The organism is Streptomyces hazeniae (assembly GCF_031845485.1).
Classification (GTDB): Bacteria; Actinomycetota; Actinomycetes; order Streptomycetales; family Streptomycetaceae; genus Streptomyces; species Streptomyces hazeniae.
In genome coordinates, this window is the sequence record NZ_JAVREQ010000006.1 from 170,191 (window position 1) to 227,861 (window position 57,671).

Annotated in this window: 45 protein-coding genes and 1 tRNA gene (2 of these 46 only partly in view); 26 read left to right on the forward strand and 20 right to left on the reverse strand. The window is 74.4% G+C overall.

Features of this window, described 5'->3' with window-relative positions:
- The 4 genes in view from RM572_RS09475 to RM572_RS09490 are tightly spaced (at most 27 nt apart) and all read right to left on the reverse strand, a layout consistent with a single transcriptional unit that may run on beyond the window.
- Positions 1-273, reverse strand: the beginning of a protein-coding gene (locus RM572_RS09475; RefSeq protein ID WP_311672816.1) for an FtsW/RodA/SpoVE family cell cycle protein. It extends 1,125 nt beyond the left edge of the window; the window shows 273 of its 1,398 coding nt (coding positions 1-273); it begins with the start codon at positions 271-273; its stop codon lies beyond the left edge, outside the window.
- A 15-nt stretch (positions 274-288) separates the two neighbouring features.
- Complete coding sequence (locus tag RM572_RS09480) at positions 289-1,878, reverse strand: PP2C family protein-serine/threonine phosphatase (protein WP_311672817.1); 1,590 nt, start codon at positions 1,876-1,878, stop codon at positions 289-291.
- 27 nt (positions 1,879-1,905) lie between these two features.
- The gene (locus tag RM572_RS09485; protein WP_027765460.1) at positions 1,906-2,415 is read right to left on the reverse strand and encodes an FHA domain-containing protein FhaB/FipA; all 510 of its coding nucleotides are present in this window, start codon (positions 2,413-2,415) and stop codon (positions 1,906-1,908) included.
- A 10-nt stretch (positions 2,416-2,425) separates the two neighbouring features.
- Positions 2,426-3,274 carry a DUF3662 and FHA domain-containing protein gene (locus RM572_RS09490; RefSeq protein WP_311672818.1) on the reverse strand — a complete coding sequence of 283 codons (849 nt, stop codon included), beginning with the start codon at positions 3,272-3,274 and terminating at the stop codon, positions 2,426-2,428.
- Positions 3,275-3,648: 374 nt separating this feature from the next.
- On the opposite strand from RM572_RS09490, the gene RM572_RS09495 reads away from it, so the two are divergent.
- Positions 3,649-3,735 (forward strand) — tRNA-Leu (locus RM572_RS09495).
- A gap of 56 nt (positions 3,736-3,791) precedes the next feature.
- Here RM572_RS09495 and RM572_RS09500 read toward each other — a convergent pair.
- Positions 3,792-4,442, reverse strand: coding sequence for an FMN-dependent NADH-azoreductase (locus tag RM572_RS09500; protein WP_311672819.1), 651 nt, complete (start codon positions 4,440-4,442; stop codon positions 3,792-3,794).
- Between the two features lie 226 nt (positions 4,443-4,668).
- Here RM572_RS09500 and RM572_RS09505 point away from each other — a divergent pair, with 226 nt between their 5' ends.
- The 4 genes from RM572_RS09505 (at position 4,669) to RM572_RS09520 (ending at position 8,024) form a co-directional block, all read left to right on the forward strand.
- On the forward strand, positions 4,669-4,971 hold the full coding sequence (locus tag RM572_RS09505) for a winged helix-turn-helix transcriptional regulator (protein ID WP_247597914.1): 303 nt from the start codon (positions 4,669-4,671) through the stop codon (positions 4,969-4,971).
- Positions 4,972-5,174: 203 nt separating this feature from the next.
- Positions 5,175-6,566, forward strand: a complete 1,392-nt coding sequence (locus RM572_RS09510) for a DUF2252 domain-containing protein (RefSeq protein WP_311672820.1) — start codon at positions 5,175-5,177, stop codon at positions 6,564-6,566.
- A 112-nt stretch (positions 6,567-6,678) separates the two neighbouring features.
- Positions 6,679-7,632 (forward strand): J domain-containing protein, encoded by a 954-nt coding sequence (locus RM572_RS09515; protein ID WP_311672821.1) that lies wholly within the window; start codon positions 6,679-6,681, stop codon positions 7,630-7,632.
- A gap of 50 nt (positions 7,633-7,682) precedes the next feature.
- Positions 7,683-8,024 carry a rhodanese-like domain-containing protein gene (locus RM572_RS09520; RefSeq protein WP_136183220.1) on the forward strand — a complete coding sequence of 114 codons (342 nt, stop codon included), beginning with the start codon at positions 7,683-7,685 and terminating at the stop codon, positions 8,022-8,024.
- Between the two features lie 108 nt (positions 8,025-8,132).
- On the opposite strand, the gene RM572_RS09525 is transcribed toward RM572_RS09520, so the two are convergent.
- The 6 genes from RM572_RS09525 to paaA all read right to left on the reverse strand — a co-directional run bounded on the left by RM572_RS09525 (position 8,133) and on the right by paaA (position 12,391).
- The gene (locus RM572_RS09525) at positions 8,133-8,612 is read right to left on the reverse strand and encodes a potassium channel family protein (protein ID WP_311672822.1); all 480 of its coding nucleotides are present in this window, start codon (positions 8,610-8,612) and stop codon (positions 8,133-8,135) included.
- Positions 8,613-8,751: 139 nt separating this feature from the next.
- Positions 8,752-9,804, reverse strand: a complete 1,053-nt coding sequence (locus RM572_RS09530; RefSeq protein ID WP_311672823.1) for a 2Fe-2S iron-sulfur cluster-binding protein — start codon at positions 9,802-9,804, stop codon at positions 8,752-8,754.
- Between the two features lie 4 nt (positions 9,805-9,808).
- A complete protein-coding gene (gene paaD / locus RM572_RS09535) occupies positions 9,809-10,390 on the reverse strand; it encodes a 1,2-phenylacetyl-CoA epoxidase subunit PaaD (RefSeq protein WP_311672824.1) in 582 nt (193 codons plus the stop codon).
- Complete coding sequence (paaC, locus tag RM572_RS09540; protein ID WP_311672825.1) at positions 10,384-11,121, reverse strand: 1,2-phenylacetyl-CoA epoxidase subunit PaaC; 738 nt, start codon at positions 11,119-11,121, stop codon at positions 10,384-10,386. The genes paaD and paaC overlap by 7 nt, the downstream gene beginning before the upstream one ends.
- Positions 11,118-11,402 (reverse strand): 1,2-phenylacetyl-CoA epoxidase subunit PaaB, encoded by a 285-nt coding sequence (gene paaB / locus RM572_RS09545; RefSeq protein WP_027765451.1) that lies wholly within the window; start codon positions 11,400-11,402, stop codon positions 11,118-11,120. The genes paaC and paaB overlap by 4 nt, the downstream gene beginning before the upstream one ends.
- On the reverse strand, positions 11,399-12,391 hold the full coding sequence (gene paaA, locus RM572_RS09550; protein ID WP_311672827.1) for a 1,2-phenylacetyl-CoA epoxidase subunit PaaA: 993 nt from the start codon (positions 12,389-12,391) through the stop codon (positions 11,399-11,401). The genes paaB and paaA overlap by 4 nt, the downstream gene beginning before the upstream one ends.
- Before the next feature lie 183 nt (positions 12,392-12,574).
- Here paaA and RM572_RS09555 point away from each other — a divergent pair, with 183 nt between their 5' ends.
- Complete coding sequence (locus RM572_RS09555) at positions 12,575-13,237, forward strand: DUF5819 family protein (protein ID WP_311672828.1); 663 nt, start codon at positions 12,575-12,577, stop codon at positions 13,235-13,237.
- The gene (locus RM572_RS09560) at positions 13,234-14,661 is read left to right on the forward strand and encodes an HTTM domain-containing protein (RefSeq protein ID WP_311672829.1); all 1,428 of its coding nucleotides are present in this window, start codon (positions 13,234-13,236) and stop codon (positions 14,659-14,661) included. The genes RM572_RS09555 and RM572_RS09560 overlap by 4 nt, the downstream gene beginning before the upstream one ends.
- Before the next feature lie 97 nt (positions 14,662-14,758).
- Here the strand turns inward: RM572_RS09560 and RM572_RS09565 are convergent, their stop codons facing one another.
- Positions 14,759-25,915, reverse strand: coding sequence for a non-ribosomal peptide synthetase/type I polyketide synthase (locus RM572_RS09565; protein ID WP_311672830.1), 11,157 nt, complete (start codon positions 25,913-25,915; stop codon positions 14,759-14,761).
- The gene (locus RM572_RS09570; RefSeq protein WP_394813564.1) at positions 25,875-27,290 is read right to left on the reverse strand and encodes an MFS transporter; all 1,416 of its coding nucleotides are present in this window, start codon (positions 27,288-27,290) and stop codon (positions 25,875-25,877) included. Before RM572_RS09570 ends, RM572_RS09565 begins: the two co-directional genes overlap by 41 nt.
- Before the next feature lie 101 nt (positions 27,291-27,391).
- On the opposite strand from RM572_RS09570, the gene RM572_RS09575 reads away from it, so the two are divergent.
- Positions 27,392-28,207 (forward strand): TrmH family RNA methyltransferase, encoded by an 816-nt coding sequence (locus tag RM572_RS09575; RefSeq protein WP_394813565.1) that lies wholly within the window; start codon positions 27,392-27,394, stop codon positions 28,205-28,207.
- A gap of 1 nt (position 28,208) precedes the next feature.
- Here the strand turns inward: RM572_RS09575 and paaN are convergent, their stop codons facing one another.
- A complete protein-coding gene (paaN, locus tag RM572_RS09580; RefSeq protein WP_311672878.1) occupies positions 28,209-29,900 on the reverse strand; it encodes a phenylacetic acid degradation protein PaaN in 1,692 nt (563 codons plus the stop codon).
- A gap of 167 nt (positions 29,901-30,067) precedes the next feature.
- Here paaN and RM572_RS09585 point away from each other — a divergent pair, with 167 nt between their 5' ends.
- A complete protein-coding gene (locus RM572_RS09585) occupies positions 30,068-30,685 on the forward strand; it encodes a TetR/AcrR family transcriptional regulator (RefSeq protein WP_311672833.1) in 618 nt (205 codons plus the stop codon).
- Between the two features lie 43 nt (positions 30,686-30,728).
- Here RM572_RS09585 and RM572_RS09590 read toward each other — a convergent pair whose 3' ends face one another.
- Positions 30,729-31,343 (reverse strand): dihydrofolate reductase family protein, encoded by a 615-nt coding sequence (locus RM572_RS09590; protein WP_311672834.1) that lies wholly within the window; start codon positions 31,341-31,343, stop codon positions 30,729-30,731.
- A 147-nt stretch (positions 31,344-31,490) separates the two neighbouring features.
- Between RM572_RS09590 and RM572_RS09595 the strand changes: the two genes are divergently transcribed.
- Complete coding sequence (locus RM572_RS09595) at positions 31,491-31,850, forward strand: nuclear transport factor 2 family protein (protein WP_311672835.1); 360 nt, start codon at positions 31,491-31,493, stop codon at positions 31,848-31,850.
- 118 nt (positions 31,851-31,968) lie between these two features.
- On the forward strand, positions 31,969-32,709 hold the full coding sequence (locus RM572_RS09600; RefSeq protein ID WP_311672836.1) for a DUF899 family protein: 741 nt from the start codon (positions 31,969-31,971) through the stop codon (positions 32,707-32,709).
- 295 nt (positions 32,710-33,004) lie between these two features.
- Here the strand turns inward: RM572_RS09600 and RM572_RS09605 are convergent, their stop codons facing one another.
- Together RM572_RS09605 and RM572_RS09610 are read right to left on the reverse strand one after the other, a co-directional pair.
- On the reverse strand, positions 33,005-33,319 hold the full coding sequence (locus tag RM572_RS09605; RefSeq protein ID WP_311672837.1) for an SCO4225 family membrane protein: 315 nt from the start codon (positions 33,317-33,319) through the stop codon (positions 33,005-33,007).
- 170 nt (positions 33,320-33,489) lie between these two features.
- The gene (locus RM572_RS09610; RefSeq protein ID WP_078529511.1) at positions 33,490-33,996 is read right to left on the reverse strand and encodes an Lrp/AsnC family transcriptional regulator; all 507 of its coding nucleotides are present in this window, start codon (positions 33,994-33,996) and stop codon (positions 33,490-33,492) included.
- A 189-nt stretch (positions 33,997-34,185) separates the two neighbouring features.
- Between RM572_RS09610 and pdhA (RM572_RS09615) the strand changes: the two genes are divergently transcribed.
- From pdhA (RM572_RS09615) to RM572_RS09655, 9 genes are all read left to right on the forward strand, one after another.
- Positions 34,186-35,325, forward strand: coding sequence for a pyruvate dehydrogenase (acetyl-transferring) E1 component subunit alpha (gene pdhA, locus RM572_RS09615; RefSeq protein WP_027765442.1), 1,140 nt, complete (start codon positions 34,186-34,188; stop codon positions 35,323-35,325).
- 80 nt (positions 35,326-35,405) lie between these two features.
- Positions 35,406-36,395 carry an alpha-ketoacid dehydrogenase subunit beta gene (locus RM572_RS09620; RefSeq protein WP_311672879.1) on the forward strand — a complete coding sequence of 330 codons (990 nt, stop codon included), beginning with the start codon at positions 35,406-35,408 and terminating at the stop codon, positions 36,393-36,395.
- Positions 36,395-38,008: a dihydrolipoamide acetyltransferase family protein gene (locus RM572_RS09625; RefSeq protein ID WP_311672838.1), complete on the forward strand. Its 1,614-nt coding sequence runs from the start codon at positions 36,395-36,397 to the stop codon at positions 38,006-38,008. The genes RM572_RS09620 and RM572_RS09625 overlap by 1 nt, the downstream gene beginning before the upstream one ends.
- A 123-nt stretch (positions 38,009-38,131) precedes the next feature.
- Positions 38,132-38,950, forward strand: coding sequence for a DUF6457 domain-containing protein (locus tag RM572_RS09630; protein WP_311672880.1), 819 nt, complete (start codon positions 38,132-38,134; stop codon positions 38,948-38,950).
- A complete protein-coding gene (locus tag RM572_RS29750) occupies positions 38,947-42,066 on the forward strand; it encodes a molybdopterin molybdotransferase MoeA (RefSeq protein WP_394813566.1) in 3,120 nt (1,039 codons plus the stop codon). Before RM572_RS09630 ends, RM572_RS29750 begins: the two co-directional genes overlap by 4 nt.
- 61 nt (positions 42,067-42,127) lie before the next feature.
- Positions 42,128-43,138: a potassium channel family protein gene (locus RM572_RS09640; RefSeq protein WP_311672839.1), complete on the forward strand. Its 1,011-nt coding sequence runs from the start codon at positions 42,128-42,130 to the stop codon at positions 43,136-43,138.
- 31 nt (positions 43,139-43,169) lie between these two features.
- Complete coding sequence (locus tag RM572_RS09645) at positions 43,170-44,147, forward strand: NAD(P)H-quinone oxidoreductase (RefSeq protein ID WP_311672840.1); 978 nt, start codon at positions 43,170-43,172, stop codon at positions 44,145-44,147.
- A 139-nt stretch (positions 44,148-44,286) separates the two neighbouring features.
- On the forward strand, positions 44,287-45,255 hold the full coding sequence (locus RM572_RS09650; protein ID WP_311672841.1) for a hypothetical protein: 969 nt from the start codon (positions 44,287-44,289) through the stop codon (positions 45,253-45,255).
- Positions 45,256-45,352: 97 nt separating this feature from the next.
- Complete coding sequence (locus tag RM572_RS09655) at positions 45,353-45,910, forward strand: bacterial proteasome activator family protein (RefSeq protein ID WP_136183197.1); 558 nt, start codon at positions 45,353-45,355, stop codon at positions 45,908-45,910.
- 138 nt (positions 45,911-46,048) lie between these two features.
- Here the strand turns inward: RM572_RS09655 and RM572_RS09660 are convergent, their stop codons facing one another.
- Positions 46,049-47,743, reverse strand: a complete 1,695-nt coding sequence (locus tag RM572_RS09660) for a protein kinase domain-containing protein (RefSeq protein WP_311672842.1) — start codon at positions 47,741-47,743, stop codon at positions 46,049-46,051.
- A gap of 409 nt (positions 47,744-48,152) precedes the next feature.
- Between RM572_RS09660 and RM572_RS09665 the strand changes: the two genes are divergently transcribed.
- A complete protein-coding gene (locus tag RM572_RS09665; protein ID WP_311672843.1) occupies positions 48,153-49,826 on the forward strand; it encodes a protein kinase domain-containing protein in 1,674 nt (557 codons plus the stop codon).
- A gap of 148 nt (positions 49,827-49,974) precedes the next feature.
- On the forward strand, positions 49,975-51,030 hold the full coding sequence (locus RM572_RS09670) for a phosphotransferase (RefSeq protein ID WP_311672844.1): 1,056 nt from the start codon (positions 49,975-49,977) through the stop codon (positions 51,028-51,030).
- 56 nt (positions 51,031-51,086) lie between these two features.
- Here the strand turns inward: RM572_RS09670 and RM572_RS09675 are convergent, their stop codons facing one another.
- Positions 51,087-51,755, reverse strand: coding sequence for a response regulator (locus RM572_RS09675; RefSeq protein ID WP_136183193.1), 669 nt, complete (start codon positions 51,753-51,755; stop codon positions 51,087-51,089).
- A gap of 343 nt (positions 51,756-52,098) precedes the next feature.
- Here RM572_RS09675 and pdhA (RM572_RS09680) point away from each other — a divergent pair, with 343 nt between their 5' ends.
- The 4 genes from pdhA (RM572_RS09680) (at position 52,099) to RM572_RS09695 (ending at position 57,264) form a co-directional block, all read left to right on the forward strand.
- Positions 52,099-53,295 (forward strand): pyruvate dehydrogenase (acetyl-transferring) E1 component subunit alpha, encoded by a 1,197-nt coding sequence (pdhA, locus tag RM572_RS09680; RefSeq protein WP_311672845.1) that lies wholly within the window; start codon positions 52,099-52,101, stop codon positions 53,293-53,295.
- 1 nt (position 53,296) lies between these two features.
- A complete protein-coding gene (locus tag RM572_RS09685) occupies positions 53,297-54,277 on the forward strand; it encodes an alpha-ketoacid dehydrogenase subunit beta (RefSeq protein ID WP_311672846.1) in 981 nt (326 codons plus the stop codon).
- Between the two features lie 21 nt (positions 54,278-54,298).
- On the forward strand, positions 54,299-55,795 hold the full coding sequence (locus RM572_RS09690) for a dihydrolipoamide acetyltransferase family protein (protein ID WP_311672847.1): 1,497 nt from the start codon (positions 54,299-54,301) through the stop codon (positions 55,793-55,795).
- Positions 55,796-56,049: 254 nt separating this feature from the next.
- Positions 56,050-57,264, forward strand: a complete 1,215-nt coding sequence (locus tag RM572_RS09695; protein ID WP_311672848.1) for an FAD-dependent monooxygenase — start codon at positions 56,050-56,052, stop codon at positions 57,262-57,264.
- Here RM572_RS09695 and RM572_RS09700 read toward each other — a convergent pair.
- A protein-coding gene (locus tag RM572_RS09700; protein WP_311672850.1) for an ABC transporter ATP-binding protein crosses the window boundary here: on the reverse strand, positions 57,227-57,671 show its 3' portion. 392 nt of this gene lie beyond the right edge of the window; only the last 445 of its 837 coding nucleotides appear in the window; its start codon lies off the right edge, out of view; its stop codon occupies positions 57,227-57,229. The genes RM572_RS09695 and RM572_RS09700 overlap by 38 nt on opposite strands.

The window sequence follows — 57,671 nt, forward strand, 5'->3', positions numbered from 1 at the left end:
CATCGCGATGGGCAGCATCAGCGGGTCGGCGTACGGCGCCCACTTGCGGACGACCAGGTGGCCGCAGGCGGCGAGGGCACCGAGGCCGAGGCCGTAGCCGAGCATGCCGGCGGGGAGTTCGCCGTCGAGGGCGAGGCCCACGTTGGCGTAGGCGAAGATCGGGATCAGCACCGCGAAGACGAGCATGGCCAGCTCGGTGTTGCGCCGGCTGGGGAGGCCGCCGGAGGAGACCGTCGTATTGCTGCCGGTGTTGATGTTGAGGTTGCTGCTCATACGCTGTCCGGTCCCCTACGGCGTGGTGCACTGCTTGGCGAGTTCACGCTGCTTCTCCGACATGCTGGGGCCGGGTGAAGGCGAGGGGGAACTCTGGCTGTCGGAGGGGCTGCCGGCCCGGTCGCCGCCGCTCTGGCCGCTGCCCTGGCCGTCGTTGCGGTCGTTCTGGCGCTGGCGCTGCTCCTTCTCCTGCTCCTCGCGGGCCTTCTGCTGCTCCTCGGCGAGACGGCAGGCCTCGGTCTGGGCGCGGAGTTCGCCGACCTTCTCCTCGGCCTGGGCGAGGTCGTCGGCGGTGATGGACTCCTCGATGCGCTGCCGCTGGAAGGTCGTCAGGTACTCCAGCGGGACGTCGGGGTGGTCCTCGTGCACGCTGCTGAGGCTGACGCCGGCCAGCTCCTGGCTGATGCCCTGGTAGACGGCGACGTGGTCGCCGTTGGAGCCGACGTAGTACTGCTTCTGCGTCCAGGACCAGCCCGCGTACACGCCGCCGCCGAGGACGGCGAGGACGAGGGCGATGATCAGCGAGCGCTTGATCCAGCGCCCCCGGGAGCGCGGTTTGACGAAGTCGTCCTCGGTGAAGCTGCCGAACGATCCGGTGGCGGGCGGTGTGCCGGGGCCGTGGCCGCTGCCGGGCGGGCCGAAGCCGCCGTCCTGCGGGGTGCCGTGCTGTCCCGGGTGCTGCTGCGGCGGCACGGCGGGGCCGGTGCCGCCGCGGCCGAGTTCGGCGGCGCGGGCGGCGGGCGTGTGGGCGTCGCCGCGCAGCTGGGTCTGGTTCTCGGCGACGGCGCCGACGATGACCGGGGTGTCGTTGAGCTGGGTGGCGGTGCCGTCGTCGGCGTCCACGTCGAGGACGTCGGCGACGATGCAGGTGATGTTGTCGGGGCCGCCGCCGCGCAGCGCGAGCTGGATCAGCTCCTGCACGGTCTCCTGCGGGCCGTGGTAGCCGGCGAGGGTGTCCTCCATGGTCTGGTGGGACACGACGCCGGACAGGCCGTCGGAGCAGACCAGGTAGCGGTCGCCGGCCCGCACCTCGCGGATGGACAGGTCGGGTTCGACGTGGTCGCCGCTGCCGAGGGCGCGCATCAGCAGCGAACGCTGCGGGTGCGTGGTGGCCTCCTCCTCGGTGATGCGTCCCTCGTCGACGAGCTTCTGCACCCAGGTGTGGTCGGCGGTGATCTGGGTGAGGCGGCCGTCGCGCAGCAGGTAGGCGCGCGAGTCGCCGACGTGCACCAGGCCGAGGCGGCGGCCCGTCCACAGCAGGGCGGTGAGCGTGGTGCCCATGCCTTCGAGCTGCGGGTCCTCCTCGACCATCACCCGGAGCTGGTCGTTGGCGCGGCGCACCGCGTTGCCCAGCTCGGTGAGCAGGTCGGAGCCGGGGACGTCCTCGTCCAGCTGCACGATGGTGGAGATCACCTCGGAGCTGGCGACCTCGCCGGCGGCCTGGCCGCCCATTCCGTCGGCGACGGCGAGCAGCCGGGGCCCGGCGTAGCCGGAGTCCTCGTTGTGCTCGCGGATCATGCCGTCGTGCGATCCGGCGGCGAAGCGCAGTGACAGACTCATGCGCACCTCGCCCGTCGGCTCCGGGTACATCCGCACGGTGCCCACCCTCCGGTCGTCATGTCTTCGGCCTGTCTACTTCCGCAGCTCGATGACCGTCTTGCCGATACGGATCGGCGCTCCGGGCGGAATCGGCGTCGGTGTGGTGAGTCGGGACCGGTCCAGGTAGGTGCCGTTGGTGGACCCGAGGTCCTCCACGATCCACTGCCCGTCGCGGTCGGGGAAGATCCTGGCATGGCGGCTCGAGGCGTAGTCGTCGTCCAGCACGATCGTGGAGTCGTGCGCGCGGCCGAGGGTGATCGTCTGGCCCTGGAGCGCGACCGTCGTGCCGGTCAGCGACCCTTCGGAGACGACCAGCTTGGTGGGGGAGCCGCGGCCGGAGCGTCCGCGGTTCCTGCCCGACTGCTGCGGCCGCTGCTGTGGCGCCTGGCGCTGCTGCGGACGTGCGTCGGGGCGCCGTGCGCCGCGCTGGGTCACCCGGGTGCCGAACAGGTCACTGCGGATGACCTGCACGGCCACGATGACGAACAGCCACAGCACGGCGAGAAATCCCAACCGCATGACCGTCAGGGTCAGCTCTGACATTGCCCCCGCTTCACCCTTCGGCTTGCCGGTAAATGATCGTGGTGCTGCCCACGACGATCCGTGAGCCGTCGCGGAGCGTAGCGCGTGAGGTGTGCTGTCCGTCCACCACGATGCCGTTGGTGGAACCCAGATCCTGCACGTTCGCCGCTCCGCCGCCGCCCTGGACGCGGATCTCGCAGTGCCGGCGGGAGACCCCGGGGTCGTCGACGCGGACGTCGGCCTCGGTGCTGCGTCCCAGGACCATGCTGCCGCCGGAGATCTGGTGGCGGGTGCCGTTGATCTCGACCCAGCGGCGGGTCTCGGCGCGCGGCAGCGGCCCGCCGGGGCCGCCGCCGGGGGCGTGCGAGGGCATCGGGGGCGCCCCCGTCGGACGCGGGGGATAGCCTCCGCCGCCGCCCGGCCCGGTGGGGGGTGCGCCCATCTGACCGCCCGCTCCGGCGGGGCCGGAGCCGCGGTCGGAGCTGCCGCCGCGCGGCTGGGAGGTGCTGGAGGCCAGCGTGCGGCTGCGGACCCGGTACAGGCCGGTGTCGAGGTCCTCGGCCTTCTCCAGGTGCACCTTGATGCTGCCCATGAAGGTGTAGCGCTGCTGCTTGGCGTAGTCGCGGACCATGCCGGCGAGCTCGTCGCCGAGCTGGCCGGCGTACGGGCTGAGGCGGTCGTGGTCGGGTGCGCTGAGTTCGACGATGAAGTCGTTGGGGACGACGGTCCGCTCGCGGTTCCAGATCGTCGCGTTGTTGTCGCACTCGCGCTGGAGGGCGCCGGCGATCTCGACCGGCTGCACTTCCGACTTGAACACCTTGGCGAAGGTGCCGTTGACGAGACCCTCGAGTCGCTGCTCGAACCGCTTCAGAACTCCCACGGTGCACCTCCTTCCCAGATGGCCGCCGCTCTAGTACGGCGCCTGCGCTCCCAGTGTGACGGGCTCCAGTGTGACCGAACGCGGGCACACCGCGCCCCGGTACTGCTTACTGATCGTATCCACGCGCGGGGATACCGGCTGGTTCCCCGACGTTCCCCCGTGGCCGGGTGTCGCCGCTCACACCCCCCACACCCTCGCACGAGGGTAGGGGGCGGGCGGGCGGCGCCGGTGGACAGTGTCCCTCAGCGGGGCCGTGCGGGGTGCGCGGAACGGATGTGAATCCACCCCGTCATGCGTGCTAACGTGTGCGACGTCGGAAGGCGCCGCGAGGGGTCGGCCGGCGGACTTCCCCGAAGGTGTGGGGAAGCACCCGGGCGCGGGTGGCGGAATAGGCAGACGCGCTGGATTCAGGTTCCAGTGTCCGAAAGGACGTGGGGGTTCAACTCCCCCCTCGCGCACCAGAATCAGAACCCCGCAGGTCGTGGACCTGCGGGGTTCTTCTGTGTGCGCCGGGCGGTCAGTCGCCGAGGCGGGCGGCGAGTTCGCGGCCCTGGGTGCGGGCGGCGGCGAGGGCGTCCTCCCGGGACTCCTCGAACTGCGGAACCAGCGAGGCCATCGCCGGGGTGACCGGCGCCAGGGTGAGCTCGGGCAGGATGAACTCTGGCTTCATCCCCAGCTTCTCCGCGAGCACCATCTGGAGGTACGGCTCGAGGTGGTCGTTGCCCTCCTCGGGGGTGCCGGGACGGTAGGAGCCGCCGCGGGAGGTGACGACGATCACGTGCTTGCCGGCCAGCGTGGGGCTCTCGGTCATGGTGGTGCGGCCGACGGCGATGACGTGGTCCAGCCACGCCTTCAGGCCGGAGGCGATCGACCAGTTGTACAGCGGGGCACCGAGCACGATCACGTCGGCGGACTCGGCCTCCTCGATCAGCTGCTCGCGCAGAACCGACGCCTCCTGCTGCTCCGGGCTGCGGTCGCCGGGGGCGACGTAGCCGGCGTAGTAGGCGGTGGCGTCGATGTGCGGGACGGGGTCGGCCGCGAGGTCGCGGTGGATCACCGTGCCGTCCGGGTGCTCCTCGCGCCACGCGGCGGTGAAGGCCGCCGTGACGGCGCGGGAGTGCGAGCGGTCGCCGTTGAGGGAGGAGTCGATGTGCAGCAGGGTGGCCATCGGTGTGGCTCCGTTCACTCTCGTCAGTAGGTTCTCTTCCGTGCGTAGCTATTGATAACACAGGTACTTACTTTTTTGCACCTCCTTGCGTGGGCGCAGTACTCTGGGGGCCATGACGGAGCTGCGGGACGAGACGACCGGACGCGGGGGGCGGCCCGAGGGGCCGGCCGCCGGCCAGGGCGACATCTGCACCGCGCCCGAGGCGGGCATCACCCGGGTCTTCGCCATGCTGGGCAAGCGCTGGACCGGGCTGATCCTCGCCGCCTTGATGAACGGCCCCGGCCACTTCGCCGAACTCCGCCGGGCGGTGCCCGGCATCAGCGAGCGCATGCTCTCCGACCGGCTCAGCGAACTCGCCGGCCTCGACCTGGTCGTCCGCGAGGTGGACGCCGGCCCACCGCTGCGCGTCGGCTACCGGCTCACCGAGGCCGGCCTGGCACTGCGTCCGGCCATGGTCGAACTCACGCGCTGGGCCGACGTGCACCTGCCGGAATCGGCGGCGAGCTGCCCGCGCGAGTTCCGCCCCTGACGCTTCCGGCGACCGCCGGAAGTCGGCAGCCGACGTCTCCCGCCGCCCGTCCGCGGTCCTCGTCCAGCGCTCATCCACACCGCTCGTCCACCGCGCTCATCCACAGCCCTCGTGCGCGGCGGCCGGGCGCGGGTACGGTCGGGTCACCGCTTGGACGGCGGCGGGTGGAACGGAACCGGGCGGCACGTACGGGGGAACGGGACATGGCACGGATACCGCAGGTCGAGGGCTTCGCGCGGCGGCCGAGGGCGGGGTCGCCCAAGCAGGACGGGAAGGCGCTCCGCGAGCAGGTGCCGCGCGGCGCGCACGCCGTTCTCGACACCCCGCCGGGCCGCCCGGACGCCGTGACCGCCGTCGAGGAGTCCGGCCGTGGGCGGCTGCCCGGCCTGGTGCCCCTTCGTGTCGGGAGGATGGCGGCCTCGCCGTTCGCCTTCCTGCGCGGCTCGGCGGGCCTGATGGCCTACGACCTCGCGCACGGCACGCCGGCCACCGGCATCGGCGCCCAGCTGTGCGGCGACGCGCACGCGGCCAACTTCGGCCTGTACGGCGACGCGCGCGGCGGCCTTGTCATGGACCTCAACGACTTCGACGAGACCGCCCTCGGCCCCTGGGAGTGGGACCTCAAGCGGCTCGCCGCGTCGCTGGTGCTGGCCGGGCGGGAGGCCGGCGCGAGCGAGGACGACTGCCGGGAGGCCGCCCGCGACGCCGCGGGAGCCTACCGGCGCACCATGCGGCTGCTGGCCCGGATGCCCGCCGCCGACGCGTGGAACGCGATCGCCGACGAGGAGCTCGTCTCCCACGCCGGAGCCAAGGACCTCGTCGGCACGCTGCGTACGGTGTCCGAAAAGGCCCGGCGCAACACCAGCGCCCGCTTCGCCGCCAAGTCCACCGAGCCGGACGACGACGGCGGACGCCGCTTCGTCGACGCGCCGCCGGTGCTGCGCCGCGTCGGGGACACCGAGGCGGCCCGGGTCGCCGCCTCGCTCGGACCGTACCTGCAGACGCTGCCCGAGGACCGGCATCCGCTGCTCGCCCGGTACGCCGTCCACGACGTCGCCTTCCGCGTGGTCGGCACGGGAAGCGTCGGCACCCGCAGCTACGTGGTGCTGCTCCTGGACCACCGGAACGAGCCGCTGGTGCTCCAGGTGAAGGAGGCACGGCCCTCGGTGCTCGGCCCGCACCTGCCCGCCGCCGGCTTCCCGGAGCCCGGGGACTCCGGACACGAAGGGCGGCGGGTGGTGCGGGGACAGAAGCGCATGCAGGTGGTCAGCGACATCCTGCTCGGCTGGACCAGCGTCGAGGGCCGGCACTTCCAGGTCCGGCAGTTCCGGAACCGCAAGGGCAGCGTCGACCCGGCGGAGCTGGCCGCCGACCAGCTCGACGACTACGGCCGGATGACCGGCGCGCTGCTCGCCCGTGCACACGCGCACAGCGCCGACCCGCGTGCCGTCACGGGCTACTGCGGCAAGAACGAGGAGCTGGACGAGGCGGTCGGTGCGTTCGCCGCCGCCTACGCGGACCGCACGGAGGCCGACCACGCCGCACTGGTCACGGCGGTGCGGTCCGGGCGACTCGCCGCGGAACTGGGAGGGTGACCGCCGCCTTCACTACGCTGGCCGGGTGACGCCGCCGTCCGACGGCCCCCGGCCGGCCCGGTCGGCGGGACCGCCGGGCCCCGGCCCGGACACCATCGCGAGGAAGTATCGAGTGCGCCAGGAAGCCGAGCAGGAAGCCGGGCAGCCCGCTGACCAGCACGTGGGAGCGGACCCGTCACCGGACGCAGCAGCCGGACCGGCCGCGGACGCGGCAGCCGACCCGGCACCGGGCGAGGCGGCCGGTGCGGGCCCGGACGGTTCCGGAGCGGACCCGGGCCCGGAACCCGGCACCGAGCGGCTGGAGCGGGCCGTACGGGTCGCCGAGGACGCGCTGATCGAGTTCGAGATCGCGGTGGAGACCTTCCGCGTCGAGGTGGAGAACTTCTCGCGGCTGCACCACCAGCGGCTCGGGCCCATGTACGCCCGCCTCGACGAGCTGGACGCGCAGATCGCCGAGGCCGTCGCCGCCCGCAGCGGGGATCCGGAGGACCGGCGCCGCGCCGAGGAGGCCCGGGCGATCGTGATGCCGATGCCCGGAGTCGAGGAGCTGTTCCACGGCTGGATCGACTCCGACGGCCTCTCCCCCGAGGCCGCCGCGATGCTCAACGAGCAGCAGGTGCAGCCTCCGAGCCGGGTACGGCCCGACGACGAGACCCGCCGGGCCTACCGGGAGCTGGTCCGTGAGGCACATCCCGACCTCGCCGCCGACGACGCCGAGCGCAGGCGGCGCGAGGAGTTCATGGTCCGCGTCAACCAGGCGTACGCCCGCGGCGACGCGGAGGCGCTGCGGGGACTCGCCGAGGAATGGCGCACCGGCCCGGCCGCCCGCGGCCCCGAGCCGGAACTCAGCCGCAGCGAGGTGCTGTACGCCCGCCTGGAGTGGCTGGCCGCACGCAAGGAGCAGCTCGTCGCGGCGGCCCGGGAGCTGGAGGATTCCGCGATCGGTGCGATGCTGCGCATGGCCCCCGACGACCCGGACCGGCTGCTCGAGGAGATCGCCGAGAAGCTGCTCGCGGACGTCGCCGAGCGGGAGAGCCGACTGGCGGAGCTGGCGACCGCCGGCTGACCACCGGCCCGGGTGGGCCGCTGGGGAACGTGGAGAGTGAGAGGCGAGAGATGGACTTCGGTCAGGTGCTGCAGGTGGAGGTCGCGCAGGTGCCGTCGGACGGGCTGCTGCTCGACGTCCGGGAGGACGACGAGTGGGTGGCCGGGCACGCGGAAGGTGCGCTGCACATTCCGATGAGCGACTTCGTCGGCAGGTTCGGTGAGCTGACCGAGCGGGTCGAGGGGGACGCGCCGGTGTTCGTGGTGTGCCGGGTCGGCGGGCGGTCGGCGCAGGTCACGCAGTACCTCCGGCAGCAGGGGGTCACGGCGGTGAACGTGGACGGCGGCATGCTGGCCTGGGAGGCGTCGGGGCGGCCGCTCGTCGGCGAGGGCGCCGAGGCGTACGTGAAGTAGGACGAGGCGTACCGGGAGCCGGGCCGGCTGGGCGCTGCGCCCGCACGACGCGCCGCCCGGTCCGGCGGCGGTCGGTCAGGCACGGGTCGGCGGCGACCGGCCGCCCGGTCAGCCGCGTTGGTCGAGTCGGTTCTCGAGCCGGTCGAACCGCTCGTGCATCGCCCGGAGCTGTTCGGCCAGCCCGTCGGCGTGGTTCTGCTCGAAGCGGCGCACGTCGGCGCCGAGCCGGTGCAGGTCGCGGGTGGCCCGGCTGACGAAGCCGGTGGCGAGGGCGGCGGTCACCACGCTGAAGGTGGTGATGCCGACGACCATCACCACGGCGGCGACCACCCGGCCGCCCGCGGTGACCGGGTACAGGTCGCCGTAGCCGACGGTGGTCGCCGTCTCGATCGACCACCACAGCGCGAGCGGGTAGCTGGTGATCGTGGCGCCCGGCGCGTTCTCCTCGAGCGGGAGGATCACCGCGGAGCCCGCCAGCAGGACGACGGTGGAGACGGCGACGCCGGCGACGGCGGCGCGCAGGTGTACGCGCCGCCACCAGCTGCTGCCGCGCAGGCGCCCCCAGACGAGGGTGAAGAAGGTCGGCACGGCGACGAGACTACGCAGCGGTTTCGCCCGGCACCCGTCGTGACACACGCACGCGGGGCACGGCCGACCGCAGCCGGTCGAGCCTTGGGCCCGGTAGCCCCTACCGGGCCGTTCGGTCCGTTCGGTCTGTTCGGCCGCGTTACGCGTCGAAGTCGACCTCGACCTTCTCCGTCGTCGGGTGCGACTGGCAGGCCAGCACGTACCCCGCGTCGACCTCCTCCGGCTCCAGCGCGTAGTTGCGGTCCATGCGCACGTCGCCCGTGAGCAGCTTCACGCGGCAGGTGCCGCAGACCCCGCCCTTGCAGGCGTAGGGCGCGTCGGCGCGGTTCCGCAGGACGGTCTCCAGCACGCTCTCGCCGCCCTCGACCGGCCAGCTCCCGGAGCGGCCGTCGAGTGTGGCGGTGACTGTCGCCGAGGCCAGGGCGGGAGCGGCGGGTGCGGGCGGTCCGGCGGCCTCGTCGGCGTGGAAGATCTCCTGGTGCACCTTCGCCCGGGGGACGCCCAGGCCGCGCAGGGCCTTCGTCGCGCCCTCGACCAGACCGAGCGGGCCGCACAGGTACCAGCCGTCGACCTCGTCCACGGACACCAGGGCGGGCAGCAGGGTGTTCAGCCGCTCCTCGTCCAGCCGACCGGAGGGCAGGCCGGAGGCCTGCTCCTCGCGGGAGAAGGCGTGCACGAGCTGCAGGCGCTCGGGGTAGCGGTCCTTCAGGTCGGCCAGCTCCTCCAGGAACATCGTGGAGGCGGCCGTGCGGTCGCTGCGCATCAGGCAGAAGCGGGCGCCGGGCTCGCGCTCCAGCAGGCTGGAGACGATCGACAGCACCGGTGTGATGCCGCTGCCGCCGACGATCGCGGCGAAGTAGCCGGTGCGCGGAGGGAGAGTGAAGCGCCCGGTGGGCGGCAGCACCTCGACGCTGTCCCCCACGGCCAGCTCCTTGAGCGCGTAGGTGGAGAACGCGCCGCCCTCCACCCCGCGCACGCCGATGCGCAGGGTCTCCGGTGCCTCCGAGGCGGGGGCGCACAGCGAGTAGGTGCGGCGGATCTCCTCGCCGCCGACGTCGGTGCGACGCAGCGCGATGTGCTGCCCGGGGTCGTAGCGGTAGGCGGTGCGGAGCTCGGCCGGCACGGCGAGGGTCACCGCGACGGCGTCGTCGGTGAGCTGCTCCACGGCTGTGACCTGCAGCGGGTGGAACATCCGGTCACAGCTCCTTGAAGTGGTCGAACGGCTCGCTGCAGGTGTCGCAGCGGCGCAGGGCCTTGCAGGCGGTGGAGGAGAAGCGGCTGAGCAGGGAGGTCGCGGTCGACCCGCAGTGCGGGCAGTGCACCGGTTCGTCCGTCGTCTCCGCGTACGGCGCGGCGGTACCGGCGGCGCCCGGTGTGCCCGAGCCGAGCCGGGTGGGGCCCAGGTCGAGGGCGACGGGCCCGGCGGCCCGCTCCCGGGTGGAGCGCGGCGGGGCGATGCCGAACTCCGCCAGCTTGCGGCGGCCCTCGGGGGTGATGTCGTCGGTCGACCAGGCGGGGGAGAGCACGGTGCGGACGGTGACGTCGGTGACGCCCTCCTCCTCGCGCAGGGCCTGCTCGATGTCGGCGGCCATGGCCTCGAGGGCCGGGCAGCCGGTGTAGGTGGGGGTGAGCCGGACCTCGACGCGGCCGGGGGCGGTCTCCTCCACCCCGCGCACCACGCCGAGTTCCGCGAGGCTGAGGACGGGCAGCTCCGGGTCCGGCACCGCCCCGGCGCGGTCGAACAGGCTGCTCAGCCGGTCCTCGGCGACGCTCACCATGTCGCCCCCGGGTGGCTGCGGTGCAGGTGCTGCATCTCGGCGAGCATCCGCCCGAACGACTCGGTGTGCAGGCCCTGGCGTCCTGCGCCGGCGGTCCAGCCGCCGCTCTGCGGGGTCTCGGGGACGGTGAGCGTGGCGCGGGCGAGCACGCCGGTGACGCGTTCCGTCCAGGTGGCGCGCAGGGCGTCCAGGTCCAGGTCGAAGCCCTCCAGCGGCTGGAACAGCTCGCCGGTGAAGCGCCACAGCCCGTCCACGGCGGCCTGCATGCGGGCGTGGCTGTCCTCGGTGCCGTCACCGAGGCGCAGCGTCCAGTGCTCCGCGTGGTCGCGGTGGTAGGCGATCTCCTTGACCGCCTTGCCTGCGAGCGGGACCGACTCGAGGAGCTGCGCGTACAGCAGCTCCTGCCAGGTGGAGAAGAACAGCTGGCGGGCGAGGGTGACGGCGAAGTCGCCGTTGGGCTGCTCGACGAGCTGGCAGTTACGGAAGGCGCGCTCCTCGCGGAGGAACGCGAGCTCGTCCTCGTCGCCGAGGTCGGCGTAGAGGGCGCGGGCCTGGCCGAGCAGGTCGAGCGCGATGTTGGCGAGCGCGACCTCCTCCTCCAGCACGGGTGCGTGGCCGGCCCATTCGCCGAGGCGGTGGGAGAGGACCAGGGCGTCGTCGGCGAGTGCGAGGGTGCCGGCGGCGGGGGCCGGGGAGCCTGCGGCGGAGGTCTCGGGAACTGCCTGGCTCACAGGTTCTTCACCCCTTCCGGGACCTCGTAGAACGTCGGGTGCCGGTACGGCTTGTCGGCGGCGGGCTCGAAGAACGGGTCCTTCTCGTCCGGGGAGGAGGCGGTGATCGCGGCGGAGGGCACGACCCACAGGGAGACGCCCTCGTTGCGCCGGGTGTAGAGGTCGCGGGCGTTGCGCAGCGCCATCTCGGCGTCGGGCGCGTGCAGGCTGCCGGCGTGCGTGTGGGACAGGCCGCGCCGACTGCGCACGAACACCTCCCACAGAGGCCAGTCGCTGGTCATCGGGAGGCCGCCTCCTTGCGGTTCGTACGGTCGTCGCCGGGCGCGTGCTTGGCGGCGTAGGCCGCGGCGGCGTCCCGCACCCAGGCGCCCTCCTCGTGGGCGCGGCGCCGCTGGGTGATGCGCGCTTCGTTGCAGGGGCCGTTGCCCTTGAGGACGGCCTTGAACTCGGACCAGTCGATGGCGCCGAAGTCGTGCCGGCCGGTCTCCTCGTTCCACGTCAGGTCCGGGTCGGGCAGGGTCAGGCCCAGCGCCTCGGCCTGCGGGACGCAGATGTCGACGAAGCGCTGCCGCAGCTCGTCGTTCGAGTGCCGCTTGATCTTCCACGCCATGGACTGCGCGCTGTGCGCGGACTCGTCGTCCGGCGGGCCGAACATCATCAGCGACGGCCACCACCAGCGGTCCACGGCGTCCTGCGCCATGGCGTGCTGCTCCTCGGTGCCGCGGCTGAGCTCCAGCAGCAGCTCGTACCCCTGGCGCTGGTGGAACGACTCCTCCTTGCACACGCGCACCATCGCCCGGGCGTAGGGGCCGTAGGAGCAGCGGCAGAGCGGCACCTGGTTGGTGATCGCGGCGCCGTCCACCAGCCAGCCGATGGCGCCGACGTCGGCCCAGGTCAGGGTGGGGTAGTTGAAGATCGACGAATACTTCTGGCGGCCGTTGTGCAGCTTGTCGAGCAGTTCGTCGCGGCCGACGCCGAGCGTCTCGGCGGCGCTGTACAGGTACAGGCCGTGTCCGGCCTCGTCCTGCACCTTGGCCATGAGGATGGCCTTGCGGCGCAGCGAGGGGGCGCGGGTGATCCAGTTCGCCTCGGGCTGCATGCCGATGATCTCGGAGTGCGCGTGCTGGGCGATCTGGCGCACCAGCGTCGCGCGGTACGCGTCCGGCATCCAGTCGCGCGGCTCGATCCGCTCGTCCGCGGCCACAGCGGCGTCGAAGGCGGCTTCGTACGCCTCCGGCCCTGGGGCCGTCTCCGGCAGCACCGTCGTCATGCCTGCCCTCCCTGCTCTGCGCTGTCCCGGCGGACCGGCCGGCCCCGCAGCCGACCGACCGATCGTTCGGTTCAATGGTGAGCCGGGGCGCCACACGCTGTCAAGAGCGCCTCCGCACCCTCTAACCTCTTGGGCGGACCACACGCGGGGGAACACGGACGGGGAAGAGGGGAACGGCCGGACATGGAGCCTGAGGAGGAGCAGCGCGGCGGTCTCGCCGCGCTGTCATGGCCAGGACGGGTGGTGGTGGCCACGGCCGTGGCCGTCGTCGCGGTCGCCGTCACCGTTCACCTGGCGCTGGTGTTTCTGCACGTCGCGCCGGCCAACACGCTCAGCAAGCAGCAGGACGCGACCATCGACGCGTACATCTATCCGGAGTTCGAGCAGAACTGGAAGCTGTTCGCCCCGAACCCGCTCCAGCAGAACATCGCCGTGCAGGCGCGCGCCCGGGTCGTCGACGAGCGGGACGGCACCCGGACCACCGGGTGGATCGACCTCTCCGCGGAGGACGGCGCCCACATACGCGGCAACCTCTTCCCCAGCCACACCGCGCAGAACGAGCTGCGCCGCGCCTGGGACTTCTACACCGGCTCGCACGACGCCGAGAACCGCCCCGACGGCATGCGCGGCGAACTCTCCCAGACCTACGTCGAGCGGATCGTGATGGACCGGTTCACCGCGCGCTTCGACGGCACCGTCGACAGCATCCAGCTCCGCTCCGCCACCACCCGGGTGCCCGCCCCCGCCTGGAGCGACGAGCGGTTCGACACCGACACCGAGTACCGCGTCCTGCCCTGGTGGGACGTCAGCGAAGCAGCCCACGCCGAGCGGAAGGCCGCCTCGTGACCGACCACCGGCCCGCCCCCGGCACCCCCGGTAACGCCGCACGGAACCCCGGCGTCCCCGCACCCCGGCACGCCGGTCCCGCTCCGGCTCCTGTCACCCCCGGCGCACCCGCAGACGGACCGCACCCGTGGAAGACCCGCGGCGAACTCGCCGTCGAGCGCGGCCTGGCGAAGATCACCGGCAGCGCCCTCGGCCCGTACCAGAGCGCCGTGGTGCGCATCGGCTTCGCCGTCACCTGGCTCTTCTTCCTGCTGCGCGAGTACCCGCACCGCCACGAGCTGTACGGCCCGGGCAGCCCGTGGGGGTTCGACCTGGCGGAGCGCCTGGTCGCCTCCAACGACGCCTTCACCGTCCTGCTGTGGACGGACAGCACCCTCTGGTTCGAGAGCGTCTACGCGCTCGCCGTCCTGGCGAGCGCGGCCCTCGCCCTCGGCTGGCACACCCGCGCCTCGTCCGTCCTCTTCATGATCGGCGTGCTGTCGCTGCAGAACCGCAGCGTCTTCATGGGCGACGGCGGCGACAACATCATCCACCTGATGGCGATCTACCTGGTGCTGACCCGGTGCGGGCAGGTCTGGTCGCTGGACGCCCGCCGCACCGCCCGGGCCCGGGCACGGGAGCGGGAGCGGGACGAGCCGGGCGACACCGGCGGCGTCGTGCTCTGGGTGCTCTCCGGCCTCGCCCTCTTCGCCGTGGCCCTCGGCCCGGGCCTCACCACCGGCTGGGCGATGGTCCTCGGCGGCCTGTGGACGGTGTACGGCGCCTGGTGGGCCGTGTGCCGCTTCGCGCCCGGCGAACCGCGCACGGTCTTGGACGTCGTCGCCAACCTCGTCCACAACGGCGCCCTGTTCGTCATCATGGCCGAGGTGTGCCTGGTGTACGCCACGGCGGGCTGGTACAAGATCCAGGGCTCCCGCTGGCAGGACGGCACCGCCGTCTACTACCCGCTGCAGCTCGACTACTTCGCGCCCTGGCCCGCGCTGAACGACGTGTTCGCCGCCTCCGGTCTCGGCATCATGGCCATGACGTACATCACGGTGCTGGTGCAGGTCGCCTTCCCCTTCACGCTCTTCCACCGCAAGGTCAAGAACGTGCTGCTCGCGGTCATGATCGGGGAACACCTGAGCATCGCCGTGCTGCTGGGGCTGCCGTTCTTCTCCATGGCGATGATCGCGGCGGACATGGTCTTCCTGCCCACCGCGCTGCTGGTCTGGTGCGGCGCCCGCGGCGCCGCCGTCCGCGCGCGCCTCGGACGCCGCCGTGCCGGGACGGCACGGCCGGACGGCGCCTCCGACGACCCGGCGGACGATCCCGCGGACGACCCGGCGGACGACCCGGCCGGCGAGGGGTCCGCACCGCGGGGGACCGACGCCTCCGGCGGCCGGGCCTCCGCCACCGGAGACCCGGACCGCGCCCTGCGCTGACGACCCGCGCCCGGCGTGGGCCCTCCACGCCGGGCACGGGCTCGCCGGCGGCCGGACCGGCTGGGAGGGCCCACGCCGGTCCGGCCGCCGCACCCGGTCAGGTCCCGAGCGCGTCCGGAGCCGTGTGCGGTGCACGGACGGCGGCCGCCAGCAGCGCGGTGAACCGTTCGCCCCACGCGGCGACGGTCGAAGCGTGGAAGAGGTCGGTCGAGTACTCCAGGACCACCTCGATCCTCCCCTCTCCCGGAACCAGCACCACGTACAGCTCGTTGCGGGCCACGCCGCACGTGGGCAGGCTGCGGACCGTCGCCGACGCGCCCGGCAGGTGCAGCCGGGGCGGCGGTGTGGTGACCACCGTGAACAGCACGGTGGGGAAAGGGCGCTCCGCGGTCTCGGGCTCCACCAGCCGCACCACCTCGGTCAGCGGCAGCTCCTGCTTGTCGAGCACGCTGAAGAGGGTCGCGCCGACCTGCGCCGCGAGGTCCGCGAACGTGGCCGCTTCCGCCACCCGGGCGCGCAGCAGCACCGCGTCCCCCAGCAGCCCGACGACCTCGTCGTACGCCCCCCGGGTCCGGTTCGCGCTCGACGCGGCGAGCACCACGTCGCCCCGGTGGTCGCAGACCTCGCCCAGCCAGAGCGCGAAGGCCGCGGCGAGCACCGCGTACGGAGTGGAACCCGCGCCCGCCGCGCACTTCTCCACCAGACCCGGCAGTTCGCCGTCGATCACGAACCGGTGCAGCGCACCACGCCCGGACAGCAGGGCGGGACGCACCCCGTCGCAGGGCAGTCGCGGCACCAGCGCGGCGACGCCGTCGAGTTCGGAGCGCCAGAACTTCTCCAGCGCGCGCCTGCGTTCCTCGGGCAGCCGCTGCTCCGCGCGGGCCACGTCGGTGAACTGCAGTCCCGGCACCTTGAGTTGCTGCCCCGATCCGGAACGTGAGGCGTCGTACAGGCACTCCAGCTCCCGCCAGAGGACGCCCAGGGACCAGCCGTCGCAGACCGCGTGGTGCAGCACGGTCAGCAGCACCCACCGCTGCGGCCCGACGCGCCCGAGCCGGAAGCGGAACAGCGGGGCCCGGTCCAGCGCGAACGGCCGGGAGGCGTGGTCCAGGCACCAGTCCGTCCAGGCGTCCTCGTCGTCGGCGGCCAGGGGCGGTTCGTCCACCGGCACCTCCACCGGGACGTCGGCCAGCACCTCGACCACGTGCTCCCCGTCCCGTACCGCGAGCCGGCTGCGCAGCGCGTCGTGCCGCCGGACGAGGGCCCGCAGCGCGTCGCGCAGGCTCGGCACGTCCACGTCGCCGCGGAGGTCGATGCGGTGCGCGACGTGGTAGACGGAGCCGTCGGCGCGGTCGTGGTGCCGCCGCCACAGCCGCCGGAGCGTGGACGTCAGGGGCACGCTCGCCGTCACGCCCGTGGCGTCCGGCTCGGAGGAGTGTCCGGGGTCATGCGCCTCGCCCGCCCCGGCCGGGCCCGCCGCCTCCCGCGCCCCGGCCGCGACGCCGCGCAGGGTCGGCCGGTGGAAGAAGTCCGCCATGCTCAGCTGGACGCCCGCCTCCTCGCGCATGCGGTTCAGCAGGCGTATCGCGCTCAGCGAGTGACCGCCCAATTCGAAGAACGACCGTGTCACCGGCACCCGTTCCCGCCCGAGCACCTCGGCCCACACCCGATGCAGGTCCCGCTCCGCGTCCGTGGCCGGCAGGTCGGCGGGGTCGTCCGCAGGCTGCGCCGGAACGGGGTCGGGGAGCCGGGACCGGTCGAGCTTGCCCGAGGCCGCCACCGGCAGCCGCTCCACGGCGACCCAGTGCGCCGGCAGCAGGTGCTCCGGCAGTTCCGCGGCGAGCGCGGTGCGCAGCGCCGTCGTGTCCCGCCCGCCGTCCGCCGGGACGACGTACGCCACGAGCTCCGCCTCGCCTCGGTCGTCGCGGCGGGCCACTACGGCCGCGTCGAGGACGCCCGGCGCCGCGTTCAGCGCGTGCTGCACCTCGGCGGGTTCCACCCGGTGACCGCGGATCTTGACCTGTTCGTCGACCCGGCCGCGGTATTCGAGGGTGCCGTCACCGCGCCATCGGGCCAGGTCTCCCGTCCGGTAGGCGGTGCCTCCCGAGCCGTCGGGCGGGAAGGCGGCGGCGGTCTCGTCGGGCAGGCCGAGGTAGCCGTGCGCCACCGGCACGCCGCCGATGTGGATCTCGCCGACGGCTCCGGGCGGCACCTCGCGCCCGTCCGGGTCCAGCAGCCGGATGCGGGCGCCCGGCAGGGGGCGGCCGATCGGCGGCCGGTCGCCCGCCGCGGGGTCCACCCGCTGCGAGGTGACGATGACGGAGGCCTCCGTCGGGCCGTACTGGTTGTACAGCGTGCAGCCGGGGTGGGCGGTCAGGAACCGGTGGAACGCGGGAGCGAGGTGGAGCGGTTCCCCCGCGGAGAAGACCTCCCGCAGGGACGGCACGTCCGGTGCCGCGTCCAGGAGGTACTTCAGCGGCGTGTAGGGCATGAAGAGCCGCTGCACCTCGTGGCGGCGCACGGTGGCGGCCAGTTCGGCGGGGTCGCGGCGCTCCTCCTCGCCGACCAGGACGAGAGTCGCCCCGGCGGCCAGCGTGGTGAAGATCTCCTGCACGCTCACGTCGAAGGTCGGCGAGGTCCACTGCAGCGTGCGCAGCGGTCGATGGGCCGCGAGGTGCGTGCGGACGAGGTGGGCGGGCCCGCGGTGCGGGACGACCACGCCCTTCGGGCGGCCGGTCGAGCCCGAGGTGTGGAGGAGGTAGGCCGGATCCTCCGGCCGCACCGCCGGAGGCGCCGCGTCACCGTCACCGTCGCCGCCCGCCGCTTCGGACGCGGGTGCGCCGGCGGCGGCCGCGCCGGACGCCTCCGCCCCGTCGGACGCGGTCTCGTCCGCCGTGTCCGCCCGGTCGACGAGATGGACGGATCCGGTGGCGAGAGACGGGTGCCGCCGGTGCAGCTCACCGGTCGTGACCAGCAGCACCGGGCTGCCGTCCTCGTACAGCCGGGCCAGTCGCGGGCCGGGCGCGGACGGTTCGAGCGGCAGGTACGCGGCGCCGCTCTTGAGGACCGCGAGGATCGACACGATGAGCTCCGGACCGCGGGGCAGCAGCAGTGCGACGCGTGCGCCGCGGCGGGCTCCCCGCGCCCGCAGGTCCCGGGCGAGGCGGTCGGCGCGCGCGTCGAGTTCGCGGTAGGAGAGCGTCTCCCCGCCGCCGACGAGGGCGACGGCGTCCGGGCAGGCGCGGACCCGCTGCTCGACCAGGCCGTGCAGGGTGTCCCCGCCGGGGGCGTCCACGGGGGTGGGGGCCCGGTGGTGCCCGCCCAGCTCGGCGAGCCGCGCGCGGTCGGCGGCGGTCGGTGCGGTGAGCGCCGGCAGGGTCGCGGCGGGGTCGTCGAGCGCGCGGCGCAGCACCTGCTCCACGTGGTCCACGAAACGGTCCACGGTGCCGCGGTCGTACAGGTCGGTGTCGTACTCCACCATCACACGCAGGCCGTCCGCGTGGCGGGTGAGGTAGACGCTGAGGTCGAACGGGGCGCGTTCGCTCGGCATGTCCAGCAGCGTGCTGTGCAGCCGCGGCGGGTCGAACGCGACCCGGCCCTCCTCCTCGTACTCCACGAGCACCTGGAACAGCGGATTGCGGCCCGGGTCGCGCCGGGGGGCCAGCGCGGCGACGAGCTCGTCGAAGGGCACCTCGCGGTGCTCGTACGCCGCCGTGCTGGTCTCCCGCACGCGGTGCAGCAGGCCGGCGAAGTCCGGGTCGCCGTCGAGCCGTACGCGCAGGGCGACCGTGTCGAGGAACAGGCCCACCTGGTCCTCCGCCTCCGGCGGCCGGGAGGCGACGGCCGTGCCCAGGACGACGTCGTCCCGTCCGCCGAAACGGCCGAGGACGGCGGCGACGGCCGCGGTGAGCGCCATGAAGAGCGTCGCCCGGTGCCCTGCGGCCAGGCGCTGGAGACCACCGACGAGTTCCGCGTCCAGGTGGTGGGTGAGGCTCGCTCCCGCACCCGACCTGGCCGCCGGGCGGGGCCGGTCGGAGGGCAGCGTCGAGTCCGGGGCGTCGCGCAGCGCCGTGCGCCAGAACTCCAGGGCGGCGGCGGACGCTTCGGGCCCCGGCGCTGCGGGGGGTGCGGCGGGAAGGGGCGCCGGTGGCGGTGGCGTCCCGCCCACCCGTGCGCGGTAGCAGGCCGCGACGTCCCGCAGCAGGGCCGCGGTGGAGGAGGAGTCGAAGACGAGATGGTGCGCCAGCAGGAAGAGCAGATGCCGCTCGTCCGACAGGCGCAGCAGCCGTGCCGAGACCAGAGGGCCTTCGGCGAGGTCGAAGACGCGCCGCCCGTCGGTGTCCAGCACGTCGCGCAGGGCCTCCTCCTCCGTCGCGCCGGCGCGGTCCGTCACCGGGCAGTCCAGGGGGAGCGAGGGCAGCGTCCGGCGGTGCGGGACGCCGTCGGTGCTGCCGAAGACCGTGCGCAGCGCGGGATGCCGGTCCGCGCACTGCCGCAGCGCCCACTGGAGTGCGGGAACGTCGAGCGCGCCGTCGAAACGGACGGCCTTCGGCTCGTGGTACATGCTGGTGCCCGGATGCAGTTGCTCGAGGAACCAGATCCGCCGCTGCGCCGGTGACAGCGGCTCCCGCGTCGCGTCGGCCGGCGCGTGCGCCGCCGTCGGCCCCTGTTCCGGCGTCCGTTCCGGCTTCCGCGCGGGTGTCCGCTCCGGCGGGGGTTCGGTCGCCCCGGCGGGCCGTGACACCCTGCGGCGGAGCCGGTCGAGCGCGGGCAGCGCGTCCAGCACCTGCGGGGCCGGGACGCCGAAGTCGACGAAGCACGCGATCTCGTTCGCGCCCGCGGCCACCAGCCGCCGCACGGTCTCCTCGGCCGTCGTCCCGTCGCCGATCAGGGCACGCGACGCGCAGTAGCGCTCGTAGGCCCGCCCGAGCAGGAACTCGACGTCCTCGTCGTCCGCCCGGTCCAGGTCGATGTCGACGCCGAGGCTGTTGGTGACCTGGTCGAAGAGGGACAGCGACGAGCGCAGGTAGGAGACGAACGGCCGGTACGCCTCCGCGCGCGCGGTCTCCGCGTCCTCGCCGAGGTAGGTGTGCACGAGGACCACGATCCGGCCCGCGTCCGGGTCCAGGCCGTGCTCGGCGCGGGTGCGGCGGTACAGCGCGATGTTCTCCGCGAGTTGCTCGACCGTCTGCGTCATCAGGTTCGTGACGACGCCCAGCCCCTCGGCGGCGGCCCGCCGGTAGCTGTCGGGGTTCCCCACCACGGCCACGTAGAGGGGTGGTTGTTCCTGGACGGGCCGCGGATGCAGGCGCACGTCGGCCTCCCGGCCGTCCCCGCCGGTGACCGTCAGCGTGTCGCCCGCCCAGAGCCTCCGCACGGTCTCCAGGTGCTCGTACATCAGCTCGCGGTGCCGGCCGTAGTTGTCCGGGGCGAGGGCGAAGTCCGTGGCGCGCCAGCCGCTGGCGAAGCACAGCCCGACCCGGCCGCCGGAGATGTTGTCGACGACCGACCACTCCTCCGCGACCCGTACGGGGTGGTGCAGCGGCAGCACCACGGAACCGGCGTGCAGCCGGATCCGCCGGGTACGGGCCGCCAGGGCGGCGGCGAGGACGGAGGGGTTGGGGAACAGCCCGCCGAAGGACTCGAAGTGGCGTTCCGGGAACCACAGGGCGTGGAAGCCGTGCCGGTCGGCGAACTCGGCGGCGGACAGGAGGAGTCCGTACTTGTCCGGGGCGTCGTCGTCGGGGTAGTCGCCGAAGAAGTACAGGCTGACGTCGCAGGCCCCGCCGGGCGTGCCCGCTTCCTCGGCCACGGCGGGAGCGGACGAGGGCCGGCCGGCGGGGCCGGGGGGCCACGGCGCCTTCGGGAGGGCGTCCTTCGCCGCGGGGCGTGCGGGTGCCTCTGCGGGCGCGGGCGCGGGTACCGGCGCGGGCGGTGCGTCGGCGCGGTCGCGGCGGCCCAGGACGTCGAGCTGGGCCGCGAGGACGCCGGAGACCTGGTCCACGAGGCGTTCGGCGAGCTGGAGTTGACGGTCGAAGAGTGCGGTGAGCCCGGCGTCGGCCCCGGTGTGCCCGGTGTGCCCGGTGGGCGGGTCGGCCGCATCCGGTACGGGCGGTGCGGGCGGTGCGGGTGGTGTGGCCGGCGCTGCGGACGGCGGTGTGTCCGCAGCCGGCGCGGCCGGTGGCGCGGTATCGGCGTCGCCCAGCAGCGCCGCGACCCGGGCGGCGAGCCGGCGCGGGGTGTCGGCGTCGGAGAACACCTCCCGCACCGGGACCCGTACGCCGAAGCGGCGTTCGATGTCGGTCGCGAGGCCGATCAGGACGAGGGAGTCCGCACCGAGGTCGAAGAACGAGCGGTCGGGCCCGGTGTCCGACAACTCCACGCCGAGCTTGGCCGCCGCCAACTCCCGTACGGCCTCCAGCACGTCGCCCGCCACCGGCTCCGTACCGGCGGCGGGCCCGGTGCCCGCGCCGCCGGACGGCTCCGGCACGGCGGCGGGTGTTGCCGGGGCAGGCGCCGGGGCCGGGGCCGGAAAGGCGGGGCGCGCTGCGGCGATCCGGCGCCGCCGGAGCGGATGGCCCGGCAGCGGAATCCGGCCGCCGCCGCGCACGACGGCGTGCCAGTCGGGGTCGGCGCCGCCCCGGTAGAGGCGTCCCAGGCTCTCCAGCGCTCCGGAGACCTGATCGGCACCCTCCCCCTGCGCGTCCAGCCATCGGGAGGCGGGCAGGCAGTGCCGGCCCAGCCCGCTGAGGACGGCGCCGGGACCCGACTCGAGGAAGTCCGCGACGCCGTGGGCGTCCGCAGCCGCCATGGTCAGGTCGAAGCGCACCGGCAGCCGGGCCTGACGGCACAGGTACCCGGCGTCGGGCACCCAGCCCGGGAGCCGCACCCGGCCGTCCGTGCCCGTGACGAACGGCGTGTGCAGCGGCCCGAACGGCACCCGCTCGGCGTGCGACCGGAACTCCTCGACGGCACCTTCGACGGCGGCCGAGTGGAACGCCCGGTCCACCGGCAGCGTGCGCCAGGACAGCCCTTCGTCGTCCAGCGCGCGCCCCGCCTCGGCCAGCGCGCCGGGGGGACCCGACAGCACGTGCGAGCGCGGCCCGTTGCAGGCGGCCACCTCCGCGCCGGCGAGCCGTGCGACGCGTTCGGCCTGCTCGGCGTCCATCCGGGCGGCGATCATCCCGCCGGCAGGGCACGACCGCTGCATCAGCCGGCCCCGCCACGCCGTGAGCCGCAGACCGTCCTCCAGGGCGAGGGCGCCGCCCGCGCAGAGCGCGGCGTACTCGCCGACGCTGTGCCCGAGCAGCAGCGCCGGGTCCGCGCCCCACGTCCGCCAGAGCCCGGCGAGGGCCGTCTGATGGGCGAACAGGGCGGGTTGGGCGGTCTCGGTGTCCCAGGCGGCGCCCCCGCTCTCGCTCCCGCGCTCGCCGCCGTCGGGGTCGCCGAGGAGCAGTGGCAGCAGCCGGCCGGAGAACTCGTCGGCGAACACCTCCGCGCACCGGTCCAGCACCCGGGCGTACGCGGGGAACGCCGCGTACAGGTCCCGCCCGGCGCCCGGCCCTGCACTGCCCTGGCCGGGGAAGGCGAAGGCGAGCGGTCCCGCCGCGGCGGGCGGTTCGGCGCCCGCGGCCGACCGTTCCAGGGCGTCGGCCAGCTCCTCGGTCGTACGGCCCACGACGGCGGTGCGCGCGGCCCGGTGCGGCCGTCCGAGCGCCAGGGTGGCGGCCACGTCGGCGGCTGCCGGGGCGGGTTCGCGGCGCAGCTGACCGGCAAGCCTGCCGGTCAGCTCGGCGAGTGCCTGCGGGTCGTCGGCCGAGACCGGGACGAGCACCGGGAACGCCGGTTCCGCGGCGGCGGGCCGCGCGGGCGCCTCCTCCAGCACCACGTGCGCGTTCGTGCCGCCGACGCCCAGCGCGCTGACCCCGGCGCGCAGCGGCCCGCCGTCCGGCGTCCGCCAGGGACGCAGTTCGGTGCCCAGGACGAGGGGGCCGCCCGTCAGGTCCAGGTCGGGGTGCGGGCGGTCCACGTTCAGCGTCGGCACCAGGGTGCGGTGGCGCAGCATCAGCACCGTCTTGATCAGGCCTGCCATGCCGGCGCAGCTGTCGAGGTGGCCGATGGCCGGCTTCACCGAGCCGAGGGTGCAGAATCCGGTCCGGTCCGTGTCCTCGCCGAGCGCACGGGCCAGCGCCTCGAACTCCACCGGGTCGCCGAGGGGGGTGCCGGTGCCGTGGGCCTCGACGTAGGAGACCGACGTGGCCGGGACGTTCGCGGTGCGCAGCGCCCGGCGGACGACCTCCGTCTGTCCCGGCACGCCCGGCGCGCTGAATCCCGCCTTGGCCGCGCCGTCGTTGTTGACCGCGGAGCCGAGGATCACCGCGTGCACGGTGTCGCCGTCCGCCAGTGCCCGGTCCAGGCGTTTGAGGAGTACCGCGGCGACGCCGTTGCCGCCCACGGTGCCGTCGGCGCCCGCCGCGAAGGCCCGGCAGGTGCCCGTCGGCGACAGGATCGATTCGGGATGGCTGCGGTAGCCGGTCTCCTGCGGGGTGTGCACGGCCGCGGCGCCCGCGAGTGCCAGGTCCGCGTCGTCGTTGAGCAGCGCCTGCACGGCGAGGTGGACGGCGACCAGGGAGGTCGAGCAGGCCGTCTGGACGCCGATCGCCGGCCCGGTCAGGCCCAGCCGGTACGCGACCCGGGTGGCCAGGAAGTCGGGTTCCCGGCCGATGGTGGCCCGCATCCCGGACGGCGGGTCGACGGGTTCGGTGTCCTGCACGCCGGGACGGGCCTGCTGGTGGCCGTAGAGGTGCATGCCGGAACCGGCGAAGACGCCGGTCCGCGTTCCGGCGCCGTTCGCGGTGTGGCCGGCGTTCTCCAGGGCCTCGTGGCAGCACTCCAGGAACAGCCGGTGCCCGGGGTGGGTCAGCTCCGCCTCCGCGGGGCTCATCCGGAAGAACTCCGGGTCGAACGCGTCGGCTCCGTCCAGCACGCCCGCCACGGGTACGCGTAGCGGGTCGCGGATCTGCTGCGGCGACAGGCCGGCGTCCGCGAGCTCTTCGGGGCTCAGGACGCGCAGCGCGCTGCGCCCCTCGCGCAGCCCGGCCCAGAACGCCTCGACGGAGGACGCGCCGGGGAAGCGGGCGGCCATGCCGACGACCGCGATCCTGCGGTCGTCGGACCTGCCGTCCACCGCGGGGGCGGACGTCCCGTGCGGGGGCCGGTGCGGCGTGCCGTGCGAGGCCGTCTGCGACGTCACGTCCGACGCCCCGCGCACCGCGGAGTCCGACGCCTCGGCGTCCCGGGCCAGGTGGGCGGCGAGTTCACCGGCGGTGGGGTGCTCGAAGAGCGCGACCTGGCGCAGCCTCCGCCCGAGCCGTTCCTCGAGGCGGGTGCGCACCCGCACCAGCTGCACGGATTCCAGGCCGAGTTCGTAGAACGGGACGTCGGCCGGGGCCTCGCGGCCCAGCTCGGCGGCGATCTCCCGCTGCACCAGGCGCAGCAGGTCCCCGCCGGGTGGGGACGGCGGCGGGCCCTGCGGCTCCGGGCGGAGCGGGGCGGTCTCCGGCCGGTCCCGCAGTGCGCTCCGTCGCACCTTGCCCGCCGGGGTGCGCGGGAACTCGTCGGGAGGAACGGGGACGACGTGGGAGGCGGTCAGCCGCAGTGCGGCGAACAGGGTCCGCCGGATCTCGCGCACGAGGCGCGCGTCCTCGGCCGGGCCGCGAGCGCAGAAGAACACCGCCAGCGACTCGGTGCCGCGGTCCGGGTCCGGCACGCCGCACGCCGCCACGTCGCCGGACCGCAGCCCCGGCACGGCCGCCAGGGTCTCCTCCACCTCGTGGCAGTGGACGTTGTGGCCGTTGAGGACCATCACGTCCTTGTGCCGGCCGGTGACGACGACCTGCCCCCCGGCGAGGAAGGCCAGGTCGCCGGTGTCCAGCCACTCCCGCCCGGCGGGGTACAGGGCCGTGTCCGCCTCCGGGGCGCGGACGTAGCCCGGGGTGAGCCGGGCCGCGGACCTCACCTGGAGCCGCCCGACGCGGCGCTCGGGCAGCGGCTCCCCCGCGTCGTCCAGCACCCGCAGGGCGGTGCCGTGCGCGGGCGGCCCGGAGGCGACGAAGGTGACGCGGTCGGCTTCCGGCGTCGTGTCGTCGGCGGTGGCCAGCTCGCCGCCGAGGCTGCTCCGCAGCAGCCGGTGGACGGTGCCGGGCCGGTCGAGCCGGCCGTAGGCCACGGCCGTCACCGTCTCGGCCATGCCCCAGGCGGGCACGAGGTGGTGCTCGCGCACTCCGGAGGGGGCCGTGGCGTCCAGGAAGCGGCGCAGCACCGGCAGGGACACGTGCTCGCCGCCGCACACCAGGGTCCGCAGCCGGTGCAGGTCCCAGCGGGAGTCCGGCCGCGTACGGAGGGCCTCGGCGACCATCTGGTACGCGAAGGTGGGCGCCCAGCTGTGGTGGGCGCGGTGGGCGTCGAGCAGGTCCAGCCAGCGGAGGGGTTCGGCCAGCACCCGCTCGGTCGGCGCGTGCACGTTGGTGCTGCCGGTGAAGACGGGCAGCACGTGGTAGAGCAGGAACGCCCCGCTGTGGTCCGGGGGCAGCCAGTTGACGGTGGTGTGCTCGGGGCGGACGTCCAGGATGCGCCGGGAGGAGGCCGCGAAGTCCGCCAGCCCGCCGTGGGTGAGCTGCGCGGCCTTCGGCGTGCCGGTGCTGCCCGAGGAGAGCATGAGCAGCGCGACCTCGCCGTCCTCCTCCGGGTCGGCGAGGTCGTCGGCGGGTTCGTGGTGCGGCAGTTCGCCGACCGGGACCACGCGTGACCGCGGGACGGCGTGGGCGATCCCCGGCCCGGCGTCGGCGTCGCAGAGCACGAGGGGGGCGTCCAGCAGGGCGGCCGTGTGCCGCAGCCGCTGCAGCGCGGCCGACTCCGGTTCGGCGGGTTCCGCGATGCTCACCGGCCGCGCGCCGCCGAGCACCGCGGCCCAGAAGGCGGGGAAGAAGTCCTCCAGCGCCAGCCCGCACAGCACCAGGGCGTCCCCGGCCCGCAGGCCGTGGGCGCGCAGGCCGGTCAGCAGCCGGCGTGCCCGGTCGAGGAGTTCCGGGTAGGGGAGTTCCACGGACGTGCCGTCCCGTCCGACGGTGACCACGCCTGCGTCGGGGAACGCGTCCGCGGCGCGCAGCAGCGCCTGCACCGCGTTCCGCGGGTCGTCCTCGGTGAACTCCGGCTCAGGCCCCCGGTAAAGGGCCGGTCCGGGTACGCGCTCCATGCGGGTTCTCTCCTTCGTCGCCCGGGCCGGTGGCCGGGTGCGTGGCGGAATCGGTGGGGGTGCACGCGGGGGCGGCGGGCGGGGCGGTGGGGGTCGCGGGCTCGGGGGTGGTGGGGGCGGACGCCCGTACGGAGGTCCGGAACAGCAGCAGGGCCAGACCGCCGCACGCGGCCACCGCATGGAACGCACCGACGACGACCCACACCGGCAGCGCCTCCAGCGCGGCCGCGGCGGCCACCGCGCCGAGGGTGAACCCGGCGGTCTCCGCCACCGCCGAGGCGCCGAAGAGCCTGCTCCGCAGGCGGTCCGGCGCCGCCTGCAGCCGGGAGGTGTAGACGATCTCGGTGTAGCCGTCGGCGAGACCGGCGCAGAGGGCCACCAGCATCAGGGCGATGCCGGGCAGCCCGGTGAAGGCCGCGACGAAGAACAGCGACATCGCGACCGTGCCGCTCGCGAACCCGCGCTCGTCCCCGGCCGCACCCCGCTGCTCCTTGCGGCGCTTGACCACCTGGTGCGCGACCAGGGTGCCGACCGCCCATGCGGACCAGAACTGCGTCATGAGCAGCGCCGGTTGCGACGGTGCCGTCTGCTGCGCGAGTACCGGCAGGGCGACGTTGTGCGAGGCGGAGGAGAGCGCGTCCGCGCCACGCAGCGCGACCATGGCCAGGACGACCGCGGGGACCGCCGCCAGCGCGCGCCACGTCGTCGTGGCGTCCGTGGCCGCGTCCTTCGGCGCGTCCGCGTCCGCTGCGCCGGTGCCCGCGTCCGCCGCGCCGCCGTGCGCAGCCGCCCCGGGGCCGGGGTCCGCCTCGTCGGTGCGCGGGCGCAGGGTCACCAAGGCCGCCGCGGACACGGCGAAGCTCGCCGCGTTCACCGCGAACGCCGCGGTGTAGCCGCCCAGGGCGATGACCGGCGTCGCGGAGGCGAAGCCCAGCACCGTGGCGAACGAACGCAGCGTCACCAGCAGGCCGTTCGCCTCGCGCCGCCGGTCCTGCCCCACCATCACCGGTACGGCGCTGCGCAGCGCGACGGTGAACAGCGTGTGTCCGGCGCCCATCACCACGACGGCGCCGGCGAGCAGCAGGAGGGGAGTGCGGCCGGCGCTCAGCGCGAGCACCGTCATCGCGGCCGCCTGCGCCACGTCGGTGCCGATCATCAGCGCACGGCGTCCGGTCCGGTCGGAGATCCGGCCCGCGGCGAGCCCCGCGACGAAGCCGGAGGAGAGCCGTACGGCCATGACCACGCCCACCCCGAGGGCGCCGCCGGCGACCTCGTAGGCGAAGAGGCTCAGGGCGATCAGGTTCAGGTAGTTGCCGTACGCCGAGACGGCGTGGGCGCACAGCAGTGCACGGAACCGGCGGTCCACGCCTGCCACTTCACCCCCCGGGGAGCCCGTCCGACGACGACAGTCTGCCCACCGGGAACCTGAGCCACAAGCATCGCGCAGCGTCACGTCCCGCGGGGGGCGGCTCCCGGATGACCTTCCGGCCGCGCACCGAATGGCCCGGCGGTCGTCCTCAGGGGGACAATCCGGCGGTGACCGACACCGCAGACACCGCACGCCGCTGGCGCGCCCTCGACGCCGAGCCGGGCACCGTGCTGCTCGACGGCCTCCACGCCCTCAAGCACGCTCTCCGCTTCGGCGCAGAGGTGCCCCTCGCCGTCGCGGAGGACCGCGAGGCCGCCCTCGCGCTGGCCCGCGACCTCGCGCCCGATCTCGTCCCGGCCCTGCGGGGGTGTCTCGAGCCCGTCACTCCCGACGTGCTGCGCGCCCTCGTCCCGCGCCCGCACCCCACCGGAGTGGCCGCCCTCGCCCTCCGCACCCGGGCCGCCTCCCCGGCGGAGGCGGCACCCGCCGTGGTCCTGGACGACCCGCGTCACCTCGGCAACGTCGGCGCCGTGGTCCGGCTCGCCGCCGGCTGCGGCGCGTCCGCCGTCTACACCACCGGCACCGTCGACCCCTGGCACCCCACCGTCGTACGGGCCGCCGCCGGGCTCCACTTCGCCACTCGCGTCGAGCACAGGGACGCTGCGCAACTGCCGCCCGGACCGCTCTACGCCCTCGACCCCGAGGGGGAGGACCTGCGCGGTCTCACCCTGCCCGACGACGCGCTGCTCGCGTTCGGCTCGGAGCGGCACGGCCTCTCCCACGCGCTGCGGGCGCATGCGGACCACCTCGTGGCCCTGCCCATGCGCCCGCAGGTGTCGAGCTACAACCTGGCCACGTCCGTGGCCATGACGCTGTACCACTGGATGGCACAGCGCCCCGGCCGCCGCGCGGCGGCCGGCTGACTCAGGCCTGCCTCCGGACCTCCACCGTGCGGAAGCGGTTGGAGACGAACGCGCCGTCGCACAGCGCGGCGTTCGCCGCCGGGTTGCCGCCCGAGCCGTGGAAGTCGGAGAACGCGGCGGTCTGGTTGACGTACACGCCGCCGGTCAGGTTCAGCGACAGCTGCGCGCACTCCTCCAGGCAGACGTCCTCGATCTTCCGCTCGACGTCCTCGGCGGTGGTGTACGCGCCCACGGTCATGGCGCCCTTCTCGCGGACGGTGCGGCGCAGCAGCGCCACCGCCTCGTCGGCCGAGTCGACGGCGACCGCGAACGACACCGGGCCGAAGCACTCCGAGAGGTAGGTCTCCTCCGCCTCCGGCTTGCCGCCGTCCAGCTTGACGATCACCGGCGTGCGCACCGTCGCGCCCGGGAAGTCCGGATTGGTCAGCGAACGCGAGGGCAGCGCCACCTCACCCAGCGATCCGGCGGCGTCGATGCGCTGGCCGACCTGCGGGTTCACGATGGCGCCGAGCAGGGCGTTGGCGCGCGCGTCGTCGCCGAGCAGCTTGCCGACGGCACCCGCCAGGTCGCCCACCACCTCGTCGAACGACTTCTCGCCGTCCTCGGTGCCGACGCCACCGCGCGGGATCAGCAGGTTCTGCGGGGTGGTGCACATCTGGCCGCTGTACAGCGACAGCGAGAACGCCAGGTTGCCCAGCATGCCCTTGTAGTCGTCGGTCGAGTCGATGACGACGGTGTTGACGCCGGCCTTCTCCGTGTACACCTGCGCCTGGGTGGCGTGCTGCTCCAGCCAGTCGCCGAACTCGGTCGACCCGGTGTAGTCGATGATCCGCACCTCGGGGCGGGTCGCCAGGTCCTTGGCGATGCCCTCGCCCTCACGCTCGGCGGCCAGCGCCACCAGGTTCGGGTCGAAGCCGTGCTCGGCGAGCACCTCGCGCGCGATCCTCACGGTCAGCGCCAGCGGCAGCACGGCACGCGGGTGCGGCTTGACCAGCACCGGGTTCCCGGTGGCCAGCGAGGCGAAGAGGCCCGGGTAGCCGTTCCAGGTGGGGAAGGTGTTGCAGCCGATCAGCAGCGACAGGCCGCGGCCGACCGCCGTGAAGTGCTTGCGCAGGTTCAGCGGGTCGCGCTTGCCCTGCGGCTTCGACCAGTCGGCCGCGTCCGGCACCCGCACCTGCTCCATGTACGCGTACGCCACCGCCTCCAGGCCGCGGTCCTGGGCGTGCGGGCCGCCGGCCTGCAGCGCCATCATGAACGCCTGACCGCTGGTGTGCATGACCGCGTGCGCGAACTCGTGCGTGCGGGCGCTGATGCGGGCGAGGATCTCCAGGCACACCGCCGCCCGGGCCTCCGGGCCGGCCTCGCGCCAGGCGGGCATCGCCGCCCGCATGGCCGGCAGCAGCACGTCGAGGTCCGCGTGCGGGTACTCCACGCCCATCGTGATGCCGTACGGCGAGCTCTCCGTAGCCGACCAGCCGTCCGTACCGGGCTGGTCCAGCTCGAAGCGCCCGCCGAGCAGTGCGTCGAACGCCTCCTTGCCCTCGGCGGCGCTCAGCGAACCGTTCTCGCCGTAGGCCTTCGGGTGCTCGGGGTGCGGCGACCAGTACGCACGGCTGCGGATCGTCTCGATGGCCTGGTCGAGGGTGGCGCGGTGCTTCTCGATGAGCTCCGCGGCGTTCGGTCCGGCGGTCACGGTCACGGTGAGCCTCTCCTCGTAGGGGCGGCGATGGTGCGGGGTAGCGATGACAGGGGCGATGGATAGATACTGCTACCGAACGATCGGTCGGTGCAAGGGGGCCACGAACAGTGACGGAACACCTCCGGGGAGCGAACCCTTCCTCCCCCGATACGATCGGCGCCATGCCCGCCGCCACCCCCAGCACGCCCCCCGCAGCCCGGCGGGACACCTACACCCCGGAGTCCCTGCTGGCCGTCGCGGTGCGGGTCTTCAACGAGCGCGGCTACGACGGCACCTCCATGGAGCACCTCTCCAAGGCGGCCGGCATCTCCAAGTCCTCCATCTACCACCACGTGCGGGGCAAGGAGGAGCTCCTGCGGCGCGCGATAAGCCGGGCCCTGGACGGCCTCTTCGCGATCCTGGACGAGCCCGCGGCGAACCGCGGCCGCGCGATCGAGCGGGTCGAGCACGTCACCCGGCGCACCACCGAGGTGCTGATGGCCGAACTCCCCTACGTCACGCTGCTGCTGCGCGTGCGCGGCAACACCGGCACGGAACGCTGGGCGATCCAGCGCCGCCGCGACTTCGACCAGCGCGTCGCCGACCTGCTCAACGACGCCGCCGCGGAGGGCGACCTCCGCCCCGACGTGGACGCCCGGCTCGCCACCCGGCTGCTCTTCGGCATGATCAACTCGATCGTCGAGTGGTACCGCCCCGAGCGCGCCGGCACCGCCCACGCCACCAGCGACGAAGTCGCCGACGCCGTCGTCGCCACCGCCTTCGCGGGCCTGCGCACGTAGGCGCCTCCCCGCGGGCCGCCCGCCGCCCGGGAGGAGGGCCGCCTCAGTCGTCCCGCCGGGCATACGTCATGACCGCGACGCCGCTGTCGAAGACCTGGCCGGAGACCACGCGGTAACGCTGCGGGGCGTAGGCCGAGTCGAAGAGCGGCACGCCCGCACCGATCACGACGGGGTTGATCTTGACGACGAGCTCGTCGATCTCGTCCCGGAGCGAGGCGGCGAGCTTGCCGCCGCCGCAGAGCCAGATGTCCAGCCCGTCTTCCTTCTTCAGTGCGCGCACGAACTCCCGGGGGTCTCCCCGCACCACCTCCACCGCCGGGTCCGGGGCCGAAGCCATGGCGGTCGAGACGACGTACTGGCGCAGATGGCCGTACGGGCTGGTGGCGCCGTCACGCCGACCGCGCTCGTAGGTGCCGCGGCCCATCAGGACGGTGTCGAACCGCCGGTTCCCCGCCTCGGCCAGCCCGGGCACGAGGCTCCGGTAGGCCGTCGGCACCGTCTCCGGCATCTGTGCCAGCGCCCACGCACCGTGGTCCTCCCCCTCCTGGAACATCGTGTGCTCGGAGTCGGGAGACGCGATGAACCCGTCCACCGTCGCCGCGACGAAGTACGTGAGCTTCCGCATGGTGTGACCCTCCACAGCCTCGATCCGCAGCATCCGCCGAACCGTACTCCCGCCCCTCGCTCCGGCCGCCCTGCGGCGGTCGTCGGGACGGGTACGCGGTGTGGGCCGTCGGTGTGGGGGCGGCGCGGCGCGTGCCCGTGCCGCGGGTGAGGGACCCCGCCGCGCTGCTACCGTCCCGGGATGATCATCGCCGACACCGAAGGGGCCAGGCGGGACGCCGGACGCGTACTCGAGTTCTTCGGCACGGTGCTCTCGGGCGAGAAGGACACCGGCGCCGTACCCCGCTTCCTCGCCGAGGACTTCGTCGACGCCGACGGCGACCCCGGCAGGCAGGGGGTCGTCAGCAAGCTGGACGCGCTGTGGACGGCCCGGCCGCAGGCGTACTTCCGTCCCCTTCAGGTGATCGCCGCCGCCGGACACGTGGTGGTGCGCTCCCTGCTGGAGTGCCCCGGCGCTCCCTCGGTGCCCTTCTCCGACACCTACCGCCTCGCGGACGGCCGCATCACCGAGCACTGGCACGTCGTGGGCTCCGCCCGGTAAGCCGGTGCACGGTTCACGGAGAACGGCTCCCGGCTGCGGCCCCGGACACGACCGTGGCCGGTGTGGGGGAGCCCTCCTGCCGGGGTGGGAACACGGCAACGAACCCATGGAGGCGATCATGAACGACCAGCGACCCGGCCCGGCCCTCCCGCCCGTCGTGGACAGAAGGGCGTGGCAGGAGGCGCGGGACGCGCTGTTGGCACGGGAGAAGGCGCACACCCGCGAAGGGGACGCGATCGCGGCGGCGCGGAGGCGCCTGCCGATGGTGGAGGTCGACGCCACCATCGAGGCGATCGGTCCCGACGGCCCGGTCACACTCCTCGACGTCTTCGAAGGCCGCAGGCAGCTGATCGCGTACTTCCACGCCTGGTGGCCCGGCCGGCCCGCCGCCGAGCAGTGCGAGGGCTGCACGTTCTTCAACTGCCAGGTCCGCGAGCTGTCCTACATCCATTCCCGCGACGCCACGTACGCCGTGCTCTGCAAGGGCCCGTACGAGCCCAGCGTCCGCTACCGGGACTTCCTGGGCCTGGACATGCCGTGGTACTCGGTCGAGAGGACGGCGCCGCAGCTGCTGGAAGGTCGCGACTGGCAGCGTCACCACCTCGTCTGCTACGTCCGCGAGGGCGACCGGGTGTTCGAGACGTACTACACCGGCGGCCGCGGCGTCGAGATCATGGCCCCCACCCACGGGCTGCTGGACATGACCGTCTACGGACGCCAGGAGGCGTGGGAGGACTCTCCCGACGGCTGGCCCCAGCCCTGGTACTCCGCCGAGAACCCCGAGGAGTGGCGCTCGGACGGCCGCCCCATCGCCCACTGGTCCCGTATCGCAGCCGGCCGCTCCGACGACCTGACGTGAGGATCAGCCGGCCCGCCGACGCTGAAGCCGACACCGCACTCCCGCACAGGAGCGCGCCGGATGGCGCAGCACCAACGTTGCCCGTGCTGCCGGAGGTCGCTGTATCTCGGCACAGCGAGGATCGACGCTCTCGTTGCATGCGACGCGCCACTTCAGGTCCAGCCGGAGGCCGCCGATCCGACGCGCGGAGCTGGACGGCCGGCCCCGGCGCACGTCGTGGACGTGGCAGGCGGTGCAGGAGACGGAAGGGTGACCACCGCTCCGACTCCGACGCCGCCGGGGGCCACCCGGCGGGTCAGCCGCGGCGCCGGCCGGCGACGAGGCCGATGAGGGCGGCGTTGATCAGGGCACCCGCGACGACGACGGCGAAGAAGCCCGCCGTGGAGCCGTCCGGCAGGAGGGCGACGGCGAAACCCCAGGGGAGGGTGGCCAGCATGGGGACGACGCTGGCGAAAGAGGCGTCCTCCTGGTGGACCAGGGTGGTGTCCACGGCGACCCAGACCAGGAGGGCGAGCACGATCAGCAGGTAGACCTGCGAGATCCGGTTGCCGGCGACGAGGGAGAGGGCGCGCCGTCCGGGTGAGGGGCGGGAGGCGGCTGGTGCTGTCATGTACGCGCTCCTATCCGGGGTGAGCGGCCGGAAACCGCGGCGGGGCGGGTGGGCACGGCTTCGCCACGCGATGCACACGCCGTGCCGACGCCGGACACCGTGCCGGAAGCCGCCGTACGCCGGATGGCCGCATCACGGCGGTCGGGTGGCACGTCACGCCGGGTGGCCGCTCAGGGTTCGGGGTCGAGGTCGGTCTCCTCGAAGACCAGCAGCGTCCGGGTGCTCAGCACCTCGGGGATCGCCTGGATGCGGGTGAGGACCAGGTCGCGCAGCGAGCGGTTGTCCTTGGTGTGCACCAGCAGCAGGACGTCGAAGTCGCCGCCGACCAGGGCCATGTGCGCGGCGCCGGGCAGTTCCCGCAGCCGCTCCCTGACCGAGCGCCACGAGTCCTGGACGATCTTCAGGGTGATGTACGCGGACGTGCCGTGACCGGCGCGTTCCTGGTCGATGCGGGCGCTGAAGCCGCGGATCACGCCGTCCTCGAGCAGCCGGTTGATCCGCGCGTACGCGTTGGCCCGCGAGACGTGCACCTGGTCGGCGACGGAGCGCACGGACGCGCGCCCGTCGGCCCGCAGCAGGCGCAGGATGTCGCGGTCGACGGAGTCGAGGGGGCGTACCGGCGGTCGCTGCTCGTCCGCCTCGCCGGCGGGCCGCTCGGCCAATCGTTCGTCCGACATGGACGAATGCCTCCTCTCCGTGGACGCATCGATCGTATCGAACGCTTTACTGAGCAGTTTGTCCACAGGCTGGGCCCGCCTGTAGCCAAAGTGTGCGCGCGACCGAACAATCGGTAGGTGAGGCGCACCACGCCTCCGAGTCCTTCACCGGACCCGAGCCCGACAGCCGCCCACGAGGAGGTGCCGACCATGACGGTCCTGGAGCAGCCCGGTTCCTACCGACTCTCTCCGCCGCCCGCATGGCGTCCGCGGGTCGATCCCGCTCCCCTGCTGCCCGACGCCGAGCCCTACCGGCTGCTGGGCACCGACGCCGACCTCGAGAAGGCCCCGGGCCGGGACGTGCTCCTCCGCCTGCACCGCGAGCTGGTGCGCGGCCGCCGCTACAACGAACAGGCCACCGCCCTGACCCGCCAGGGCCGCCTCGCCGTCTACCCCTCCTCCACCGGACAGGAGGCGTGCGAGGTCGCCGCGGCCCTGGCGCTGAAGGAGCAGGACTGGCTGTTCCCCAGCTATCGCGACACGCTCGCCGCCGTCGCGCGGGGCCTGGACCCGGTCGAGGTGCTGACGCTGCTGCGCGGCGACTGGCACCACGGCTGGGACCCGAAGGCCGCCCGTGTGGCGCCCCTGTCCACCCCGCTGGCCACGCAGCTCCCGCACGCCGTCGGCCTGGCACACGCCGCCCGCATCAAGGGCGACGACGTGGTCGCGCTCGCCCTGGTCGGCGACGGCGGGACCAGCGAGGGCGACTTCCACGAGGCGCTGAACTTCGCCGCCGTGTGGAACGCGCCCGTCGTCTTCCTGGTGCAGAACAACGGCTTCGCGATCTCCGTGCCGCTCGCCAAGCAGACCGCCGCGCCGTCCCTCGCCCACAAGGCCGTCGGCTACGGCATGCCCGGCCGGCTCGTCGACGGCAACGACGCGGTCGCCGTGCACAGCGTGCTCGGCGAGGCCGTCGAGCGGGCCCGGCAGGGCGGCGGCCCGACGCTGGTCGAGGCCGTCACCTACCGCATGGAGGCGCACACCAACGCCGACGACGCCACCCGCTACCGCACGGACGGGGAGGTCGACGCCTGGCGCGACCACGACCCGGTCCGGCTGCTGGAGCGGGAGCTGCGCGAGCGCGGCGTGCTGGACGACGCCACCGCCGAGGACGTCGCGAAGGGAGCGGAGGAGATGGCCGCGGGCATCCGTGAGCGGATGAACGCCGACCCCGAGCTGCGCCCGATGGACCTGTTCGCCGAGGTGTATGCGGAGAAGACCGCGCAGCTGCGGGAGCAGGCGGCGCAGCTGCGCGCCGAGCTGGACGCCGAGGCCGAGGGGAACGCGTGATGGCAAGGACCGAGACGACGGCCGGCGGCCCGGCCGGCGCGGGCGGCGCCGCGAAGAAGCCCGTGGCCAAGCCCGCCACCATGGCGCAGGCGCTCAACCGCGCCATGCGCGACGCGATGGCCGAGGACCCCGACGTCCACGTGATGGGCGAGGACGTCGGCACGCTCGGCGGCGTCTTCCGCGTCACCGACGGCCTGACCAGGGAGTTCGGCGAGGAGCGCTGCACCGACACCCCGCTGGCCGAGGCCGGCATCCTCGGCACCGCCGTGGGCATGGCCATGTACGGGCTGCGCCCGGTCGTCGAGATGCAGTTCGACGCGTTCGCCTACCCCTCCTTCGAGCAGCTCGCCTCGCACGTCGCGAAGATGCGCAACCGCACGCGCGGCCGGCTGCCCATGCCGATCACCATCCGCGTCCCGTACGGCGGCGGCATCGGCGGCGTGGAGCACCACAGCGACTCCTCCGAGGCGTACTACATGGCCACGCCCGGGCTCCAGGTCGTCACGCCCGCGACGGTCGCCGACGCGTACGGCCTGCTGCGCGCCGCCATCGCCTCCGACGACCCGGTCGTCTTCATGGAGCCCAAGCGGCTCTACTGGGGCAAGGCCGAGTGGGACCCGGAGGCGCCCGAGCAGGTGCCCGGCATCGGCGAGGCCGTCGTCCGCCGCAGCGGCACCTCGGCGACGCTGATCACCTACGGCCCGTCGGTCCCGGTGTGCATGGAGGCTGCGGAGGCCGCACGCGAGGACGGCTGGGACCTGGAGGTCGTCGACCTGCGGTCGCTGGTGCCCTTCGACGAGAAGACGGTCGTGGAGTCCGTGCGACGCACCGGCCGCGCCGTGGTGGTGCACGAGTCGCAGGGGTTCGCCGGTCCCGGCGGGGAGATCGCCGCACGGGTGGGCGAACGCTGTTTCCACTACCTTGAGGCACCGGTGCTGCGGGTCGCGGGCTTCGACGTCCCGTACCCGCCGCCGATGCTGGAGAAGCACCATCTGCCGGGCGTGGACCGCGTGCTCGACGCGGTCGCCCGCCTGCAGTGGGAGAGCGACTGGGTGGAAGGCGGTCGGTGATGGCGGAGATCCGCGAGTTCGCACTGCCCGACCTCGGCGAAGGGCTGACCGAGGCGACGATCACGACCTGGATGGTCGAGGTCGGCGAGGTCGTCGCCGTCGACCAGCCGGTCGTCGAGGTGGAGACGGCCAAGGCGATGGTCGAGGTCCCCTGCCCCTACGGCGGCGTGGTCACCGCCCGCTACGGCGGTGAAGGCGACGAGATGCCGGTCGGCGCGCCGCTGGTCGCCGTCGCCGTCGGCGCCACCTCGTCCGAGGAGGCCGGTGCGGCCGCCGCCCCGGCCGGTGATGCCGCGCCGGACGACACCGACGAGGGTTCCGGCAACGTGCTGGTCGGCTACGGCACCCAGGCGCCCTCCGCGCGTCGCCGCCGCCGGGTGGGCGGCGGAGTCGGCCACGTGGCCGCACCCGCACCCGCCCCGGCTCCGGCCGCCACGGGCACGACCACGTCGGGTGCATCCCGTCGCGGTGTCGGCGGCGAGGCCACCGGCGGTTCCCGCCCGCAGGGCGTCGGCCCGCGCGGCGAGAGCGGCGCCACGGCCGCCGTCCGCGGCCACGAACGCGGCGTCGTCGCCGAACCCGACCGTCCCGGGAACGACCGTCCCGGACCCGACCGTCCCGGGAACGACCGTCCCGGACCCGACCGTCCCGGGAACGACAACGCCGGAGCACGCAACGGCGACGCCTCCGGACGTCCCGAGGGGGCCGTCGCCGTCATCTCGCCGCTGGTGCGCCGCATCGCGCGGGAGTCCGGCATCGACCTGCGGGACGTGACCGGCTCCGGCCCCGACGGCCTGATCATGCGCGGAGACGTCGAGCGGGCCGCCGAGCGCGGCGGCGCGGCCGGCGACAGCGCGGTCGCCGGCGAGGAGGCGTGGGAGGCGGCCCCGGCGGCGCCCGCCCGGACCCCGTCCCCGGCAGGGGCGGCGTCGCGGATCCCGCTGCGCGGCCTGCGCGGCACCGTCGCGGACAAGCTGTCCCGCAGCCGCCGCGAGATCCCCGACGCCACGACCTGGGTGGACGCCGACGCGACGGAGCTGCTGGCCGCGCGGCGGGCCATGAACGCCGCCGGTGGACCGAAGATCTCCCTGCTCGCCCTGCTGGCCCGGATCTCCACGGCCGCCCTGGCCCGTTTCCCGGAGCTCAACTCCACGGTCGACCTGGAAGCGCGCGAGATCGTGCGGCTGGACGCCGTGCACCTCGGATTCGCCGCCCAGACCGACCGCGGCCTGGTCGTCCCGGTGGTGCGCGACGCGCACACCCTGGACGCCGAGGGCATTGCCGCGGAGATCGCACGGCTCACCGAGTCGGCCCGCGCCGGCACGCTGTCCCCGGCCGAGCTGACCGGCGGCACGTTCACGCTGAACAACTACGGCGTGTTCGGCGTCGACGGCTCCACGCCGATCATCAACCACCCGGAGGCCGCGATGCTGGGCGTCGGCCGCATCGTCGACAAGCCGTGGGCCGTGAACGGCGAACTCGCCGTCCGCAAGGTCGTCCAGCTGTCCTTCACCTTCGACCACCGGGTGTGCGACGGCGGCACGGCCGGCGGCTTCCTGCGGTACGTCGCCGACTGCGTGGAACAACCGGCGGTGCTGCTCCGTACGCTCTGAGGCGTGAACGCACACGCCCCGGGCCCGCCCGGACGACCGTCGCCCGCCCCGCGCACCGCGCCCGGGGCGGGCGACGCCCGTTCCGCTGCCGCCGAGCAGCCGGGCGCCACCGCCTTCGATGCGCTGGTTGTCGCCGGCGGCGGCGCCCGGCGGCTCGGCGGCGCCGACAAACCCGCCCTCACGGTGGGCGCCCGCACCCTCCTCGACCGTGTCCTCGCAGCCTGCCCGGACGCCACCACGACCGTGGTCGTCGGCCCCCGCCGGTCCACCTACCGCCCGGTGACCTGGGCGCTGGAGAGCCCGCGCGGCGGCGGCCCGCTGGCGGCACTCGACGCCGGCCTGGCCCACGTCCGGGCCGAGACCGTGCTGGTCCTCTCCGCCGACCTGCCCTTCCTGCGGGCGTCGACCGTACGGGCGCTGCTGCGCGCCGCCACCGGGAGCGACGGCGAGGGCGCCGTCGCCCACGACGGCCGGGACCAGCCGCTGCTCGCCGCCTACGGTGCCGAGCCACTGCGCCGCGAACTCGCCCTGCTGCACGCCGAACACGGCACTCTCGCCCACCTCCCGCTGCGCCTGCTGCTCCCCGGACTGCGGCTGCACCGCATGCCCACCGAGGACGCGGTGGACTGCGACACCTGGGACGACCTCGCCGCCGCGCGGGCCCGCATCAGGGAGCATGGCTCCGTGCTGGACGAATGGATTGCCGCAGTCAAGGCCGAACTGGGTGTCGAGCTCGACGTCGACACCTCCGGGCTCCTGGACCTCGCGCGTGACGCCGCGCACGGAGTCGCGCGCCCCGCCGCCCCGCTGACGACGTTTCTGGTCGGCTACGCGGCCGCCGCCCGCGGGGATGGCTCTCCGGAGGCGGTGGCGGAAGCCGCACGCAAGGCCGCCGAGCTGGCGAAGCGATGGGAAGCGGAGTCGGAAACGGACGACCGATGAGCCGTCGCGGCGCCGGTAGCGGCGCCGACGACCTCGACCAGGCCCTCGCCCTCGCCAACGGCGGCCCCACGGACGCCGGCGGCGGCCCCTGCGCCGACTGTCCCGCCCGCGCGGCGGACGCGCGCAGCGCGCCGAAGCCCGGCGGCGCAGGGGACGGCGGAGAGGGCCCATCCCCCGCGACGGAGTCCGCGGCGGGCCGGCCGCCCGGCCCGGAAGGATCACAGCTGTGCCCCGACCGGGCGCCCTCTGCGAGCGCAGAGGCCGAGCAGTGCCCGCCCTCCACACAGGGGAGCCGCGCCGCGACGCCTGCGGACGCGGCGGGCGACGACGGCGCCGAGTCCCCCGACTCCTCCGGTACACCCGCCGAGGGCACCCGGTCGCACGCCGGGCCGCACGCCGGGCCGGGCACGCCGGAGGGGGAGGACGGCGCGGACGGACCGTGGCTGTCGGCGGGCTCGCCGTCCACCGACGGCCTGTCGGCCACGGGCGTCCACGGGCCCTCCGACGGCACCGGGAGAGCGCCGACCGGTCCCTCGCCGGTCACGGACGCGGCAGGCACCGAGGACGACGACCTCGCCGGACCGTGGCTGTCCGCCGCGTCGGCCTCGACCGTGGGCCTGCGGGGCGCCCCGCGACCTGCGGCCCCCACGGGGGAGGACGAATTGGCCCCTCCCTGGCTGCTGCGCCGCGCGGAGGAGTCGGACGAGGCGGAGAGCGGCGGCGCGGTCGGCCGCCTGACCGAGATGATGCGGACGCTGCGCCGCCCGGCGAGCCCGGCGGACGGCGACCGCTCCGCCGAGGCCGAGGCCGAGGCCGAGACCGCGCCCGCCGCCGACCGCGGGCGTGCCGACGCGTCCGACGACGGCCTGCTCCCGGAGTGGCTGACACGCGCCGCCCGGCGGGTCGGCCTCGACCGCGCCGGCACGGACGCCACGCCCCCGCGGGACGAGCCGCACGATCCGGACGACGCGCTCGCCGCCCCCTGGGTCCCCCCTGTCCCCACCCGTGGCCCACGCCTGTCGACGTCGCCCTCGGCCCCCGAAGACCGTGCGCCCGACACGGCCGCCCCCGGGCCCCCCGGTACGCGGCCGGCTCGCGCCGCCGACCCGGCCGGTGCGGCGGCCGGTGGCCACGTTCGCGACTCCGCGGGCGCACCGGCTCCCGTCCCTCGGCCCGGCGGCCCTCCACCGGCGTCGCCGGACGTGCCGTCGGAGGTGCCGTCCGCCGACGCCGACGCCGACGCCCGTGCGCAGGGCGCCGGACAGGTGGCCCCGGTCGCGGCGGTGACGGGCTCGCCCGCCCCGTCGGGAGCCGCTCCCGACGGGGCGCGTCCGGGGGAGCCGTCAGCCCGTGCGGCCGACCTTCAGACGGAGCCGGCCGCCTCCCCTCCGGGGGAAGCGCGGGCTCCGTCCGTGGTGGAGTCCCCTGCGGCAGCCGCAGCGAGTCCTCGTGAGCCCGCTGAGCCCGCTGAGCCCGCTGAGCCCGCTGAGGGCGCTGCGGCGCCGGACGCCCACGCCCGCGTCCCGTTCGGCCGTCCGCCGTCTCCGTCGGCGGCCCCCGCGCCCCCCACTGCGGCCGCCGTTGTGGGCGGTCCCGGCGGAGCGTCCTCGACAGGGCGCATGGGAGCCCCGGCGGACCGACGTCCAGGGGCCACGCCGGACGCGCAGCCCACGCCGCCGGCGTCGCCCGCCTCCCCCACCGGAGCCCTGGCCCGGGAGTCCGCCCCCGGCGGCGCCTCCCGCGACGGCGGAGCGACCGCGGGCCCGAAGACCCCGTCCGGGCCGGGCTGTGCGAGAGTCGGGGGCGTCGGAGCCGTGGAGACCGGGGAGGAGGCCCGCGTGGTCGACTCGTCGGCGCCCTTCGCCGGAGGCGGTGAGCCCGCACGCCCGTCGGCGCCCCAGCCGCCGCCCGCGCACGCGGACGTCCCCTGGGCGGAGGCGCAGCGCATCGCCGCCCGGGCGGTCGAGCCCGCCGCGACCGTGACCGTGCCGCTGGACCGGGCCGTGCGGCAGGTGCTCGCGGCTCCCGTCGAAGCGCTCGCCGACCTGCCGTCGTTCGACACGTCCGCCATGGACGGCTGGGCGGTCGCCGGGCCGGGTCCGTGGACGCCCGCCGGCCTGCCGGAGGGGCCGGGTGTGCTGGCCGGGGGTGCCGAACCCGAGCCGCTGGCCGACGGCCGCGCGGTACGGATCGCGACCGGCGCACGTATCCCGCCCGGCGCGACGGCCGTGGTGCGCGACGAGCGAGCCGAACTGCGCGCCGAGCGGCTCCACCTGACGCCCGGGGCGCCTTCCGGCAGCACGGACCCGGGGACGGACATCCGGCCGCGCGGCCAGGAGTGCCGCACGGGCGCACGGCTGCTGCCCGCCGGTACGCCGGTGACGCCTCCGGTGCTGGGCCTGGCCGCCGCCGCGGGCTACGACCGGCTCACCGTCACCCCGCGCCCGCGCGCCGAGGTGCTGGTCCTCGGCGACGAACTGCTCCACGAGGGGCTGCCGTCGGGGGGCCGCATCCGCGACGCGCTGGGCCCGATGGTCGGACCCTGGCTGTCCGCGCTGGGCGCCGAGGTGCTGGCGACGCGGCGTCTGGGCGACGATCCCGAGGCGCTGCACGAAGCGGTCACCACGACCGGCGCCGATCTCGTCGTGACGACCGGTGGCACCGCACACGGCCCGCTCGACCATGTCCGGCCCGCCCTGCACCGCATCGGTGCCCGGCTGCTGGTGGACGGGGTGGAGGTGCGTCCGGGGCACCCGATGCTGCTGGCCGCCCTCGCCGGGGCGCAGCGCGGACGCCATCTGGTGGGCCTGCCCGGCAACCCCCTCGCCGCGGTGTCCGGCCTGCTCACCCTGGCCGGGCCGCTGCTGCGGGCCCGCGCGGGGCTCCCGGAACCGGAGCCGGTGCGGGCGACGCTGACCGCTGACGTGCAGGGCCACCCGCGGGACACCCGCCTGGTGCCGGTCATCCGGACGGCGGACGGTTCCGGCGCGACGCCGCTGCGCTGGACGGGGCCGGCGATGCTGCGCGGCCTCGCGGGGGCGTCCGCGCTCGCCGCGGTCGCCCCCGGCGGCGCGAGCGCCGGGATGTCCGTCCGTCTGCTGGAACTGCCGTGGTGAGGGGGCTGCCGTGGTGAGGACGACCGTCGCGAGGGCGCCGCGGGATCCCGCGGAGCGCCCCGTGCTGCTGCCGCGTTCGACGATAGGGCCGTTGCGGCAGGTCGGCCGCCGTCTGCTGGCCGCGCTGAGCGTGCTCTGGGCGACGGTGCTGATCGTCTACCTGGACCGGGACGGCTACACCGACAACCACGACGGCACGGTCACCTTCCTCGACGCCGTCTACTACACCACCGTCACCCTCTCCACGACCGGGTACGGTGACATCGCGCCGGTCAGCGACGGCGCCCGGATCGTCAATGTCCTGCTCATCACCCCGCTCCGCGTCCTGTTCCTGATCATCCTGGTGGGTACCACGCTGGAGGTGCTCACCGAGCGCACCCGCGAGCAGTGGCGCCAGACGCGCTGGAGGACCGCCTTGCGCGACCACACCGTCGTCGTCGGTTTCGGCACCAAGGGCCGGTCGGCCGCCGAGACGCTGCTGTCGACCGGGATGGGGCGGGAGCGGATCGTGCTGATCGACCCGAACCACCACGTGGTCAAGGCGGCCACGGACGACGGCTTCGCCGGGGTCGTCGGCGACGCGACCCGCAGCGACGTGCTCGCCCGCGCCGAGGTGCGACGTGCCAAACAGATCGTCGTCGCCACGCAGCGCGACGACACCGCCGTGCTGGTGACACTGACCGCGCGTCAGCTCAACCCGAGGCTGCGCATCGTCGCCGCCGTGCGCGAGGAGGAGAACGCGCCGCTGCTGCGCCAGTCCGGTGCGGACGCCGTCATCACCAGCGCGAGCGCCGCCGGCCGGCTCCTGGGCCTGTCCATGCTGAGCCCCAACGCGAGCTCGGTCATGGAGGACCTGATCCAGCAGGGCAGCGGGCTCAGCCTCAACGAACGGCCCGTCACCAAGGCCGAGGCGGGCCGGTCTCCGCGCGAGTGCACCGACCTGGTCGTCTCCGTCGTGCGGGGCCACCGGCTGCTCGGTTACGACGACCCGGAGGCCGCGACGCTGCAGCTCACCGACCGCGTCGTCGTCATCCACCGTTCCCTCCCCTCCTCCGAGACCACGCTTCCGTAGCGCTCGGCCCGCGGGGGAGTAGCGTCGGGCCATGCATGCGATCACGATTCCCGAACCGGGCGGGCCCGAGGCGCTGGTGTGGGCCGAGGTGCCCGACCCGGAGCCGGGTGAGGGCGAAGTGCTGGTGGACGTGGCGGCGGCGGGCGTCAACCGCGCCGACCTGCTGCAGCGTCAGGGCCGTTACGACCCGCCGCCCGGTACGTCCCCCTACCCGGGTCTGGAGTGTGCGGGCCGGGTCGCCGCCGTCGGCTCGGGAGTGTCCGGATGGGCGGTCGGCGACGAGGTGTGCGCGCTGCTGGCGGGCGGCGGCTATGCGGAGAAGGTGGCCGTGCCGAGCGGCCAGCTGCTGCCCGTCCCGAAGGGCGTCGACCTCGTCACCGCGGCCGGTCTGCCGGAGGTGACGTGCACCGTCTGGTCGAACGTCTTCATGGTCGCGCACCTGCGGCCCGGCGAGACCCTGCTCGTGCACGGCGGGTCGAGCGGCATCGGCACCATGGCGATCCAGCTCGCCAAGGCGGTCGGCGCACGCGTCGCGGTGACGGCGGGCAGCAGTCAGAAGCTGGCGCGCTGCGCCGAACTGGGCGCGGACATCCTCATCGACTACCGCGAACAGGACTTCGTCGAGGAACTGAGGACGGCGACCGACGGCCGCGGCGCGGACGTGATCCTGGACATCATCGGAGCCGGGTACCTGCGCGACAACGTCAGGGCGCTGGCCGTGAACGGGCGGCTGGCCGTCATCGGCCTCCAGGGCGGGACGAAGGGCGAGCTGAACCTCGCCGCGTTGCTGGCCAAACGGGCCGCCGTGACGGCGACCTCGCTGCGCGGTCGTCCGGCGTCGGAGAAGGCGGCGATCGTGGCTGCCGTGCGGGAGCACGTGTGGCCGCTGCTGGACGACGGGCGGGTACGCCCCGTGCTGGACCGCACCCTGCCCGTGCGGGACGCCCCGCAGGCGCACCGCGTGCTCGAGGAGAGCGGTCACGTGGGCAAGGTGATCCTCACGGTGTGACGGGTGCGCACCTGCTGCCGAGGGCGCTCGGACGATCGCGTGAGCGCAGAACCGATACCGCTCATTCGAGATGCCCGTTTCCTCCCTTTATGTGACGCTGGTTACTCGGCAGAACGGTACGGCGTGGGAGGGAGGCGGCATGAGGTCTCCCCGAGACGGGCGCGCGGGGGCGGTCCACACCCGGCGCAGGTGTTCCGGGGTACCCCTGCTGAGTTGCGCCGTCGTCCTGCTGCTCCCAGCCCCGGCGCTCGCCGCCTCCGCAGCGCCCACGGCGAGCGCTCCCGGCGCGCGTACGGCCCCCCGAGCCGTCGCGCCGTACGGGACGCCCCCCTCCGACGGCCGGTGGGGGGAGCGCCTCTCGCAGCGGCTCGCCGACGTGCTGGGCGAGCACCCGCGCAGCCCGCACGCCCCGTACCCCCGGCACCACCCACGGGACCCCGGCGACCCGCATCACCCCCGCCACGCGCACGACGGCCGTGAGGGAACGCCGCCGCTCCCGCCGCTCTTCGGCCCTCACGAACACGCGTGGACGGGCTCCCCCGCCACGCGGGCACGGAGCGGCGGGCAGCCCGTGGCGGGGACCGACGCGAGCGGGCCGTGGCAGCACCGCAGCCCCGGGGAGGCTGCCGGCGGGCACGCTCACCCGCACCCCGGTCCTGCTTCGCCCACGCGCGAGCCGGGCGCGACCCTGCAGGACGCCGAGCCGGGCGGTACGGGACCGGCCGGCGCACGGCGTGCCGACGGTCCCGCGCCGGCTGACACCGGGCGGGCCGGTGCTTCCCCCGGTGGCCTCCGTGCCCGTGCGGGCACCGGCACGGAGGCCACCGGGCAGGCCGTGGAGGACCCCGCCGCCCCCGCACAGGGCGGCATGTGGAGCCCCGCACCCGTCGCGCCCCAGGACACGGTCGCGGGCGCAGCCGACCCCGGGCGCCCGCAGGCGGGACCGCCGCGGCAGTCCCCGGCCGGTGACGGCGCCGCGGAGGCGGCCGCTCCCGCCGCGGCAGCCGCCCCCGCGGGTCCGATCCTGCCCGTCCTGCCGCTGGGCGCCGGGCTCACCTGCCTCGGCCTCGGCCTGGCGTTCCTGGCGCTCCGCCTGCGCCGTGGCTGACCGGCGGACCGCCGCCGCGACGGCCTCGCGTCCCCGGCGGTCCCCGCTCCCGGCGGCCCCTCGCCGCCGGGAGGCATGAGCCGTGCAGAATGGGGATATGACACAGCCGAGCAATGAACGGTCGCAGGAGAGCCCGCACGTCCTGGTCGTCGGTCCGGACGGGATGGCTCTCGGCACCGCGGCCCCCAGGGGCGGCGACAACGAAGCCGACGAGCAGGCTGAGGTCCCGTTGACGGAGATGGTGGAGCAGCCCGCGAAGGTGATGCGGATCGGCAGCATGATCAAACAGCTGCTGGAGGAAGTGAAGTCCGCGCCGCTCGACGAGGCGAGCCGCGTGCGGCTGCGGGAGATCCACGCCAGCTCCGTGAAGGAGCTGGAGGACGGCCTCGCGCCGGAGTTGATCGAGGAGCTGGAGCGGCTGTCGCTGCCGTTCGGCGAGGACGCGGTGCCGACGGAGGCGGAACTGCGCATCGCGCAGGCCCAGCTCGTCGGCTGGCTGGAGGGGCTGTTCCACGGCATCCAGACGGCGTTGTTCGCCCAGCAGATGGCGGCCCGGGCACAGCTGGAGCAGATGCGGCGCGCGCTGCCGCCGGGTGCGCTCCCCGAGGACGGCGAGGAGCACGGTCCCGCGCGCTCCGGAGGCCCCTACCTCTGACACCTCTGGTACCTCTGAACCCCGGCCCGCCGCACGCCCTTCGGACGGCGCAGCCGGGCACGGGCGGGGTGTGGACCAGTCCGCGCGGCCTCGGCGCGGCCCGGGCCGGTCCTGCCCGGGGCAGTCCCCGGATCGGGATCAGTCCGAGCCGGGAGGCATGCCCGTGGAGACGGTGAGGTCGATCTCGTCCTCGTCCGGGTCGAACGCGGAGTACGAGTCGGGGTTCTGCTCCAGGACCATGTTCTTGCCCCAGACGTTCTCGTCCTCCTTGGTGACGTCCCCCAGCTTCCAGCCGGCCTGCTTGATGCACTCCTTCACCGAGGTGAGGTTCTTGAAGGCGAACTCCGGCATCGTCTTCTTGCCGTCTTCGATGTAGCTGTCCCGCGCGTCGGTGCACTCGCTCGCCTCGATGGTGCGCGAGGTGTCCTCCGGCTTGAAGTCGCCGCCGCCTCCGCTGGATCCGGCCTCGGTCGTCTCGTCGTCCGACGGGCGGGTGGAGGGCTGGTCGACGGAGTAGGACGGGGCCGGCGGGGCGGACGGACGGGCGACCGGGTCGTCCTCGCCGCTGTTCGCCGCGATGAGCGCGATGACCGTCACCACGGCGACCACCGCGGCGATGACCGTGCCGACGACCACGCCGTTGCTGGTGCCGCCGCTCTTCGCGGGCGGGCCCGCCGGGCGCGGCGACATGGTGTACGGCGGCGGGGTCTGCGCGCCCGGGCGGCCGTACGGGGCGGGGCCGTTGAAGCCCGCCGGCCGCGGGGCGCCCATGGGGGCGGTGGGCGGCGGCGTGGACTGCGGGTAGCCGTACTGCGGCTGGAACGGCCCGGGCGCGGCGTTCGGCGGCGGGGGCGTGCTCTGCTCGTTGCCCACCGGCGGGAACACCGCCTTGCCGACCTCGGCGCCGCTCGGCGCCTGGTTGCCGCCGACGATGACCGGGGCCGCGCCGCTCGCCGAACTGCGCACCCGCTCGACCTCGGCGCGCATCGCCTCGGAGGTGGGGAAGCGCTCGTTGGGGTTCTTCCGCAGGGTGCGGGCCACCAGGGCGTCGATCGCGGGCGTCACCGAACGGTTGATGCTGGACGGGGCGACCGCCTCCTCCTGCACGTGCGCGTACGCGATCGCGAGGGGGGAGTCGGCGTCGAACGGCAGCCGGCCGGTGAGCAGTTCGAAGAGCATGATGCCGACCGAGTACAGGTCGGAGCGGGCGTCCACACCGCGGCCCAGGGCCTGCTCCGGGGACAGGTACTGCGGGGTGCCGACGACCATGCCGGTCTGCGTCATCGACGTGACGCCGGACTGCATCGCCCGGGCGATGCCGAAGTCCATCACCTTGACGACGCCGCGCTTGGTCAGCATCACGTTGCCGGGCTTGATGTCGCGGTGCACCAGGCCGAGTTCGTGGCTGACATCGAGCGCGTTCAGCACGTCGGCGGTGATCTTCAGCGCCTTGTCGGCGGGCATCGCGCCGGACTCTGCGACGTCCTCGTCCAGGACCTGCCGCAGCGGCTTGCCCTCGACGTACTCCATGACGATGTAGGGGACGGGCGCGCCGTCGAGGGTGTCCTCGCCGGAGTCGAAGACGGACACGATGTTGGTGTGCGTCAGCTTCGCGACCGACTGGGCCTCGCGGCGGAACCGTTCCCGGAACGACTGCTCACGCCCGAGGTCCGAGTGCAGCGTCTTCACCGCGACCTGGCGGTCCAGCACCGAGTCGTAGGCGAGATACACGGAGGCCATGCCGCCCGCGCCGAGCAGGCTCTGCAGCTGGAAGCGCCCGCCTGCGACCGTGCGGCCGATGTACCGCGCCGCCTGCGCGTCGTCGTCGCTCATCTGACTGCTCCCCCTTGGTGGCGCTCATGGTGGCGCTGTGCCGGCACGTGGACGACCGGGTGACCGGACGACCCCCCGGGGGGCGTCCTTCCGGCATCTTCGGGCCTGATACCCGGCCAGTCTGCCCGAGGGCACGGACACGTCAAGTTCGTCGCCCCTTCCGTGACCGATGTGTACCGGGCTCGGCACCGCACCGGGACATACGCATGGCAAGCATCCCACCGTCGAGATCCGGCCATCCTGGCGGGGTCGTCCACGGCCCGGACTCCGACTTGCCAGCCGGACACCGCAGCCGCTTGGATGGCTTTTGAGCCCTGTCACAGCCCCCGTGCCGGAGGCTGTAGCCTCCGGCACGGGGGCTGGGCGTTACACGACCGCGTCACCGCGGAACGATCGACGGCGAGGACAGATGGCAGATTCGCAAGCCGCTGGCGGCCCTTCGGAGCCGGAGGCGACGGGCGGTTCCGTGCCCGAATCGCCGGACGGATGGGGAAACAACGGCCTGGTGGGCGACGGTCGTTACCGCCTCACCCACCGCCTCGGACGCGGTGGCATGGCCGAGGTGTACGCCGCCGAGGACGTCCGGCTCGGCCGCACGGTCGCGGTGAAGCTGCTGCGTTCCGATCTCGCCGAGGACCCCGTCTCCAAGGCCCGTTTCACGCGCGAGGCGCAGTCCGTCGCCGGACTCAACCACCACGCGGTCGTCGCCGTCTACGACTCCGGCGAGGAGATCGTCAACGGCAGCGTGGTGCCGTACATCGTGATGGAGCTGGTCGAGGGCCGCACCATCCGCGACCTGCTGCACGGCCCGGAGGCGCCGCCCGCCGACCAGGCGCTGATCATCGTCTCCGGCGTCCTGGAGGCCCTGGCCTACAGCCACCAGCACGGCATCGTGCACCGGGACATCAAGCCGGCCAACGTCATCATCACCCACACCGGCGCGGTGAAGGTGATGGACTTCGGCATCGCCCGGGCCCTGCACGGCGCCTCCAACACCATGACGCAGACCGGCATGGTCATGGGCACGCCGCAGTACCTCTCCCCCGAGCAGGCGCTCGGCAAGACCGTCGACACCCGCTCCGACCTGTACGCCACCGGCTGCCTGCTGTACGAGCTGCTCACCCTGCGCCCGCCGTTCACCGGCGAGACGCCGCTGTCCGTGGTGTACCAGCACGTGCAGGACGAGCCGGTGCTGCCGTCCCGCGTCTCGGACGCCGTGCCGCCGGAGCTGGACGGCCTCGTCATGCGGTCTCTGGCGAAGGACCCCGACGACCGCTTCCAGACCGCCGAGGAGATGCGCGGCCTGGTCCAGTACGGCCTGCGCATGCTCCAGGAGCAGGGCGGCCACACCGGCGGGCTGTGGAACACCGGCGCCGTCGTCGCCGGCGGCACCACACCGCCGATGGGTACGCCCGGCGTCGGCACCATGGGCGACGCCGGCACGGGCGGCTTCCGCGGCGCCGGCGACACGCAGACCCGGATGGGTCCGCCGCTGCTGATGGGCCCGCCGGACCGGGACGACGGGGGCTTCGAGGGCGGCCGCCGGGACGACGGCCGCGGTGGCGGCGGGGCGAAGTACGCGCTGATCGCGTTCCTCGCGGTGCTGGCGATCGCCGCGGGCATCTTCTTCGCCCTCAACGCGGGCGACGGCGGCGGGGAGAACGACATCGACCCCGTGCCGTCCTCCTCCACGCCGCGGGACGACGAGACGAGCCGCGAGCCGACGGACGACGAGACCGACACCGACGTCCCCGGTACGACAGGTGACACCGGCGACGACGACACCTTCTCCCCGACGGAGGACCCGTCGCCCACCGAGGAGCCGTCCTCGGAGCCCCCCACCGAGCCGACCGAGCCGACGTCGGAGCCGCCGACGTCCACCGGCACGACGGAGGGCAGCCCCGGCGGGGGCGGCGAGGACCCCACGGACGGCGGCACGACCGACGGCGGCACGACCGAGGGCGAGACCTCCGGCGGCGAGGACGGCGGAACGTCACTGGGCAACGAGGCCGGGGGCGGTGACGGAAGCGCCGGCGCGTCGACCGGCGCCGACTCGGCCGGCGGCCTGGGCGCCGCGCGCTGACCCGGTCCGGCGCGCTGAGCCCGTCCGGCGCCTGAGCCCGTCCGGCGCCTGAGCCCGGATCGGGCGGGGAGGAAGCCCCCTACCACGTCGCCCGGGCCGGCCGCACACCGCAGTCGGGCGGTCGCGCACCGTGATCTACGATGCGCGCGTGTCGCCGACGCCCCTCCTCGCCCCGCACACCCTCCGGGCCCTCGCCGCCCGCTACCGCACCGGCACACCGCTGTCGTGCGCGCCCGTGACGTACGGGCTGCTCAACCGGGGGTACCGGGTCGCCGCCACCGGGGGCACCTTCTTCCTCAAGCACCACCTCGACGCAGACCCCGCCGACCCCGCCCCGCTGGAGCGGCGGCACCGCGCCATCGCGTCGCTGGAGGCGGCCGGGCTGCCGGCCGTGCCCCCCGTGGCCGCCCGGGACGGCCGTACGGTCTCCGTCGTGGGCGGGCGCTGCTTCGCGCTGCACCCGTGGGTGGAGGGCCGGCATTTGGACGGCCTCGCGCTGACCGAGGCGCAGTCGCGGCGGCTGGGCGCGCTCCTGGGCACCGTGCACACCCGGCTCCAGCAGGTGCTCCCCGCCCAGCGGGAGGCCACCGCGCCCGAGGCGGGGTCCGCGAGCGTCGACCCGGCCGCGACGCACGCGCTGATCGACGGCCTCCTCACCCGCATCCACCGCCGTGGCCGGCGGCGCGACGGCTTCGACGAGCTGGCCGAGTACCGGCTGCGGGAGCGGCGCCGGTTGCTGCACCGGTACGCGGACGCCCGCCCCGCCGCCGTACCCGCGGCGGGCTGGGTGCACGGCGACTTCCACCCGCTGAACCTGATCTACGGCGCCGCCCGGCCCCGGAGCCACCGGCGCGGCGGCGAACCCCTCGCGATCGTCGACTGGGACCGGCTGGCCGTCCAGCCCCGGGCGGAGGAGGCGGTCCGGGGTGCGGCGATCTTCTTCCTGCGGCCCGACGGCAGCCTGGACCTGCGGAAGGTGCGTGCCTACGCCCGCGCGTACCGGCATGCGAGCACCGCGCCGCCGCCGGAGCTGAGCGCGGCGGTGCACCGGGTGTGGTGGGAGCGGCTGAACGACTTCTGGATGCTGCGCTGGCGCTACGAGCGGCACGACTCCCGCCCCGACCCGCAGTTCGCCCCCGCCTCCGCCCTCGTCGTCTGGTGGACCCGCCGCTACGCGGCCGTGCACGCGGCCTTCTGCGACTGAAGGCGCCGCAGGGGCCCCGGCGGTCGTCTGGGCTGGTCAGGGCTGGTCAGGGCTGGTCAGTGCTGGTCGGAGCGGGCCCGGAGGCGGGCCACGTAGGCCGCCGCCTGCGAGCGGCGTTCCATGCCGAGCTTGGCCAGCAGCCCGGAGACGTAGTTCTTGATCGTCTTCTCCGCCAGGTGCAGCCGTTCGCCGATGGCGCGGTTGGTGAGCCCCTCGCCGATCAGGTCCAGGATGCGGCGCTCCTGTTCGGTGAGACGGGCCAACGGTTCGTCCGATCGGGTGGTGGCGCCTCCGCTGCGCAGCCGGTCCAGGACGCGCTGGGTGGCGACCGGGTCGAGCAGCGAGCGGCCCGCGGCCACGTCCCGCACCGCGGTGATCAGCTCGGAGCCGCGGATGCCCTTCAGGACGTATCCGGAGGCGCCTGCCATGATCGCGTTGAACAGGGCCTCGTCGTCGGAGTAGGAGGTGAGCATCAGGCAGCGGACGTGCTCGTCGCGGGACCGGACCTCGCGGCAGACCTCGACGCCGTTGCCGTCGGGGAGGCGTACGTCCAGGACGGCGACGTCCGGGCGGGCGGCGGGGATGCGGGTGAGCGCCTCGGCGGCGGTCCCGGCTTCGCCGACCACCTCGATGTCGTCCTCGGCAGCCAGCATGTCGTGCACTCCGCGTCGTACGACCTCGTGGTCGTCCAGCAGGAATACGGTGATTTTTCCCTCTTCGTGCACGCAGCCAGTCTCACACACCGCTGAGGTCCAGTCCTCTGTCGGCTCTTCCCGCCGCCGGGGGGTGCGGGATAACGTGCGCTTGTCCCGTGGGCTTGCGAAGCTGTGACCAGTGCTGACCACCACCGGCGATTTGCTTGGACATCCCAGTAAAATCGCAGGTCAGGGGCCTTCGCTCAGATGTGGAGGTGCTGGGTACCTTGTCTTTCGCAGGCAGTCTGACGGGACAGACGTCACCGCTCGGTTCCGTCTGCGCCGCACCCAACCCCGTGCGCCGTATCGGTACCGGGCGAGCCGCACTGGCTGCCCGGCGGACCCCGGGGGCCGGACAGACGGAGGAGCACACGTGACCGTGGAAGGCACTGCCGCGCGCAGCAAGACGCGCCGCAGCGGCGGCACCGCCAAGCGCGCGAGCGCGGCCAAGAAGAAGACGGCCGCCCCCGCGAAGGCCGAGCCGCAGCTCGTACAGCTGCTGACCCCCGAGGGCGAACGGGTCGAGCACCCGGACTACGCCCTCGACCTGACCCCCGAGGAGCTGCGCGGGCTCTACCGCGACATGGTGCTGACCCGGCGTTTCGACGCCGAGGCGACCGCACTGCAGCGTCAGGGCGAGCTGGGCCTGTGGGCCTCGCTGCTCGGGCAGGAGGCCGCGCAGATCGGCTCCGCCCGTGCCCTGCACGACGACGACTACGTCTTCCCCACCTACCGCGAGCACGGCGTGGCCTGGTGCCGCGGGGTGCCGCCGGAGAACCTGCTCGGCATGTTCCGCGGCGTGAACAACGGCGGCTGGGACCCGAACAGCAACAACTTCCACCTCTACACCATCGTGATCGGCTCGCAGGCGCTGCACGCCACGGGCTACGCGATGGGCGTGGCCAAGGACGGCGCGGACTCGGCCGTCATCGCCTACTTCGGCGACGGCGCGTCCAGCCAGGGCGACGTGGCGGAGGCGTTCACCTTCTCGGCGGTCTACAACGCGCCGGTGGTGTTCTTCTGCCAGAACAACCAGTGGGCGATCTCCGAGCCCACCGAGCGCCAGTCCCGTGTCCCGATCTACCAGCGCGCGGCCGGCTTCGGCTTCCCGGGCGTCCGGGTGGACGGCAACGACGTGCTGGCCTGCCTGGCCGTGACCAAGGCCGCCGTGGAGCGTGCCCGTTCCGGCGAGGGCCCGATGCTGGTCGAGGCGTTCACCTACCGGATGGGTGCGCACACCACCTCCGACGACCCGACGAAGTACCGCCGGGACGAGGAGCGGGAGGCGTGGGAGGCCAAGGACCCGATCCTCCGGCTGCGCACGTACCTGGAGAAGGAGAAGCTGGCGGACGCGAAGTTCCTCGAGTCGATCGACGAGGAGTCCGACACCATGGCCAAGCGCGTCCGCGAGGCCGTGCGCGCCATGCCCGACCCGGACCCGATGGCGATGTTCGAGCACACCTACGCCGACGGTCACGCGCTGGTCGACGAGGAGCGCGAGCAGTTCGCCCAGTACCTGGCGTCCTTCGCCGACGAGAACGAGAGCGCCGCCGCCGGGGAGGGCAACTGACATGGCCACCACCAAGATGCCCATCGCCAAGGCGCTGAACACCTCGCTCCGCAAGGCGATGGAGGACGACCCCAAGGTCCTCATCATGGGTGAGGACGTCGGCAAGCTCGGCGGCGTCTTCCGCATCACCGACGGCCTCCAGAAGGACTTCGGCGAGGACCGGGTCATCGACACCCCGCTGGCCGAGTCCGGCATCGTCGGCACCGCCATCGGCCTCGCCCTGCGCGGCTACCGCCCGGTGGTCGAGATCCAGTTCGACGGCTTCGTCTTCCCCGCGTACGACCAGATCGTCACGCAGCTCGCGAAGATGCACGCCCGCGCGCTGGGCAAGATCAAGCTGCCGGTCGTCGTCCGCATCCCCTACGCGGGCGGCATCGGCGCCGTGGAGCACCACAGCGAGTCGCCGGAGGCGCTGTTCGCGCACGTCGCCGGCCTCAAGTGCGTCTCTCCGTCGAACGCCTCGGACGCCTACTGGATGATGCAGCAGGCCATCGAGTCCGACGACCCGGTGATCTTCTTCGAGCCGAAGCGCCGCTACTGGGACAAGGGCGACGTCGACACCGAGGCCATTCCCGGCCCGCTGCACGCCGCGCGCGTCGCGCAGCAGGGCACCGACCTCACCCTCGCCGCCTACGGCCCGATGGTGAAGACGTGCCTGGAGGCCGCGCAGGCCGCCGCCGAGGAGGGCAAGTCGCTCGAGGTGGTCGACATGCGCTCGATGTCGCCGGTCGACTTCGACACCATCCAGCAGTCGGTGGAGAAGACCGGCCGGCTGGTCGTGGTGCACGAGGCGCCGGTCTTCCTGGGCACCGGGTCGGAGGTGGCGGCCCGGATCACCGAGCGCTGCTTCTACCACCTGGAGGCCCCGGTGCTGCGCGTCGGCGGCTTCCACGCGCCCTACCCGCCGGCCCGCCTCGAGGACGAGTACCTGCCGAACCTCGACCGGGTGCTCGACGCCGTCGACCGCGCACTGGCGTACTGAGGACCGAGGAGAGTCGTGACGATGACGAGTACGCAGGCCAGGTTCCGCGAGTTCAAGATGCCCGACGTGGGCGAGGGACTCACCGAGGCCGAGATCCTCAAGTGGTACGTCCAGCCCGGTGACGCCGTCACCGACGGGCAGGTCGTGTGCGAGGTGGAGACCGCCAAGGCCGCCGTCGAGCTGCCCATCCCGTTCGACGGCGCCGTGGCCGACCTGCGCTTCGACGAGGGCACCACGGTCGACGTCGGCACGGTGATCATCACCGTCGACACCGATCCCTCGGCCGGCCCCGCGGAGGGCACCTCCCCGGCGCCCGCCGCCGAGCCCGCGCCCGCCGCCGAGCCGGAGGCGGGCGGCGACGAGGGCGAGGGCGGCAAGCGCCAGCCGGTGCTGGTCGGATACGGCGTGTCCGCCGGCTCCACCAAGCGGCGCGCGCGCAAGCCGCAGCCGGGGCAGCCGGCCGTTCCGGACGCCCCCGGGCCTGCCGCCGCGCAGGAGGCACTCCAGGGCGAGTTCAACGGCACCGGGAGCACCGCGCCGTCCCCGGGCACCGCGCTGAACGGCGACAGCGCCACGGTGGCGCGCAACGGGTCCGCGCCGGTGGCCACCACCGCCGAGGGCCGCCCGCTGGCCAAGCCGCCGGTGCGCAAGCTGGCCAAGGACCTGGGCGTCGACCTGGCGACCGTGACGCCGACCGGCGAGGGCGGGGTCATCACCCGCGAGGACGTGCACGCCGCCGTCGCCGCGCCCTCCGCTCCCGACGCACCGGCCGCCGCGCCGCAGGCGGCGCCGTCGGCCGCACCGGCCGAGGCCGGAGCCCGCGAGACCCGCATCCCGGTCAAGGGCGTCCGCAAGGCCACCGCCGCCGCGATGGTCGGCAGCGCCTTCACCGCGCCGCACGTCACCGAGTTCGTGCAGGTGGACGTCACCCGCACGATGAAGCTGGTGCAGGAGCTCAAGCAGGACCCGGACATGGCCGGAGTGCGGGTCAACCCACTGCTCATGGTCGCCCGCGCCCTGCTGCTGGCCATCCGCCGCAACCCGGACGTCAACGCCGCCTGGGACGAGGCCAACCAGGAGATCGTGCGCAAGCACTACGTGAACCTGGGGATCGCCGCGGCCACCCCGCGGGGCCTGATCGTGCCGAACATCAAGGACGCGCACGCGCAGACCCTGCCGGAGCTGGCGGGCTCGCTCAGCGAGCTGGTCTCCACCGCGCGCGAGGGCAGGACCGCGCCCGGCGACATGCAGGGCGGCACGGTGACCCTCACCAACGTCGGAGTCTTCGGCGTCGACACCGGCACGCCCATCCTCAACCCGGGCGAGTCCGCGATCCTCGCGTTCGGCGCGGTCCGCGACATGCCGTGGGTGCACAAGGGCAAGGTCAAGCCGCGCAAGGTCACCACGCTCGCGCTCTCCTTCGACCACCGCCTGGTCGACGGCGAACTCGGCTCGAAGGTCCTCGCGGACATCGCGGCGGTCCTGGAGCAGCCGAAGCGTCTGATCACCTGGGCCTGATCACCTGGGTCTGACCGCCGGGCCCCGCCCGGCCGGATCGCCGCCCCGCACCGCCCGCCGCCACCGCACCGGTGGCGGCGGGCGGTCGTGCGTGCGGCGCCTGCTCGTCGCCGGCACGCAGCCCGGCGGTCAGCCCGACGGGAGCCCGGTGAGCAGTGAACTCGCCCCGTTGACTGTACAGTTGGCGCCCGCATTCGCTCACACGTCCACCATCGCCGGACGGACGGAAGCGTCGGGAAGGAGAGCCGGGGATCGTGTCGGGAAGGGCCGTCGCCGTGGTCGGCGGCAGCATCGCGGGGTGCGCGGCGGCGGGAGCACTGCTGCGCGGCGGAGCGGCACGGGTGACCGTGTTCGAGCGGGCGGACGGCCGGCTCCGCGACCGGGGCGTCGGCATCGCCCAGCACGCCGACCGCTTCGACGAACTGGAGGCCGCCGGCTACGTCTCCGCACGCATCGCGCACGTGCCGCTGACCCGACGGGTGTGGCGGGTGCGTGACGGCGACGCCCCGCACGGCCGGACGCTGGCCGTCCACCCCTTCCCGTTCCGCGCGTACACCTGGGGGGCCCTCTGGGCCGGGCTGCGCGAACGGGTACCGGACGGGGTGACGTACCGCACCGGCAGCACGGTCGTCGGCGCGGAGACCGGCACCGACTCCGTACGGCTCCGCTGCGCCGACGGGACCGTCGCCGCGTTCGACGCGGTCGTGGGCGCCGACGGATACCGCTCCGTGGTCCGCGACGCGATGTTCCCCACGCTCCGGCCCGCGTACGCCGGTTACGTCGGCTGGCGCGGCACCGCGCCCATCGAGCCCGACGGCGCCCCCGCCCCCGACGAGGCGTGCACGGTGGTCTTCCCCGGCGGTCACTGCATGATCTACCCGGTGCCGGACGGTTCGGGCGGCCGGCACTTCAACTGGGTGCTCTACACCGCTCCTTCCGCCGCGTTCCAGTCCGGCCTGGACCAGCCGACCTCCCTTCCGCCGGGCCGGCTCGCCACGGAGGTCGCGGAGCACCTGCGGGCGCTGGTCGCGGAGCACTTCCCGCCCTACTGGGCCCGCGTCCTGCTGAGCACGCCGGCCGCGAAGACGCTCGTGCAGCCGATCTACGACCTGGAGGTCCCCCACTACGGCGTCGGCCGGCTGCTTCTCGTGGGGGACGCCGCCACCGTCGCCCGGCCGCACACCGGCGGGGGCAGCGTGAAGGCCCTCCAGGACGCGGTGGCACTGGAGCGGGCGCTGTCGTCGTCCGGCGGGAGCACGGGCGGGGCCGTCGCCGCGTACGACGAGGAACGCCGCGGCGTCGGCGCGGACATGGTCGCGCTCGGCCGCCGCCTGGGTGCGGCCCAGGTCGAGGCCACCCCGGACTGGGCCGGGCTGGACGAGACGGGCTTCGCCGACTGGTGGCGGGACCAGCACGGCGGATCTGACCGGCTCAGCGGCTTCGGGGGTCACGCCCTGCGGGGTCGCTGACCGGCTCCGCACCCCCGTCAGCACAGGGGTCCGCACCCCCGTCCGCCCCGCTGCCCGCATCTGCGAGCGCCCCGCTGTCCGGGGCGGCCAGGTCCAGGGCCCGGTGCAGCACGCCGGGGTCCGCCCGGACCTCCGCGCCGCCGAACCGTCCCGTGACCCGCCCGGAGGTCAGCACGGACACCGTCCGGGCGCACGAAGCCGCGAACCCCGGGCTGGGGGAGACCAGCAGCACCGTCATCCCGTCGTCCTCGGCGAGGGTCGTGACCAGCCGCTGCACGAGGCCGGTGAGCGCCGGGGAGAGCCCTTCGGTGGGTTCGTCCAGCAGCAGTACCCGGGGTGACCCGAGGAGAGCGCGGGCCAGCGCGAGCATCTGCTGTTCGCCGCCGGAGAGGGTGGCGGCCCGCTGC

Bases quoted from the DNA above. Each gene is read 5' to 3' on its own strand.
- RM572_RS09485 (WP_027765460.1), bottom strand. From the start codon at position 2,415: ATGTCAGAGCTGACCCTGACGGTCATGCGGTTGGGATTTCTCGCCGTG.
- RM572_RS09500 (WP_311672819.1), bottom strand. From the start codon at position 4,442: ATGGCCACCCTGCTGCACATCGACTCCTCCCTCAACGGCGACCGCTCG.
- RM572_RS09505 (WP_247597914.1), top strand. From the start codon at position 4,669: ATGCTGGGCAAGCGCTGGACCGGGCTGATCCTCGCCGCCTTGATGAAC.
- RM572_RS09510 (WP_311672820.1), top strand. From the start codon at position 5,175: ATGGCACGGATACCGCAGGTCGAGGGCTTCGCGCGGCGGCCGAGGGCG.
- RM572_RS09520 (WP_136183220.1), top strand. From the start codon at position 7,683: ATGGACTTCGGTCAGGTGCTGCAGGTGGAGGTCGCGCAGGTGCCGTCG.
- RM572_RS09530 (WP_311672823.1), bottom strand. From the start codon at position 9,804: ATGTTCCACCCGCTGCAGGTCACAGCCGTGGAGCAGCTCACCGACGAC.
- paaD (WP_311672824.1), bottom strand. From the start codon at position 10,390: ATGGTGAGCGTCGCCGAGGACCGGCTGAGCAGCCTGTTCGACCGCGCC.
- paaB (WP_027765451.1), bottom strand. From the start codon at position 11,402: ATGACCAGCGACTGGCCTCTGTGGGAGGTGTTCGTGCGCAGTCGGCGC.
- paaA (WP_311672827.1), bottom strand. From the start codon at position 12,391: ATGACGACGGTGCTGCCGGAGACGGCCCCAGGGCCGGAGGCGTACGAA.
- RM572_RS09555 (WP_311672828.1), top strand. From the start codon at position 12,575: ATGGAGCCTGAGGAGGAGCAGCGCGGCGGTCTCGCCGCGCTGTCATGG.
- RM572_RS09565 (WP_311672830.1), bottom strand. From the start codon at position 25,915: ATGGAGCGCGTACCCGGACCGGCCCTTTACCGGGGGCCTGAGCCGGAG.
- RM572_RS09575 (WP_394813565.1), top strand. From the start codon at position 27,392: ATGACCTTCCGGCCGCGCACCGAATGGCCCGGCGGTCGTCCTCAGGGG.
- RM572_RS09585 (WP_311672833.1), top strand. From the start codon at position 30,068: ATGCCCGCCGCCACCCCCAGCACGCCCCCCGCAGCCCGGCGGGACACC.
- RM572_RS09590 (WP_311672834.1), bottom strand. From the start codon at position 31,343: ATGCTGCGGATCGAGGCTGTGGAGGGTCACACCATGCGGAAGCTCACG.
- RM572_RS09595 (WP_311672835.1), top strand. From the start codon at position 31,491: ATGATCATCGCCGACACCGAAGGGGCCAGGCGGGACGCCGGACGCGTA.
- RM572_RS09600 (WP_311672836.1), top strand. From the start codon at position 31,969: ATGAACGACCAGCGACCCGGCCCGGCCCTCCCGCCCGTCGTGGACAGA.
- RM572_RS09605 (WP_311672837.1), bottom strand. From the start codon at position 33,319: ATGACAGCACCAGCCGCCTCCCGCCCCTCACCCGGACGGCGCGCCCTC.
- RM572_RS09610 (WP_078529511.1), bottom strand. From the start codon at position 33,996: ATGTCGGACGAACGATTGGCCGAGCGGCCCGCCGGCGAGGCGGACGAG.
- pdhA (WP_027765442.1), top strand. From the start codon at position 34,186: ATGACGGTCCTGGAGCAGCCCGGTTCCTACCGACTCTCTCCGCCGCCC.
- RM572_RS09620 (WP_311672879.1), top strand. From the start codon at position 35,406: ATGGCGCAGGCGCTCAACCGCGCCATGCGCGACGCGATGGCCGAGGAC.
- RM572_RS09625 (WP_311672838.1), top strand. From the start codon at position 36,395: ATGGCGGAGATCCGCGAGTTCGCACTGCCCGACCTCGGCGAAGGGCTG.
- RM572_RS29750 (WP_394813566.1), top strand. From the start codon at position 38,947: ATGAGCCGTCGCGGCGCCGGTAGCGGCGCCGACGACCTCGACCAGGCC.
- RM572_RS09645 (WP_311672840.1), top strand. From the start codon at position 43,170: ATGCATGCGATCACGATTCCCGAACCGGGCGGGCCCGAGGCGCTGGTG.
- RM572_RS09650 (WP_311672841.1), top strand. From the start codon at position 44,287: ATGAGGTCTCCCCGAGACGGGCGCGCGGGGGCGGTCCACACCCGGCGC.
- RM572_RS09655 (WP_136183197.1), top strand. From the start codon at position 45,353: ATGACACAGCCGAGCAATGAACGGTCGCAGGAGAGCCCGCACGTCCTG.
- RM572_RS09660 (WP_311672842.1), bottom strand. From the start codon at position 47,743: ATGAGCGACGACGACGCGCAGGCGGCGCGGTACATCGGCCGCACGGTC.
- RM572_RS09665 (WP_311672843.1), top strand. From the start codon at position 48,153: ATGGCAGATTCGCAAGCCGCTGGCGGCCCTTCGGAGCCGGAGGCGACG.
- RM572_RS09685 (WP_311672846.1), top strand. From the start codon at position 53,297: ATGGCCACCACCAAGATGCCCATCGCCAAGGCGCTGAACACCTCGCTC.
- RM572_RS09690 (WP_311672847.1), top strand. From the start codon at position 54,299: ATGACGAGTACGCAGGCCAGGTTCCGCGAGTTCAAGATGCCCGACGTG.